Here is a 54,099-nt window from a genome sequence, read left to right as displayed (position 1 = left end):
CCCGGATCACGTCAAGCGCCTCAGCCATCGGCGAGCCGGGCCCGGCGACGGGCCTCCTCCTGCTCCACCAGCTCCAGCATCCAGTCGCGGAAGGCCACTATCTTACCCTGATCGGACTGCTGCTCCTGGCACACCAGGTAGAAGGCATTCTTGCTCACCAGCACCTGCTCGAACGGGCAGATGAGGCGCCCCGCCTCGATCTCCGGCTGGGCCAGCACGCTGTGACCCAGCGCCACCCCCTGACCGTGGATCGCCGCCTGGATCACCATGGTGGAGTGGCTGAAGATGGGCCCCTGGTTGACGTTCGGCGCGTCGATGTCGAGCTGGCGGAACCAGGCCTTCCAGTCGCGTCGGGAGGTGTCGTGCAGCAGGGTGTGCCGGATCAGATCCTCCGGGGTGCGCAGGGGCTTGGGGCCGCTCAGCAAGAGCGGCGAACAGACCGGGATCAGGTACTCGGTGTGCAGCTTGTCAGAGCGCAACCCAGGCCAGTTGCCGCGACCGTAGTAGATGGCCACGTCCACGTCGTCGGTGAGCGAGCCCTCGTCCATGTCCACCGCCTTGATCCGCACGTCGATGTCCGGGTGGCGCTCGCTGAACTTCACCAGCCTGGGCACCAGCCACTGGATGGCGAAACTCGGCTGCAGGGAGACGGTGAGCGCCCCCTTGGCGCTGCGGGCCAGCAGCTTGTCGGTGGCCTCGGAGATGGAGGCGAAGATATCCTTGATGTCGAGGAAGTAGCTCTGCCCCTCCTCGGTCAACAGCAGGGAGCGGTTCTTGCGGCGAAACAGCTTGATGCCGAGGTACTCCTCCAGCGCCTTTATCTGGTGGCTGATGGCGGCCTGGGTCACGAACAGCTCTTCTGCTGCGCGGGTAAAGCTCAAGTGACGAGCCGCGGCTTCAAACGCCTTCAGTGCATTGAGCGGAGGTAAACGACGAGACATGGGATCGGCCGACGATGAATTTTTCTAATGGGGCGCATTATAAATTGTCGGTTGCGGGTCGACCAGTGAATAAACATAATTCGCCCTGCAATTCGTTGTCATATGGCTCACACCTTCTCTTCCATGTTGGTTTACATGTGGTTTTTGTGGGTGGGCTGACAAAGATTGTGGTGTTGTGTTTCTTCCTCTGCGGGAAGAAGGGGCTAAATCAGGTCGATTTAACCCAGTCTGTCATCTGAATGTGTTTGGCGCCTCCCCTGGATGGCGCCTTTTTTCTTATCCCTGCACGCGTCACTACACCCGGAACTGCCCCACCAGTTGCTGCTGCTTGTCCGCCAGTTGCGACAGCTCCCGTCCGTTGTCGGCGGAGTTGGCGGCCTCGGCCCGGATGCTGTGGCTCACGTCGCGGATGTTGCTGACGTTGCGGTTGATCTCGTCCGCCACCCCGCTCTGCTCCTGCGCCGCCCTCGCGATCTGCTCGTTCATCTGGTGGATGGTGCCGACCGACTGGATGATCTGCTCCAGCACGCTGACCGACAGCTCCACCTTGCCGAGGGTCACGTCCGCCTGGCTGTGGCCGGTCAGGATCGCCTTCACCACCGCCTCGGTGCCAGACTGCAGCTCGGTGATCAGCGTCTGGATCTCGACGATGGCGTTCTGGGTGCGGCCCGCCAGATTGCGCACCTCGTCCGCCACCACGGCGAACCCGCGCCCCTGCTCGCCGGCCCGCGCCGCCTCGATGGCGGCGTTGAGCGCCAGCAAGTTGGTCTGTTCGGCTATTCCCTGGATCACCACCAGGATGTCGTTGATGTTGTCGCTGTTGGCGGCTAGGTGCTCCACCACCGGCTTGGCGTCGCTGATCACCGTCATCAGCCTGGACATGGCCTCCTGTGTCTGTGCCACCACGGACTTGCCCTCCTGGGCCGCCATGTCCGCCTGATTGGCCGCACTCACCGCCGAATTCGCGTTACCGGCCACCTGCAGGGCGGTGGCGCTCAGCTCCTCGAACGCCGTCGCCACCAGGTCCACCTCCTGATACTGGGCCTGCATGCCGGCACTGGTCCGGGCAGCTCCCTGGGCCGCCAGGGCCGCGCTGGCCCGGGTACCCGAGACGGTGTCGATCACCTGGCTGATGGTGGATTGCAGCTTGTCCAGGAAGTTGTTGAACCACTTGGCCAGCTCGCCTATCTCGTCGTCCCGCTGCAGCACGATACGCTGGGTCAGATCCCCCTCGCCGCTGGCGATGTCCTTGAGACGAGCCACCACGGTCCGGATGGGCGCGACGATGCGCTGCGCCATCAGCCAGATGCAGAACAGGGCGATCACCGAGATCCCTCCACCGATCAGCAGCTGGGCGGCCACGCTGTGCTGGGCCTGCTCCTCAAGCTGCCCCTGCAGTTGCAGGGCGGAGGCGAGCACCACGGCGCGGGGCAGCTCGATGTAGATGCCCCACTTGCGATCCGTGCCGCGCATGCTGACCGGCACGAAGGTCTGCAACAGGGCGCCGTCCGGGCTCCAACGGGTGGCCACGTCCCCCTTGGCGAGCCAGCCGTCGAGATCCTGCGCCAACGGCGATTGCGCCAGGCGGTTGCCAGGGGCGACCTGGAATCCCTCCACACCGGCGACCCGGCCCTCGTGGCTGAGCAGCAGCACCTTGCCCTGCCCCCCGTAGAGGGTCTTGTCCATCTCCTCCACCAGGCTCTGCAGGGTGGCCAGGGAGATGTCGACCCCGACCATGCCGAGCAGATTGCCCTCCTCCAGCAGGGGAGCCGTCACCGAGGTCATCAGCACCGGCTTGCCCCCCACCTCGTCCACATAGGGTTCGAGCAGGCAGAGGGCCTTGCTGCGAATGCTGCAGCTGTACCAGTCGTTCTCCAGGCCGCCGTGCTCGGACGGTTTGTCATTGGCCAGCATGGCCTCGTCCATCACCTCCAGGGTCACCTTGCCATCGACCCTGGCCCAGTAGCTGGAGAAACGTCCCTTGTCGTTGGCCCCGAGCGCGGTCGAGCCCTGATAGTTGGCGTCTTCGCCGTCGAGCTGGTTCGGCTCGAACACCCCGTAGACCCCGATCAGGTTGGCAGAAGATTCCGCCGCATCCTGCAACTGCTGGTTGACCGCATTGCGCAGCGCCTCGGAGTGGACGAAGTTGTCGGCCGCATTCTTGCGCTGGAACAATATGCCTTCGGCCAGCAGGGTGGCCCTGAAATAGGCTTCGTCGAGGTAGCTGGTGACCCGGGCCGCCTGGGTGGCCCCCATGGCCTGCATCCAGTTTTCTGCCGCGTGCTGCCCCTCCAGCGTGGTGGAGGTGAGCACCTGCTCCTGCATGCGGGCCGCGTTGAAGAGGGAAGAGGCGACCAGGGCGGCGGCACTGGCCAACAGGCAACAACCGGCGATCAGGGTGATCCGTCCCTGAACAGAAAGAACACTCATGTATGATTTCCTGACTTCTACAGAGGTAGACACTGTATCGGATTTGGAAACAAAAACTTAACTAAATCAACTCAGATCCAGGCTCAGTTGGTTGATTTCATCGCTGCCGGGCAGACCGACCACCAGGCCGAGCAGGCGAATGGGCTTTCCTTGAGCCCGTTGCAGGCCCTCGTGCAGCAGATCGTGGAAGCGGGTCGCCTGATAGCTGCCCTTGCGATAGACGGTGGTCTGGTGAAAGTCGGCGAATTTCAGCTTGATCCCCTGCCCCATCAGCGCCTCGGCGGGGCAGGACTTGGCGAAACGCAGCTCCAGCTCGGGAATGAGCCGGCTGAGTACTTCCCAGCAGGCCGCCTCGTCCAGCACGTCGCTGGCCAGGGTCGTCTCCACGCCGACCGTCTTGCGCACCCGCTGGGGCTGCACCGGCTGCTCGTCGTGACCCCAGATCCGCCCGGCCAGCATCTCCCCGAGCTTGCCGAAACGGGCGATCAGCTCCTCGTTGCCGAGCTGGCGCGCATCCTCGCAGGAGTAGAGGCCTTGCGACTCCAGCCGCTCCGCCGTCTTGCGCCCGACCCCGGGCAGCTTGGCCAAAGGCAGCTGGCGCACGAACTCGTCCACCTCCCGGGGGTGGATGACGAACAGGCCGTCCGGCTTGCGCTGCTCGGAGGCGAGCTTGGCCAGGAACTTGTTCGGCGCCACCCCGGCGGAGGCGGTCAACCCCAGCTCGGCCAGGATGGCGGCACGGATCTCCATCGCCATCAGGGTGGCGCTGCCGCCGCAGTGGGGGCTGTCGGTGACGTCGAGGTAGGCCTCATCCAGCGACAGGGGCTCCACCCGCTCGGTGTAGCGCAGGAAGATGGCGCGCAACTGGCGGGAGGTCTCCTTGTAGACGGCCATCCGCCCGGGGATGAGCACCAGCGGCGGGCAGAGCTTCCTGGCCAGGGCGCTCGGCATGGCGGATCGCACCCCGAAGCGGCGCGCCACATAGTTGCAGGTGGAGATGACGCCGCGCCTGTCCGCCGAGCCGCCGATGGCGAGCGGCACCTCCCGCAGGGCCGGGTTGTCCCGCATCTCCACCGCCGCGAAGAAGCAGTCCATGTCGATGTGAATGATCTTGCGCATATTACTGTACAAATAAACAGTTAACTGAGCCCATGCTACCCCAGCCCTGTCATTTCTGCCAGTCACGCAGGGCCGCCAGGGAGATAGACTCCCGAGGCAAGATGGGAACTAGGGGAGAAGAGAGATGAGAGCAATCTGGCTTGGGCTCTGCCTGCTGCCACTGCTGGGCACGGCAAAGGATTACCCGACCGCCGAGTGCAGCTGGCTGTTCGAGCGCATCGAGATACTGGAGAAGGCCATCAAACAGGGGGACAAACTGGGCACCAGGGAGGAGCTGGCAAAGCGAAAGAAAGAGTTCAAGCTCAAGGCGTGCAGCCAATACGACTACTGAGTCCATACCACATAAAAAAGCGAGCCGACCCGGGTCGGCTTGCTTGCATGCCAGGTGCCTGCCGGTGCAGGCAACAGCGTCAGAGGATGCGGTTTTCCTCCAGCATCTTGCGACGGGCCTCTTCCTTGGCCATCTTCTTCTTGCGGTTGTCGCAGGGCTCGGGGCAGTCGCACTCCTTCTCGATGCCTATGGTACCAAGGCCGCCACAGGAGCCGGAGATGCTCTTCTTCTGGAAGATGTAGCCGATGGCCATGGCCACCACCACCGCCAGAAACACCCCGAAGGTGATCAGAAAAATCTGCATGTCATTACCCCTTACTTCTTGACCAGATAGGGTTTGAAGGCCTCCGAGTAGGTCTCCTCGAAGCCGTCGTCCGTCTTGGTGATCACGAAGATCGCCAGGCCCCGCTCCTTGGCATAGGCCAAGCTCTTCTCCGGGCCCATGACGGTCAGCGCCGTGGCCAACCCGTCCGCCGTCATGCAGGAGGGGTGGATCACGGTCACCGACACCATGCGATGCTGGATAGGCTTGCCCGTCAGCGGATCTATGGTGTGGGAGAAGCGCTTGCCGTCCATCTCGTAGTAGTTGCGATAGTCCCCCGAGGTGGCCACGCCATTGTCGCCCGGCACTATCACCTCCTGCACCGAGCCGGCGTTGAGGGTCGGCTTCTCGATGGCCACCCGCCAGGGATGCCCCTTGCCGTTGACCCCGTTGATGCGCAGCTCGCCGCCGATCTCCACCAGGTAGTTGCGCGCCCCCAAGGATTCCAGATATTCGGCCACCTTGTCCACCCCGAAGCCCTTGGCGATGGCGGAGAGGTCCACGTAGAGATCCGGGATGTCCTTCTGCAGGGTGTCCGCGTCTACCGAGGTGATCACGTGCAGATTGCCGAGCCCGGTCTTCTGACGGGTCTGGCTAATCAGCTCGTCGGACGGCACCTTGGTCGGCTTGGCATCCGGGCCAAAGCCCCACAGATTGACCAGGGGGCCCACGGTCACGTCCAGCGCGCCGCGGCTCTCGCGGCCGATGTGTATGGCCTCGGTCACCACCCGTGCGGTGTCGCGAGAGACCACCACCGGGGTATTGTCCCTGTGCTGGTTGAAGCGCGACAACTCGGAATCGGGTCTGTAGGTGGACATCTGATCGTTGACCCGCTCCAGCAGGACGTCGACCTCCGCCTGCAACTTGGCCCCATCCTTGACGGCGTCATCCGCCACCTTGATGGAGTAGTAGGTCCCCATGGTGCTGCCGGTGATGTGGATCTCCGGCTTGGATTGGACCGTTTCCTGACCGCACCCCGTCAAGAAAAAGGCTAGCCCGAAGGCTAGCCAGGTCTTTACAACGCTGTGCATGGATCAACCACCGAAGTCATCCAGCAGGATGTTTTCGTCTTCAACGCCGAGATTTTTCAGCATGTTGATGACGGCCGCGTTCATCACGGGAGGCCCGCACATGTAGAACTCGCAATCTTCCGGCGCCTCGTGGTTCTTGAGGTAGTTCTCATAGAGCACGTTGTGGATGAAGCCGGTATAGCCGTCCCAGTTGTCTTCCGGTTGCGGATCCGACAGGGCGACGTGCCACTGGAAGTTGTCGTTCTCGGCGGCCAGCATGTCGAAGTCCTCGACATAGAACATCTCGCGCTTGGAACGGGCACCGTACCAGAAGCTCATCTTGCGCTTGGTCTTCAGACGGCGCAGCTGGTCGAAGATGTGGGAGCGCATCGGCGCCATGCCCGCACCACCGCCGATGAACACCATCTCGGCGTCGGTGTCCTTGGCGAAGAACTCGCCGAACGGACCGGAGATGGTCACCTTGTCCCCCGCCTTCAGGCTGAAGATGTAGGAGGACATCTGGCCGGGAGGAGCGGTCCAGTTGCTGGGCGGCGGGGTCGCGATCCGCACGTTCAGCATGATGATGCCGAACTCTTCCGGATAGTTCGCCATGGAGTAGGCACGGATGATCGGCTCGTTGACCTTCGACTCCAGCTCGAAGATCTTGAAGCGATCCCAGTCGCCGCGATACTCCTCGGGAATGTCGAAGTTCTTGTACTGCACGTGGTGTGCAGGGGCTTCGATCTGGATATAACCACCGGCGCGGAACGGCACGCTCTCGCCATCGGGGATCTGCAGCTTGAGCTCCTTGATGAAGGTGGCCTTGTTGTCATTGGAGATGACGGTACAGTCCCACTTCTTCACGCCGAAGATCTCTTCCGGCAGCTCGATGTCCATGTCGGAGCGCACTGTGACCTGGCAGGCCAGACGCTCGCCGTGACGGGCTTCGCCCTTGCTGATGTGATCCAGCTCGGTCGGCAGGATATCGCCGCCGCCGGATTTCACCCGCACCTTGCACTGACCACAGGAACCGCCGCCGCCGCAGGCGGAGGAGACGAAGATACCGCTGCCGGCCAGCACGCCGAGCAGCTTGCCACCCGCCGGGCTGGTCACAGCCTTGGCCGGGTCGCCGTTGATGCTGATTGTCACGTCACCGGCGGTCACCAGCTTGGACTTGGCGAACAGAATGACTGCCACCAAGGCCAGCAGGATCACGGTGAACATGACCACACCCAAAATAATTTCCATCTATATTTCCTTTCCGATTACAGGGAAATACCAGAGAAGGACATGAAGCCCAGCGCCATCAGACCCGCGGTGATGAAGGTGATGCCGAGGCCGCGCAGGCCTTCCGGAACATCGGAATACTTCATCTTCTCGCGGATCCCCGCCATCGCGACGATGGCCAGCATCCAGCCTGCACCCGATCCCACGCCATAGACCACGGACTCCACGAAGTTGTAGTCACGCTGCACCATGAAGGAGACGCCGCCGAAGATGGCGCAGTTCACGGTGATGAGCGGCAGGAAGATACCGAGGGCGTTGTAGAGGGCCGGGAAATACTTGTCCAGCGCCATCTCCAGGATCTGCACCAGGGCCGCGATCACCCCGATGAAGGTGATGAAGCTCAGGAAGCTGAGATCCAGACCGGACACCAGGGCGCCGTCTTTGAGCACGTAGTTGTAGATCAGGTTGTTGGCCGGGACGGCCACGGTCTGAACCACGATAACGGCAATCCCCAGGCCCATGGCGGTCTTGACCTTCTTGGACACCGCCAGGAAGGTACACATCCCCAGGAAGAAGGAGAGCGCCAGGTTCTCGATGAAGATCGAGCGAATCAACAGACTGATATAGTGTTCCATACCTTAATCCTTCGCCTCCACCTGCTTGGGATCCTTGGTGCGCACGCCCCAGATGATCAGACCAATGATGAAGAACGCACTCGGCGGCAGCAGCAGCAGGCCGTTGGGCACATACCAGCCACCATTGTTCACCAGCGGCAGCAGCTCGATGCCGAACCAGGTGCCGGAGCCCAGGATTTCACGCACGGTGGCCACGGTCAGCAGCACGGCGCCATAACCCAGACCGTTGCCGATGCCGTCCAGGAAGGAGGGCAGCGGGGCACTCTTCATGGCGTAGGCTTCGGCACGACCCATCACGATACAGTTGGTGATGATGAGGCCAACGAACACCGACAGTTGCTTGGAGATGTCGTAGGCATACGCCTTGAGCACCTGGTCAACCACGATAACCAGGGACGCGATCACCGCCATCTGGGCGATGATCCGCACGCTGTTCGGGATCTGGTTGCGGATCAGGGAGATGAACAGGTTCGAGAAGGCGGTGACCGCGGTCACGGCCAGCGTCATCACGAACGCCGTCTTCATCTGGCTGGTAACGGCCAGCGCGGAACAGACCCCCAACACCTGCAGTGCGATGGGGTTGTTGCCGAGCACAGGCGTCAACAGCAACTTTTTCATTTCGCTCTTGTCAGCCATTGTTGATTTCTCCTGCACGTACCTTGGCCAGGAAGGGACCGAAGGCCTTGGGGCCCATCCAGAAGTCGAAGGTGTGCTGTACACCATTGCCGGTCAGGGTTGCACCAGACAGGCCGTCGATTTCATGCTCGGAGCCAGCCGGAGCATGGCCCTTGATCACCCGCAGCGCCGGCTGGCCATCCTGATCGAACAGCTTCTTGCCGACGAACAGCTCGCGCCAGGCCGGGTTCTCGATCTCGCCGCCCAGACCCGGGGTCTCGCCGTGGTCATAGTAGGTGATGCCCTTGATGGTCTGGCCGTCGGCCGCGACCGCCACGAAGGCATACATGGTGGACCACAGACCCTGGCCGTAGATCGGCAGAATGATGTTGTCGACCTTGCCTTCGGCGTCTTTCGCGAAGAACACGGGGACCAGCTTGGAGATTTGACGCAGGCCGGCCTTGTCGTCGGCCGGGGCCAGACGAATGCTCTTGGCCGGGTCTTTCGCCGCCAGCTTGGTGTCGAAGTTGTCGGCATCGCCGTCGACGAACTCGCCGGTGGCCAGATCGACCAGACGCGCCTCAATCTTGTCGCCATACAGCTTGGCAAGGTCGCGCTTGGCCACGGCGCTGATGTCGACGCCGGCGACGGACAGGATGTTGCTTTGCTTGTCCAGCGCCTTGTTTTCCAGCTGGGCCGGACGCAGACCCACGGCGGCCACGGAGACCACGATGGAGCAGACCAGACACAGACCAGTCACTACGGCGAGAGTGCCGGTAGTAGAGTCTTTATTAAACGCCACGTGCGATCCTCCGCTTGATGTTCGCCTGCGCCACGAAATGGTCAAACAGGGGGGCAAACAGGTTGGCAAACAGAATGGCCAGCATCATGCCTTCCGGGAACGCGGGGTTCACGACCCGGATCAGCACCACCATCACCCCGATCAGGGCGCCGTACCACCACTTGCCCTTGTTGGTGAAGGCAGCGGAGACGGGGTCGGTCGCCATGAAGGCCATGCCGAACGCGAAGCCACCCAGCACCAGGTGCCAGTGCCACGGCATGTTGAACATGGGGTTGGTATCGGAGCCGATGACGTTGAACAGCAGGGAGGTCGCTACCATGCCCACCATGACGCCGGCGATGATGCGCCAGGAGGCGATACGCATGTAGACGATCATGGCCGCGCCGATGAGGATCATCAGGGTGGAGACTTCACCGATGGAACCCGGCAGGTTGCCGAGGAAGGCGTCCATCCAGCTGATGGCCTCGCCGGTGGCACCGTTGATCAGCGCCATCTGGCCACCCTGTGCCCACTGGCTCAGCGCGGTGGCGCCGGAGAAGCCGTCGACGGCGACCCAGACCGCATCACCAGAGATCTGACCCGGGTAGGCGAAGAACAGGAAGGCACGACCCGCCAGCGCCGGGTTCAGGAAGTTCTTGCCGGTACCACCGAACACTTCCTTGGCCAGCACCACACCGAAGGTGATACCCAGGGCAGCTTGCCACAGGGGCAGCTCGGGCGGCACGATCAGCGCGAACAGGATGGAGGTCACGAAGAAGCCTTCGTTGATCTCGTGCTTGCGCACCATGGCGAACAGCACTTCCCAGAAGCCACCGACCAGGAACACGGTCAGGTAGATGGGCAGGAAGTGGGCAGCACCGATCAGCATCTTGCTGCCGATGCCGGCCACGGCCGGATCCAGCGAGGCACCAAACAGGGTAGCCAGGGCGTATTGCCAGGAATCGGCACCGGCTGCCGTGCCCAGGTGGGCGATGGCGGCGATGGCCTGGTTGCCGACGTTGTACATGCCCCAGAACATGGCCGGGAACACGGCCAGCCACACCATGATCATCATGCGCTTCAGATCGATGGCGTCACGGACGTGGGCGGCATTGCGGGTCACGGAACCCGGGGTATAAAACAGGGTGTACGCCGCTTCGAACAGGGCATAGTACTTGGCGTACTTGCCACCCGGCTCGAAGTGATGTTCCATATTTTCAAGAAGTTGCTTGAAACTCATCGCTTAACCTTCCAGTTCTATCTTGGTCAGGCACTCACGCAAGACCGGGCCGTACTCTGTCTTGCCGGGGCAGACGAAGGTACAGAGCGCCAGATCTTCCTCATCCAGCTCCAGGCAGCCGAGCGCCTGCGCGCTGTCGGTGTCGCCGGAGATCAGATCCCGCAGCAGCAGGGTCGGCAGGATGTCGAGCGGCATCACGCGCTCATAGTTGCCGATAGGCACCATGGAGCGATCACTACCGTTGGTGGTGGTAGTGAAGTTGATGAGTTTGCCCTTCATCAGATGAGAGAGGGTGGTACGGGTGATGGAGAACTTGCTGGCACTGGGTTTGACCCAGCCCAGGAACTCTTTCTCGCGACCTTCGCCCAGCACGCTCACCTGGTTGTGGAAGCGACCCAGGTAGTCATGGACCCCTTCGGCCTTGGCACCGCTCAGCAGGGAACCGGAGATGACGCGGTTTTCATCGGCGCGCAGCTCGTTGTTGGTGAGCTGGCTGAGGCAGGCACCGAGGCGGGTGCGCAGCAGGCGCGGCTTGATCACGTTCGGGCCGGCCAGGGAGATCACCTTGTTGGTGAAGATCTGGCCGGAGGTGAACAGTTTGCCGTAGGCGATCACGTCCTGGTAGTTGATGTGCCACTGCACCTTGTTGGCACCGACCGGATCCAGGAAGTGGATGTGGGTGCCCGGCAGACCGGCGGGGTGCGGGCCGACGAACACGGCTTCCTTGACCTGGGCCAGGGAGGAGTGCGGCAGGCTGCCTTCGCCCTTGCAGACGTGGACTGTGCCGTCGGTCAGGCGGGTCAGCACGGCCAGACCGTCGAGGAAGGCCTGGGCCTGTTCCTTGATGATCAGCTCCGCACTGGCGGCCAGCGGATTGGTGTCCATGGCGGTGACGAAGATGGCGCGCGGGGCTGAACCCAGGGCCGGCACCTTGCTGAACGGACGGGTACGCAACGCGGTCCATTGGCCCGATGCGACCAGGATCTCCTGCACCTTGCTGCGCTCGAGCTTGGGCAGCTCGGCGGAGGCAAAGTGCTCGAAGGTCACCTGCTCGTCAGAGCCATCGATGTCGATGACAACGGATTGCAGAACACGCTTGGCACCACGGTTGATCTCAGAAACCACACCGGTGGCAGGGGCCGTGAATTTAACGCCGGGATTCTTCTTATCTTCGAAGAGCTCCTGACCTTTAATGACGCGATCACCTACTTTGACAAACATAGTAGGACGCATCCCCACGAACTCTTCGCCGAGTGTAGCAACACGGGTGATGGCCGGGCCATCGTAGATTACTTGCTCCGGAGCACCCAGCACGGGGATGTCCAGTCCTCTTTTAATTGTAATCATACTCACTTGCACTACCGTTAAGGGAAGACAGGTTGGTTAGCGCCGAGAAATACATCACGACGAGTTGTTGAATGAGCCCGTCCATATCGCGACAAACTGTCGAGAAAACAAACAAATCAGCAACATACAGGATCATTCAAAAGCGCCTGAGTTTACCACCTTAGGCAAGTTTGCCGCCACGCCAAATGGGGAAAATCCCCGCCCTATCACAAAATTAACCTTCAATGAATATTTTCCCTCCGCCCCTGCAACCCGTGGTTTTAAAGGATTTTTCGCAAAGCTAACCCTATAGGGGTATTTTTTTGGGGTGTGCGGAGAAGGATTAGAAAAAATAATCCTCCTCTTGCCCGCCTGGGGCGATCCGCTCGTGATGATTCTGTTAATTGGTCGAGGATTGAGTAATCAAAAGGTCAATGATTCACGCAAAGGGGGATTTGCTGACACAGCCCGGCGTCTTGGGGGCCTGCTCCCGGGCCAGCCACTCGGCTTGTGTATAGGTATGCAACGCCAGCGCATGGATGACGCCCGCCAGCTCCTCGGCCAGCACGGCATTGACCTGGCGATGGCGCCCCAGCAGGCGCTGCCCCTCGAACGCCTGGCTCACCACCACCACCTTGAAATGGCTTTCAGACCCAGGTGATACCCTGTGCATATAGCTCTCGTTGATCACCTCCAGGTGGCTGGGGGAGAGGGCGGCGGCCAGCTTGGCCTCTATCTGCTGTTGCATGCTCACGGTGAAGACTCCTCGTCGAATGTCCGGCCATTAATGTCCCGCCATTGTAGCCAGGGTTGCCTGCCGGATGCATCAGGCGTGAGGGATTTGGCCATCCCCCGGTCGCACCGGGCTGGTGAATTTCTCCGTCGCCGCTAGAATAGCGCCACGTTCACCGCTGCCGGGCAATACGGGGCAGACGGTCGCCATTCATCAACCACAATGTTGGACTCCTGCCTATGCAAACCCTGCTCGACACGGCCCACTGCCGCCTGACCCTGTACCGTTACCCGCGGCAGAACCAGGATCCCCTGCAGGCCTGGGATGCGGCGGACGAGTATCTGATCAATGAGCTTGCCGAATCGCAGCAAGCACCTGATGGTCCCGTCATCATCATGAACGACGGCTTCGGCGCCCTGGCGGCCTTCCTGCACGCCCACGCCCCCGTCTGCGTGACCGATTCCCATGTCAGCGAGCGGGCGACCCTGGCCAACCTGGCGGAAAATGGCCTGGATCCCGATGCCATCCGCCTGCAGGATGCCCTGGCACCACTGCCCGATGCCCCGGCTCTGGTGGTGATCAAGGTTTCCAAGTACCAGGCGCTGCTGGAGCAGCAACTCCTGGCGCTGCGCCAGGTGGTCACGCCGGCGACCCGCATCCTGGCCGCCGGCAAGGCCAAGGACATTCACACCTCCACCCTCAAGCTGTTCGAGAAGTATCTGGGCGAGACCCGCACCTCGCTCGCCTGGAAGAAGGCACGGCTCATCCACTGCACGCCGGCCGCCGAGCGCCCGCCCCTGCCCAACCCCTTCCCGACCGTCTGGCCGCTGGAGGGCAGCGGCATGCTGATCCACAACCATGCCAACGTGTTTTCCCGCACCAGTCTGGATATCGGTGCCCGCTTCATGCTGGACAACCTGCCCACCCACAGTGCCCGCAGGGTGATCGATCTGGGCTGTGGCAACGGCGTGCTCGGGCTTTCGCTATTGGCCAAGGACAGCGAGGTAGAGGTGACCTTCATCGACGAGTCCTATATGGCGGTCGCCTCGGCGCGGCTGAACGTCGAGCACAACCTGCCGGATGCCCTGCCCCGCGCCCACTTCCTGGTCAACAACTGTCTCGACGGCGTGCCGGCCGGCTCGGCGGATCGCATCCTCTGCAACCCGCCGTTCCATCAGTTGCAGGCGATCACCGATCACATCGCCTGGCAGATGTTCACCGATGCGCACCGGGTGTTGCCTCAGGGGGGGGAACTCTGGATAGTAGGCAACCGTCACCTGGACTATCACAACAAACTCAAGCGCCTGTTTGGCAACGCACAAGTCGTTGCGTCGAACAGCAAATTCGTTATTTTGAAAGCCATCAAACGCTGAAGCTAAAGCCAAAGGAAACCCATGATGAAAAAGTCACTCTTGCTGCTGGCCGCCCTGGTGCTGGGTGGTTGTGCCACCCACTGGCCGGAGAGCGCCCTGCTCAACCCGCAAATCATCCCCTCCAACCAGCAGTACTACTCAGGCAACCGCATCACCATGGAAGGGGTGGACAAGCGCGAGGCCGCCTACGTCTTCTCCATCAAGAAGAAAGAGAAGGCCCCCGTGCTGGTCAACAGCAGCCAGCCCCTCAACAGCCTGCTGGCGGAAAAACTGGCGGAAGGGCTGCGCAGCCAGGGGCTGGAAGTGGGCAACAGCGGCACCACCAACCTGACCCTGGCCATCTCCACCGCCGCCGTCACCGTGGAAGAGAAGACCTTCACCTATGTCACCAAGTCCCGCGTCAGCCTGCAGGTGATCGCCGACTTCCAGGGCAGCAAGCTGACCAAGCAGTTCAACATGTCCTCCAGCAAGGAAGGCCCGGGTGAGCCGAGCATGGCGGATCTGGAGTCCACCCTGAACCAGCAACTGGGCAGCGTGCTGCAGCAGATCATGGCCGACGAGGCGCTGCGCGGCTATCTCAAGGGTCAGCCGAGCTGAGCGAGGACATATAGATGAAGAAACTCTGGTTACTGATCACCCTGATCGCCCCCCTGGCCTTTGCCGGCCAAAAGGTCCAGATGGAGACCAATCATGGCACCATAGTGGTCGAGCTGGCTCCCAAGCAGGCGCCGCAGACGGTGAAGAACTTCCTGCGCTACGTGGCGGACGGCAGCTATGACGGCAGCCTCTTCCACCGGGTGATCCAGAACTTCGTGGTACAGGGCGGGGGCTACAATCAGCAGTTCCAGCCGTTGCCGACCTTCGATCCCGTGGTCAACGAGTCCAGGGGCGGCCTGCCCAACAAGCGCGGCAGCATCGCCATGGCCCGCACCCAGGCAGTCGACAGCGCCACTCGCCAGTTCTACTTCAACCTGGTGGACAACGACAACCTCAACGCCAATGCCGGTGCCGGTTACACCGTGTTCGGCCAGGTGGTGCAGGGCATGGAGGTGCTGGACAAGCTGGCCCAGGTCCAGACGGGCTACAGCTCCATCCTGCGCGCCAACGACGTGCCCACCAGCCCCATCATCCTGAAAAAAGTGGTGCTGCTGGCGGACAAATAACGCGCGCCGGATCACACTCCGCCGCCCCCATGAACGGGTCACCGGTCTCCTTTTCTATACTCAGCCCTTGCCCGAGGTTTGCGGGAGATGCAGCGACTGAGCCAGGAGGAACCGGTGACCTGTCACGATTACATAGCCCAACACGCCGACCCGCTGGCCCAGGCGGTCCGTCATTTCCTGGCACGGGAAATCCCCTATCACCAGCTGGAAGACTTGAGCTGGCAGCTCCTCTCCCTCTGGCAGGCCCTCCCCGTCATCCCCCTGGACAAGGCCCCCGCCAGCGAACAGGAGGGCGTATTCTGGCACCTGCTGCACAGCCTGCACCTGTGGGATGAACAGCAACTCATCAGCGAGACCTGGCTGCGCCTGCAGCTGATGGCCTGCGCCAATTTTCTCGCCGCCGAGGGTCCCTGCCCGGGCCACTGCATCGGCTCGCGCCCCTGAATCCTGCCCGTCCCGTTCGGCTTGCCTTGGCTAGGCCGCGCGAACCTGACAAAATGACCCCCTTTTCCCAGAGGAGTCAGGCAGTTGAACAATCTCAGCCCGCCCAGCCATACCCCGGGCCGTGCCACCAGCTGGCGAGATGCCCTCGCCGTCTATCTGGAAGCGCGGGTGCTCATCCTGTTTGCCATGGGATTCTCCTCCGGCCTGCCGCTGCTGCTGGTCTTTGGCACCCTGTCGTTCTGGTTGCGCGAGGCGGATGTCAGCCTGACCGACATCGGCTACATGAGCTGGGTGGCGCTGGCATACGGATTCAAGTGGATATGGTCACCCCTGGTGGATCGACTGCCCCTGCCCCTACTTTCACGGCTGCTGGGGCGGCGGCGCAGCTGGATGCTGCTCTCCCAGGTGCTGATCGCGCTCTCCCTGGTCGGCATGGCCTATTGCGATCCCAAGACCCAGCTCGCCCAGCTCGCCCTGTTCGCCCTGCTGGTGGCCTTCGCCTCCGCCACCCAGGACATCGTCATCGACGCCTATCGTATAGAGTCTGCACCGGAGCGGCTGCAGGCGGCCATGGCGGCCTCCTACATGACGGGTTACCGGCTCGCCATGATCATGGCCGGTGCCGGGGCCCTGGCGCTGGCCGCCTGGCTCGGCAGCAACAGCGGCTATGACTATCGCGGCTGGCAGCTTACCTATCTGCTGATGGGGGGCCTGATGTCCCTCGGCGTCATCACCACCCTAGTCAGTCACGAGCCGGATATCGATCTCAAGGGTCAGGACGAGCAGCAGATGGCACGCAAGGCGTTGCTGCTGGAGCGGGGATGGTCGTCCACGCTGGCCGGGCTGGGAGCCTGGACCTACGAGGCCATCTGGTGTCCCTTCGCCGACTTCTTCCGCCGCTACGGCTCCTCGGCCCTGCTGATCCTCGGGCTTATCGCCTGCTATCGCATCTCGGACGTGGTGATGGGGGTGATGTCCAACAGCTTCTACGTGGACCTGCAATTCAGCAAGACGGAAGTGGCCACCATCACCAAGGTGTACGGCGTCATCATGACGCTGGTGGGGGCGGCGCTCGGTGGGGTGCTGGTGATGCGCTTCGGCACCCTGCGCATCCTGTTCCTCGGCGCCGTGCTGACCGCCAGCACCAACCTGCTGTTCGCCCTGCTCAACGAGGTGGGCCACAACCTGGAGCTGCTGACCCTCATCATCTCGCTGGACAACCTCAGCGCCGGCATCGCGACGGCTGCGTTTGTGACCTATCTGTCGAGCCTGACCAACGTGGCCTTCTCGGCCACCCAGTACGCGCTGTTCAGCTCCATCATGCTGCTGCTGCCCAAGCTGCTTGCGGGTTTCTCCGGTCGGGTGGTCGAGCTGATCGGCTACAGCCACTTCTTCATCGGCACCAGCCTGCTCGGCATTCCGGTGATGATACTGATCATTATGGTTGCCAAACGAGGCAGTGCTTTGTCACCAGAAACGAACAAATAGCAAGCGTTTGCGGATTTTTGGGGGTGATTAGATTCACAAATCCTGACAAAGTTCCCTGGCTCTTGTTTATCCGTTGAATTTATTTGGCTAGAATCCCTTCCGCTCCTTGTGGGCAGGCTACGGAAAACCTCAACTAACGCACAAGAGACCAATAAAATGGCCAAATTTACCAAGACTCTGATCGCTGCCGGTCTGCTGGCTGCCTCCGCCACTCCGGCCCTGGCTGCCGATTACAGCGGCGACATCCACAAGAACGACTACAAGTGGTTCCAGTTCAACGTGATGCACACCATCGACCAGCTGCCCTACGCTGAGTCCGAAGGTGGCTACAACGATACCTACTTCGAAATGGAGTTTGGTGGCCGTTCCGGTATCTTCGATCTGTACGGTTACGTCGACGTGTTCGACATCTTCCAGAACCGTCACGACGACAAGCACAACCAGGACAACCTGTTCATCAAGTTCGCACCGCGTATCTCCATCGATGCCATGACCGGCAAAGATCTCTCCTTCGGCCCGGTGCAGGAAGTCTACATCGCCAACCTGATCAACGTGGGTGGTCCGGATGGTCTGTTTGAAGCCATGACCGGTCTGGGTGCAGACGTACAAGTGCCCTGGTTCGGTAAAGTCGGCATGAACCTGTATGCCCGTCACGTCAACGAAGGCGGTGGCGAGCAGGGCTGGAACGGCTATCAGTTCTCCATGAACTGGTTCAAGCCTTTCTACACCTTCTCCAACGGCAGCTTCGTAGCCTATCAGGGTTACCTGGATCACCTGTTTGATGCCAAGGACACTTCCACCGACGGTACCGCCATGTTCAACGGCCTGTACTGGCACTCCGACCGCTACGCCGTCGGTTACGGCCTGAAGTACTTCAACGACATCTACGGCATCCAGAACGGTTCCTACGGTTTGAAGACCACTGGTTTTGGCCACTACTTCTCCGTGACCTACAAGTTCTAATCGAACGGGTTACGCAGAAACAAAAAACCGGAGCAGCCGCTCCGGTTTTTTTATGGCGCCTTCGCCGACCTCTTTGCCGTGACAATGGGGAGGACCGAGCCCTCCCCGTCCACCATTAGTCGCGGAAGTTCTGGAACTGCATCGGCTGACCCAGCTCGGCACCACGCACCAGGGCCATGGTCTCCTGCAGATCGTCGCGCTTCTTGCCGGTGACCCGCACCTCGTCGCCCTGGATCGCGGCCTGCACCTTGATCTTGGAGTCCTTGATCAGCTTCACCAGCTTCTTGGCGACTTCCTTGTCGATCCCCTGCTTGAATTTCACGGTCAGGTGGAAACGCTTGCCGGAGTGAACGCTGTCACCCACGTCCATGGAACTGTTCTCGATGTTGCGCTTGAGCAGGGCGCCGCGCAGGATCTCGACCATCTGCTTGAGCTGGAAGTCGGCGTCGGCCTCCAGCTTCACCTCTTCCTTGTTCAATTCGAAGCTGGCTTCCACGCCACGAAAATCGAAACGGGTCGCCAGTTCACGATTGGCGTTATCGACGGCGTTCAACACCTCGTTCATTTTGACTTCAGAGACAATATCGAATGACGGCATAGCCGGGCTCCTCATGCTGTGCTTCAGGTTGTGCTTATCGGTGGGCAAATCTACCAGAAAACGGGCAAATTTGCTGATTTCGATGGGACTGCTCTGCTAGAATCCCCTGCGCACAGGAATGGTGAGACCCGTTAGAACCCGTTCAGGATCTGTCGCGAGAGATCGGGAAACTCGGTGAAGAGCGCCGCAGGAACCGGAGTGTATATGAATGCATGAGCTTCCGGTTTCACATAAGCGGGCCGCGCATGAGCCTTGAACACAACCTCTCAGCAAGATCATGAACCGGTTCTTGGTGTCCACCAGCGACATCTTCCCTTATCCCGGTAGGCGGTTGACCGGATTGCAGCCCTTACCCTGATCGAGCCTCTCCATGCCAAGCGGATTACGCGACAACAACCTGAAAACCCGCCGTCACCCCGTCTCTCCCGAGTGGACCTTGCTGGGCTGCGGCGCCCTGGGTGGCGTCTTCGCCTCCCTGTTGACCCTAAGCGGCCAACCGACGCGCATCCTGCTGCGCGAGCGGCACCGTGCCACCCTGCACCCCGGCATCGACTTCACCTCCCTCGACGGCCATACCCAGCTCCTTGCCATCGAGCGCGCCTTCATCGACAAGCCAGGCCCCATCAGACGCCTGCTGGTGATGACCAAGGCGGGGCAGGTCATTTCGGCCCTCACCCCCCTGGTCGGGCAACTGGCGGCAGGGGTTCCCATCGTACTGCTGCACAACGGCATGGGGATCGCCGAACGGGTGGCGGCCCTTTTCCCCCACAATCCTGTCATCGCCGGCGTCACCAGCCACGGCGCCCTGCAGAGCGGCCACTTCGTGTTCCGCCACACCGGCAAGGGGGAGACCTGGCTCGGCCCCGTCAATGAGGCGGCCCGCTCCTGTGCCCATCTGGCGGACGAGCTCGCTCGCGCCCTCGGCCAGGCCGGCTGGGATGAGCAGATCCTGACCCGCCAGTGGCAGAAACTCGCCGTCAACTGCGCCATCAATCCCCTCACCGCCCTGTATCGACTCAAGAATGGCGAGCTGGCAGGCCCGCGCTTTGCCGACGTCTTGCAGCAGATCTGCGTGGAAGTGGCGGACGTGATGCAGGCCGAAGGCCAGCCGACCGGCAGCGATGAGCTGCTGCGCCGGGTCATGACGGTGGTGGAGCTCACCGCCGACAATTACTCTTCCATGTATCAGGACATGGAGCAGGGCCGAGAGACCGAGATCGAGGCCATCACCGGCTTCCTGCTCGGCAAGGCCGCGGCGCACGGCATCGCGGTACCGGTCAACCAGGGCCTCTATCAGGCCGTCAAAGAGAAACGCTGAGCCCGGGAGTGCGGGCGGCGGAGGAGTGCAGGATGAGCGTACTGGTATTGGTGGCCCCCGGGTCGGAAGAGATAGAGACGGTCGCCATCGTCGACACCCTGGTGCGCGGGGGAATGGAGGTGGTGCTGGCCTCCTGCTGTCCGGCGGGGCAGCGCCAGATCCGCGCCTCTCGCGGCGTGCAGCTGGTGGCGGATTGCCACCTCGACGAGCTGACCAGCCGTGACTTCGAAGCCATGGTCGTGCCCGGCGGGCTGCCCGGCAGCGAAGTGATCCGCGACACCCCCCTCGCCATCGACCTGCTGAGAGAACAGGCCCAGCTCGGCCGCTGGCGTGCGGCCATCTGCGCCGCCCCCGCCGTGGTGCTGCACCATCACGGCTTGCTGGGGGATGCCAGCGTCACCTGCCATCCCGGCTTTCAGGCCCGCCTGCCTGCGGCGCAGCTGAGCGCGGCACGGGTGGTACGGGACGACGACCATCACCTGATCACCAGTCAGGGCCCGGGCACCGCCATCGAGTTCGCCCTCGAACTGGTGCGGGTGCTGCGCGGCGATGAAACCGCCCGTGCGGTAGCCGGGCCCATGGTGCTAGCTCCTTCGGTGCAGTCATAACGGTTTACCCGGCATCTCCTGTGACGACAGAGCCCCTTGCCTAACGGCAAGGGGCTCTGCTATTGACGACTTGCAAAGTAGCGGTCCCCTAACGGCACGCCAACCAGACTTTGATGCACAGACCTACCACCAGAGATCGGCAATAGTGTCCTCATACCGAGCAGACTGGGGCATAGCTGTCGAAAAGCCCCGTACAGATCACCTCGACCTTGTCTCTTCGTAGCTGCACTCCCAGCCCCCCTGATAAAGATCGATGCCAGCAACGCCTCGATAAGGCAACGGACCCAGGACCAGCCAGGTTCGTCATATCGCCAGTGCAGCCCCGATCAGGGCATCAGGGTCACAGGATGCGCTTGCCCTGGGCGTCCACCACCTGCTCACCATCTTCCTTGGTGAAGGCCCCTCGCTGGGGGTTGGGCAGTATGCCCAGCACCACTTCGGACGGGCGGCACAGCTTGGTGCCCAGCGGCGTCACCACGATGGGCCGGTTGATCAGGATGGGATGGGCCAGCATGGCGTCGATCAGTTCCTCGTCGCTGAACCTCTCCTCGGCCAGCCCCAATGCCTCGTAAGGGGTCACGTTCCGACGCAGCAGCTCGCGCACCGGCATGGCCATGGCGGCAATGAGTGCGATCAGGGTTTCACGGCTCGGCGGTGTCTCCAGATAGTGGATAACGGTCGGTTCAACCCCTGAGTTGCGGATAAGCGCCAGCGTATTGCGGGAGGTGCCGCAGGCAGGGTTGTGGTAGATGGTTATTGCAGTCATATGGTTCCCTTTATTGCGTATGCAGTCCGAGCCTTACGCCGTCTTGCCTTCGTACCACGGCTTGGTGGCATTCACGACCTTCACGACCAGCAGCATGATAGGCACCTCGATCAATACCCCAACCACGGTTGCCAATGCGGCGCCCGAGTGGAAACCGAACAAGCTGATGGCAGCCGCGACGGCGAGTTCAAAGAAGTTGGATGCACCTATGAGGGCTGACGGACAGGCCACCGAATGCTTTTCTCCCACTTTTTTGTTGAGCCAGTAGGCCAGGCTGGCATTGAAGATGACCTGGATCAGGATGGGCACGGCCAGCAGGGCAATGACCAGGGGCTGCTCAATGATGGCATTGCCCTGGAAGGCAAAAAGCAGTACCAGGGTCAGCAGCAGCGCTGCCACAGACCAAGGCTGGATCTTGTGCATCACCTCATCAAAGCTGGCTTGTCCGTGGCGCAACAAGGCTTTGCGGATAAGCTGAGCCATGATGACCGGGATAACGATGTAGAGCACCACAGAGATAAGCAGGGTGTCCCATGGCACGGTAATGCTGGACACGCCCAGCAAGAGACCCACAACGGGCGCAAACGCAAACACCATGATGAGGTCGTTCAAGGCCACCTGAGACAAGGTGAAGTAGGGGTCTCCGTTCGTCAGTCTGCTCCAGACAAAGACCATGGCTGTACATGGCGCTGCGGCTAGCAAAATGAGTCCGGCGATATAGCTATCCAACTGATCGCCAGGAAGCATGTCGGCGAACAACACACGAATGAACAACCACCCAAGGAAGGCCATGGAAAAGGGCTTGACCAACCAGTTGATAAACAGGGTCACACCAATCCCTTTTACATGCCCCTTCACTTGATGCAGCGCAGAGAAGTCGATCTTGAGCAGCATGGGGATGATCATGACCCAGATCAGCAGACCGACAGGCAGATTGACCTGCGCAATTTCCATGGCGCCAATCGCCTTGAACAGGCTGGGAAATACCTGCCCCAAGGTGATCCCGACCAGGATGCAGATTGCCACCCATGCGGTCAGATAGCGTTCAAAAAAACCGATGGCAGGCGCTTCGGCTGCCTTGCATTGTGCTGACATGACGACTCCAAAGGGTCACAGACCCATCAAAAAGACGAGGGTCAGCGACCCTCGTTACCAACATTCAACTGATGGCGCGGCAGACCCAGGGAGATCAACGCTGCCAGCAGAATAAAGAGAGTGGAGATCCAGAGGCAGGCCTCGAGACCATAAAGCTGGAACACCAGCCCGGAGAGCAGGGTGCCGAGCAGGCGCCCCAGGGCATTGGCCATGTAGTAGAAGCCCACATCCAGCGATACCCCATCTGCACCGGCATAGCTGACGATGAGGTAGCTGTGCAGGGAGGAGTTGATGGCAAACAGAGCGCCAAACACCATCAAGCCGCCCACCAGGCTGATGGCCGGATGCACCTCATAGTGAATCGCCAGGGCAATCAGGGCCGGGACCAGAGCCAGCGACAGTGCCCAGCCCATGGCGGCCTTGCCATCGGGCACCCGCCCCTCTCGCTTGCCGGTAAAGCGGGGGGCCTGGGTCTGTACCACCCCGTAGGCGATGATCCAGAGCGCGAGGAAGCCCCCCACATACCCGTGATCCCAGCCAAAGCTGGAGGCGAGGTAGACAGGCAGCGCCACCACAAACCAGACATCCCGGGCCCCAAACAGGAAGAGGCGGGCCGCCGACAGGGTGTTGATGGCGCGGCTCTTGGAGAAGATCTCGCTGAACTTGGGCTTGTTCCTGGCTTTGCCGAGATCCCGTGTCAGGGTCAGCAGGCTGACGCACCACACCAGCGCCAACGCCAGGGCCATGACCAGCACGGCCCCCCGAAACCCGAGCAGGGTCAGCAGGGCGCCGCCGAGGAAGAAGCCCATCCCCTTCAGGGCATTCTTCGAACCGGTCAGGAGCGCCACCCACTGGTAGAGCTGACCCTGCGCCTCTCCCGGCACCAGCAACTTGATGGCGCTCTTGGCACTCATCTTGTTGAGGTCTTTTGCTATCCCCGAGAGCGCCTGCGCGCCCATCACCCAGGGCACCGTCAGCCAGAGCGGTGGCACCAGCAGCATGCCCAGCGCCAGCACCTGAAGGGCGAGGCCTATGTTCATGGTGCGGTTGAGCCCGAGGCGAGCGCCAATCCAGCCCCCCACCAGATTGGTCACCACCCCGAAGATCTCGTAGAAGAGGAACAGGGAGGCGATGGCCAAGGGGCTGTAGCCCAGCCCGTGGAAGTAGAGCACCACCAGCATGCGCAGGGCGCCATCGGTCAGGGTGAAGGCCCAGTAGTTGCCGGTCACCAGCAGATACTGGCGGATCTCGGGGGAGAGGCGGGTCGCTGCCATGGCCGGGTTATCCTTGCGCCTTGTCCATCCGGCCGACCATGCGCATCAGCTCGGCGGTGCGGTTGGCATAGCCCCACTCGTTGTCATACCAGGCGTAGATCTTCACCTGGGTGTCATTGACCACCATGGTGGAGAGCGCATCTATGGTGCAGGAGCGCGGATCCGTCCTGTAATCCACCGACACCAGGGGGCGCTCCTCATAGCCCATGATCCCCTCGAGCTCGTTCATGGCGGCCGCCTTGAGCAGGCCATTGACCTCGGCCTCCGTGGTGGGGCGGCTCACCTCGAACACGCAGTCGGTGAGGGAGGCGTTGGCGAGCGGCACCCGCACCGCGTGGCCGTTCAGCTTGCCCTTGAGCTCGGGGAAGATGTGGCTGATGGCGGTGGCAGACCCCGTGGTGGTGGGGATGAGACTCAGGCCGCAGGCGCGTGCACGGCGCAGATCGCTATGGGGGGCATCCAGGATGGTCTGGGTGTTGGTGATATCGTGGATGGTGGTCATGGAGCCGTGCCTGATGCCGAGCTGCTCGTGGATCACCTTCACCACGGGCGCCAGGCAGTTGGTGGTACAGGAGGCCGCCGTCACTATAGGGTGCTGCGCCTTGTCGTAGAGGTGGTGGTTGACCCCCATGACGACGTTGAGGACCCCCTCTTCCTTGACCGGCGCAGTCACCACGACCCGCTTCACCCCCTGCGCCAGATAGGCGTCCAGCAGCGCCTTGGTTTTCATCTTGCCGGAAGCCTCGATCACCACATCACAACCGGACCAGTCGGTCTGAGCTATCTCCTTGTTGCGGGTGCAGAGGATGCGATGGTTGCCGATCACCATCTGGTCCCCCTCGCTGCTGGCCTCATGATGCCAGCGGCCATGGACCGAATCGAAGGTGATGAGGTGTGCCAGCGAGGCGGCATCGCCAGCCGGGTCATTGATGCGCACAAACTCCACATCCGCCCAGTCGAAGGCGGCGCGAAGCGAGAGACGGCCCATGCGGCCAAAACCGTTGATACCAACCTTGATAGTCATGCTGTTTTCCTTAACCGGCGAATGCGTAGTGGGTGTTGAGGTAGTCGACGTGAGGGGTCAGGGTCAACGCCTTGGGACGCAGCCCTTGTACCAGGGTCTTGACCTTGGCGGGGGCGTAACCCGTCTCCAGCAGCAGGATGGCCGCCATCAACCCGGTACGACCCGAGCCGCCACGGCAATGGATGGCCAGAGTCTGACCCGCCGCCAGCCGCGCCAGCAGATCCGCCTTGTGGCTGGCAAAGGCCGCGGCGAACGGCGCCTCGGGTGCACAGTCGTCCTCCACCGGCAGGTGGAACCAGGCCAGCCCCAAGGCGGCGCATTCGGCGGGCAAGGCATCAGCCTTGAATTCGCCAAGCTCGGCATCAGGCATCATGGTGACTACCGCATCAGCCCCGGCGGCTTGCAGGGTCTTGAGGGAGGCATGCAGGGAAGCCTCCTTGGTGCCAGGGCAGGGAGTGAAGATAAGGCGGGCGCCATTATCCAGCTTCAGAATGTCAAAGGGGTGCATGATAAACAGCGACTCCATGTCTCGTTGAGAACGTCAGATTGATGAAAAATCGGGGATGGCTGGCGCGCGTGGGCACGAGAAGGCGGCCATGCACGCCGCACCTTGCCACTCGCTCACCCCTTCTTCGAGGTGGGGTGACACAACCCTTGCAGCGCCTTCAGTCCCACCGGCTCGACGGCCTGCAAGGGCACCACGGCATAGCGCTTTCCATGCTCCTCCTTGACCGCGGCGATATGGGGCTGCTGGCGACGGGCGCGCAGGGCCAGCAGGGGGGACGTGACGACGGCCGGGGACAGCACATGATTGACCACCCAGGCCCAGGGCTCGATGCCGGCGCGGCGCAGGTCGGCTTGCAGGTTGGCGGCCTCCTGCACCGGAGTCGGCTCGGGCAGGGTGACTATCACCACCTTGGTCTGTTTCGGGTCTTGCAGCTGCATCATGGGGGTGGTGAAGTGCATCCCCTTGCCCCCCATCTGGCGGGCGATCTCCCTGTGATAGGCACCGGTCGCATCGAGCAGCAGCAGGGTGTGACCGGTCGGCGCCGTGTCCATCACCACGAAGCGCCTGCCCGCCTCGCGAATGATCCGCGAGAAGGCCTGAAACACGGCGATCTCTTCGGTACAGGGGGAGCGCAGATCTTCTTCCAGCAGGGCGCGCCCCTGGGCATCCAGGCTCGCCCCCTTGGTGGACAGCACCTGGGCACGGTAACGCTCGGTCTCGGCGTGAGGATCGATGCGGCTCACCGCCAGGTTTGGCAGTGCTCCTGCCAGGGTCTCCCCCAGATGGGCGGCAGGATCGGACGTGGTGAGATGCACCGGCAACCCGCGACTGGCGAGCTCCACCGCCACCGCGGCCGCCAGAGTGGTTTTACCCACACCGCCCTTGCCCATCAGCATGATGAGCCCGTGGCCATCGCGGGCCAGCTCATCGACCAGTTGCTGCAACCCGGGGTGCTGCCCAGGGGGCGTGTTCTCGGCCTCACATGCCCCGTTGACGGACGCGGCACCGAGCAACTGACGCAGGCTCTCCACCCCCACCAGATTGGTCGCCAGGAGCGGCACTCTGTCTTGCGGCAGACTGGTCAGCAACGGTGGCATCTGCGCCATCGCCTCTTGCTCTCGCTGCCACAGGGCGCGGGCCAGGGGATCCTCGGCCAGCTCGCTTTGCGGGAAGATGCCATTGATGACCAGCTGCTGATTGGCAAGGCCGATGGCCGCCAGCTCGTCGTGGGTACGCGCCACTTCCCGCAGGGTCGAGGCCTGCGCACGGGCCACCAGGATGAGCCGGGTTCGCTTTGCATCCGACAGGGCCGCGACGGCCTCTGCGTATTGGCTTCGCTGTTTTTCCAGCCCGGCCAGCGGTCCCAGGCAGGACGCATCCCCCTTGCCTTGGGCCAGGAACTCGCTCCACGCCCCCGGCAGTTGCAACAGACGGAGGGTGTGGCCGGTCGGTGCCGTATCGAACACGATGTGGTCGTATTCCCCAACCAGGCGGATGTCGGTCAAGAGGCCGGTGAACTCGTCAAAGGCGGCGATCTCGGTGGTGCAGGCACCGGAGAGCTGCTCCTCGATGCTGCGCACCACGCTCGGGGGCAGCTTGCCACGCACCGGCCCGACGATCCGCTCCCGATAGGCCTGCGCGGCGGCTTGCGGGTCAATCTCCAGAGCCGACAGCCCATCGACCTGGGGGATCCGGGTTACCTGGTTCCCGATCCGGGTATCGAACACCTGGCCTACGTTTGAGGCCGGATCCGTGCTCACCAGCAGCACCCGCTTGCCACTGTCACACAGGGCAACCGCACTGGCGCAGGCCAGCGAGGTCTTGCCCACTCCCCCCTTGCCGGTGAAGAAGAGAAACGGGGGCGCATCATGGAAAAACGAGTAGTTCAGACACGGGCAGGCCAGTAACCGGGACATATGAGGCTCCTCTCTGGGCAACGGCTAGGATTGGCGAGATGGCGATTTAGCAGCAACCACTGCTGCCTGAGCAGCATCCACTCTTGACGATCCCCTTGATGGCGGCCTGCGGGGCGGGCAGACCGGCATAACGGGCCAGTTCAGCGCGGCTGGGGTAACGACCGGTGAGCACCACCTGGCCATCCACCAGCACCAGGGGCAGCCCCTCCTCTCCCGCGTGGGTCAGGAAAGCGCTGACCGCAGGCGTCTCGGCAAACTGCATGGGCTGCTGGGCCAGATTGAAACGCTCGATGGCCACCCCCTGCGATCTGACCCAGGCGACATCGGCGGCAAAACTCACCAGGCGCTGTTCTACCTCGGTCCCACACACACCGCTGGCACAGCACAGTGCCGGATCGAACACTTGAATGACGGACATGGCATTACTCCTTGTTGCAGCAGGGCTGCACAGGCAATACATGGGGCGAGCAGCCGGACTCGGCTCTCATCACCCCGCAGGCTTCCGGGTGACCGGCGCAGCACTCCTCGGTGAGGTAGCCGATCAGGCTCAGCATCAGGGGAATGTTGGCGCGATAGCGCAGGAAGCGCCCCTCCTGCTCCACCGAGAGCAGGCCCGCGTGCAGCATGGCCTTCAGGTGAAACGAGAGGGTATTGGGGGCGATGTCGAGCTCGCTGGCAAGCTGACCGGCAACCAGCCCCTCCAGCCCCGCCTTGACCAGCAGGCGCCACACATCGAGGCGAATGCCGGAGGCGAGGGATTCAAACACCTTGGTAGCGATCTCTTTGTTCATGACAAGGCCTTTCATTCACTTCAATAAATCAACTATACAAGAAATATTGAAATGATCAACGCGGCGGCACTCCGATAGACCCCCCCGCCTCAATGCGCGGCCACAACGACCCCCGCCCCGCCTGGCCGGCCGCGGCCCTGGGCAATACCGGTTTCCCGGCAGGCGACCAGTCTCCAAGAACCTTGGTGGCAAAGGGCCGGCAGAGGAGCCCATAGGACAGCAGGCGGAAGAAAAGGAGACAGGCCATAAACGAAAAAACCCATCTCATTCAATGAGATGGGTTTAAATATGTGGCGGAGGGGGTGGGATTTGAACCCACGGATGGTCGCCCATCGCCGGTTTTCAAGACCGGTGCATTCAGCCGCTCTGCCACCCCTCCGCAGCAGTGCGACGCATATTACCCATGCCCCCCGCCCTTGTAAATCCCCACCCAGTTTGTTTGCCCATTTATTGGGCTATCTGGCGCACAAGGGCTGCAAACTCGCCCCCAACCCCGCTTTTTAAAGCAGATGGCTTGACTTGAAAACAGACTCACCCACTATAGTGACCACTACGATATTCCCAGCAAGATGGACTTATGAAAATCACACATGCCCTGTTCGCCGCCCTCACCGGCGCGACCCTGCTCATGGCGCCGGTACAGGCGAGCGAGCTGACCAAAAGCGATGTCGAGCAGATAGTGCGCGACTATCTGGTCAAAAATCCTGAGATCCTGGTCGAGATGTCCAACGCCCTGCGTGCCAAGCAGGAGAGCCAGCAGGCCGAGAACGACAAGACGCTGATCCAGGCCCATGCCAAGCAGCTCTATTCCAACCAGGATCCCGAGAGCGGCAATCCCAAGGGCAGCCTGACCGTGGTCGAGTTCTTCGACTACAACTGCGGTTATTGCAAACGCGCCCATCCCCTCGTCCAGCAACTGCTCGATGAAGACAAGGACATCCGCTATATCTACAAGCAGTTCCCCATCCTGAGCGAGACCTCCTACTACGCCGCCCGCGCGGCGCTGGCGGTGCAGCTCGGTCAGCCCGACAAGTACCAGGCCTTCCACGACAAGCTGTACGCCCATCAGGGATCGCTGGCCGACGAGGCCCAGGTGCAGGCCATCGCCAAGTCCGCCGGGGTGGACTGGAGCAAGGTCGAGGCGAAGATCAAGGATGGCAGCATCGATCAGAACCTGGGAACCAACCGCGCCCTGGCCGAGGCCATGAGCATCTCCGGTACCCCGGGGTTCATCATCGGCGACCAGATCCTGCGCGGCGCCCCCCGCGATCTGGCGAGCCTCAAGGCCATCGTCAAGGATGTGCGCGCCGGCAAGAGCATTCAGTAACCCGCGCGTTGTTCATGAAAAAACGCCCCGGCATGCCGGGGCGTTTTGCTATTCAGGCTTTAACACTCAGGCCTGATAGCCGTCGGCGTTCTGGCTTTGCCAGCGCCAGGTATCGATCATCATCTGCTCCAGACCCCGCTCGGCCTGCCAGCCCAGCTCGTCACGGGCCAGGGTGGGCTCGGCCCAGCACTCGGCGATGTCGCCAGGGCGGCGGGGCTTGATCTGATACGGGATGGCGCGGCCGCTGGCCGCCTCGAACGCCTTGACCATCTCCAGCACGGAATAGCCCTGGCCGGTGCCGAGGTTATAGGTGAAGACCCCGGTGTCGCCCGCGATGCGGGCCAGCGCCTTGAGGTGACCGATGGCGAGATCCACGACGTGGATGTAGTCGCGCACCCCGGTGCCATCCGGCGTCGGGTAGTCGTTGCCGAATACCCCCAGCTCCTTGAGCTTGCCCACCCCAACCTGGCTGATATAGGGCAGCAGGTTGTTGGGAATGCCGTTGGGATCTTCCCCGATGAGGCCGCTCTCGTGGGCACCGACCGGGTTGAAGTAGCGCAGCAGGACGATGGCCCAGCGAGGGTCGGATTTGGACAGATCCCTCAGTATCTCTTCCACCATCAGCTTGGAGCGGCCATAAGGGTTGGTGGCGCCGGTGGGGAAGTCTTCCCGCAGGGGCACAGACGCGGGATCCCCATAGACGGTGGCCGAGGAGCTGAACACCAGGCGGAACACGCCGGCCCTGGCCATCTCCTCGCACAGCACCAGGGTGCCTGTGATGTTGTTCTGATAGTAGGTGAGCGGGATCTGGCTGGACTCCCCCACCGCCTTGAGGCCGGCGAAGTGGATCACGGATTCGATCCTGTGCTCGGCAAACAGCCGCTGCAGGCAGGCCCTGTCCAGAATGTCCCCCTCCACGAAGGTGACCGGCTTGCCGGTGATCCGCTCCACTCGCCTGAGGGACTCAGGCGATGAGTTGGAGAGGTTGTCCAGAACTACCACCTGCTGCCCGGTACCGAGCAGCTCGACCAGGGTGTGGGAACCGATGTAACCGGCACCGCCTGTGACCAATATTGTCATGTCTAATCCCATGTTCTGATGAAACTGGGCTGAGTGTACCCGCCGGGCCGATGCGAGAAAAGCACGAGGCTCTGATGACACCATCAATAATCCAGGCTGATATCCCCCCTGGCGGTACAGGAGCAGGCCAGGGCGACGCCGCCCTCCAGATCCTGCGCGCTCAATGTCATCACGCTCTGGCGCTCGATCTCCCCTTCCGTGGTGCAGCGGCAGGCGCCGCACACCCCGGCGCGGCAGGCCGCCATCATGGTCTCCCCCGCCCCCTCCAGCGCCGCCAGCAGGGTCTGGCCCGGCAGTATCTTCACCTTCTTGCCGCTCTTTTTCAGGGTCAGCCAGAAGTGGTCGCTGCCGGTGTCCACTGGCACTGCGCTCGATGTCACAGCAGGCAGACCGAAGGACTCCTGGTGCAACTGCCCGGCGGGCAGGCCGAGCCCGGCCAGCATCTCGCTCACCGCGGCCATGTAGGGCGCGGGTCCGCACAGATAGACGTGGCGGCTCAAGAGATCCGGCGCCAATTCCCTCAGCATCTCCGGCGTGAGCCTGCCTACCCAGGGGTGCTCTGAAGGGGCTTCTTCCAGTATCAGGGCATGGCGCACACCGGCATGGGCCTCTGCCAGCGCGGCCAGCTCGTCTGCGAAGATCACATCCTCGGGGGATCTGGCGCTGTGGATGAAGCGGATATCCGCCTCGGGCCGCCTGGCGAGCTCGTCCCGCAGCATGGCCCACATGGGGGTGATGCCGGAGCCGGCGCTGAGCAGCAGTGGCCGCTCGCAGGGGAGCGCCGTCAGGTGGAAGTCGCCGAAGGGGCCGTCGACCCGGATCTCGTCCCCTACCTGCAGACTCTGGTGCAAATGGTGGGAGACCAGCCCCACGTCCTTGATGGTGACCTGCCAGAAAGGATCCTGCGGGCTGGAGGAGAGGGTATAGGCGCGCCACTGGGGCTTGCCGTCAATCTCGGTGTGTAGGGTGACGCACTGGCCGGCCAGCACCGCGGGCAGTTCGCCCGCCAGCGGCACGAACTGCCAGCTCGCCACGTCGTGGGTATCCGCCCGGCGGCCGATGCACCTGAGGGTGAGAGAGGTGGAGGTCATCGCAAGGCTCCTCTTGTTGAAAAATGTTGGAAAGGGGTCGTTAAAAAAAGGCGAGCCATCAGGCTCGCCAAAGGCTTACAACATGCTGAGCGTGTCAGGCTGTGTCTCGGATCAGGCCGCCAGGATCTCGGCGAGATCGGCTTCTGCGGTAGTGGTACCTTTCAGACCGAACTGCTCCTCCAGCACCTTGAGCAGGGCCGGGGTGAGGAAGGCAGGGGCGGTCGGGCCGGTGCGGATATCCTTCACACCCAGTGCCAGCAGGGTGAGCAGGATGACGATGGCTTTTTGCTCGAACCAGGAGAGCACCAGGGTCAGCGGCAGATCGTTGACACCGCACTCGAACGCCTCGGAGAGCGCCAGGGCCAGTTGGATGGCGGAGTAAGCGTCGTTGCACTGACCCACGTCCAGCAGACGCGGAATGCCGCCGATCTCGCCAAAATCGAGCTTGTTGAACTTGTACTTGCCGCAACCCAGGGTGAGCAGCAGGCTGTCCTGCGGGATCGCCTTGGCAAACTCGGTGTAGTAGGCGCGCTCGGCACGGTCACCGTCACAGCCCCCCACCAGGAAGAAGTGGCTGATTTCGCCGGCCTTCACCTTGTCAATCACCGCGGGAGCGGCCTGCATCAGGGCGTTGCGGGCAAAGCCGATGGTGATGAAGTGCTCGAGCTCAACGTGCTTGAAGCCTTCCAGCGCCTGCGCCTTGGCGATGACCGCAGAGAAATCTTCCCCTTCCAGATGGGTCACGCCCGGCCAGCCGACGATGGAGCGGGTGAAGATGCGATCCGAGTAGTTACCCACGTTCGGGTCGATGATGCAGTTGGAGGTCATCACCACGGCGCCCGGGAAGTTCGCGAACTCCTTCTGCTGGTTCTGCCAGGCGGAGCCGTAGTTGCCCACCAGGTGTGGGTACTGCTTGAAGAAGGGGTAGGCCAGCGCCGGCAGCATCTCGCCATGGGTGTAGACATTGATGCCGGTGCCCTTGGTCTGCTCCAGGATGAGCTTGAGATCCACCATGTCGTGACCGGAAACCAGGATGCACTTGCCCGGTACCGGAGTGACGCGCACCTGGGTCGGCTCCGGATGGCCAAAGGCGGTGGTTTCACCGAGATCCAGCATCTCCATGATCTTGAAGTTCAGCAGGCCGATGTCCATGGCGCACTTGAACAGCGGATCCAGATCGCTCGGATCCGTGCCGAGCCAGCTCATGATGCGATGGAATTCGGCGGCCACCCCGGCATCCTGCTGATCCAGCACCCGGGCGTGTTCCATGTAGGCGGCGGCCCCCTTGAGGCCGTAGAGGCAGAGCAGGCGCAGCCCCATGATGTCTTCGTTGACCTCGTTCTTGCCGCGGTTGACCGCGGTCTGCGGCGCCTGCGCCAGCTGGGCCAGCAGATCGGCACCCGGCTCGAAGCTGGCCGCGGCGGGCAGTGTGTCGGCCTGCACCGCCAGTGGTGCCAGCTTGGCGGCCAGCTGCCGGCGATAGGCCAGCGCCTGGTTGACATAGGCCACGATGCGGGCGGAGTCGAAGTTGACGTTGGTGAGGGTGGCGAAGAAGGCCTTGGGCACGAAGGCGTCGATCTCGCTGTCGATCATGCCGTGCTCGCGAGCGGCCAGGGCCCAGGCGCTGAGACCCTGCAGGGTATAGATCAGCACATCCTGCAGATCCGAGGTTTCCGCCGTCTTGCCGCACATGCCTTGTGCGTAAGCGCAGCCATTGCCTGCCGGGGTACGAATTGTCTGTTCACATTGCACACAAAACATCATGCCTCTCCTAATTGGACATTTCAGTTGTTTGTTTTGTGGCGATTCTATTCCTCCGACTCAAAACTTAATAGGCATTCAATTTACCAATTAACTTTTCATTGATGCAGATCAAATACAAAAAAGCCGCCCGAATCGGGCGGCAAGCGGGTGGATAAAAGGAGAGACAACTCGGGTTTACAACAGCAGGGGCAATGATACGGGCCGGGGCATGGGCATCCGGCCCCAGGGTCATCAGGCCAGGTAGGCGCGCAGCATCCAGACCAGCTTCTCCTGCTGCTGCACATAGTCGGAGAGGATGGATGCTGTCCCCTCGTCGCCAGCCTCGGCGGCCTGCCCCAGGATGCGGCGCTGGGCCACCAGCAGCTCGCGGAAGCTCTCCAGCAGGGATTCGACGCAGGCACGGCCGTCGTGCAACCCCTTCTGCTCGGGGATGGCGGACACCTGGATGTAGTCGCTGAAGCTGTGCAGGGGCACCCCATCCAGGGTCAGGATGCGCTCGGCCAGGGCATCGACCTTCAGCAGCAGATCGTTGTAGATCTCCTCGAACTTCAGGTGCAGTTCGAAGAACTGGTTGCCACGGATGTTCCAGTGGAAGCCACGAACGTTCATGTAGAGGATCTGGTAGCTGGCCAGCAGCCTGTTCAGCTCGGCGGCCAAAGCTTGGGATTGAACGGTATCAAGACCGATGGGGCTCTTCATGATTCACCTCCAGGTGGTAAGCATTATCGGGAACAGGGTCAGCATATCCCCGCACAGACTCAAAGGACAATCGGCTCTGCCTTGCCGATCCATAGTGAACGGCTATCGCCGATGGGCAAAAGCCTCCCTTTCATCGCTCGAGCCGCTCGATGTAGAGGATCACCTCGCCGAGGTGAATGCCGAACTTGCTGATCTCGGCGCGGTTGATCAGGCGATCTTCATTCAGCAGGTACATCCAGTCGTCGAAGCTCACCCGCACCACCTCCCCGTCCGGCAGCGCCAGATCCAGCTGATAACGCCAGTTGAGTGCAAAGCCTGCCGTCTTGCCCACGGCCTCCCCCACCACGTCGGCGGCGGTGCCGCGCCAGTGACCATCCGCCCCCTTGCTCAAAAACCAGGTGCGGGTCTGCCTGCGGCCATCGTCGAAGTAGAACTGCTCGAGCAGCTCCCCCTTTCCATCCTGCCAGTGCCCCTGCATCTCGACCCGAAAGCGACTGGTCACTTCGCCGCTACGGTCCGTCACCAGGCCGTGAGCCACCAGCTTGCCATTGAAGAAACGGGCCAGATCCCAACCCGGCTGGGAGCCGCGATAATCGTCCAGACTGGCGCCGCAGCCAGAGAGCCACAGCAGGGGCAGCAACCAGGCAAGACGCCACCAGGAAGAGAGCTTCATGGAATACTCCATCAGGATTGGCCGCGCAGGCGGCGGGTAAGGGCGGGATCCCGGCTGTCGTCGGTCAGCCAGATGGCAAGAAATGCAGGGGCGAAGGCGGGATCATCGAGAGAGCCGAGCAGGCGATCACGCAACCAGAAGTGGCCCATGCCCTGCTCGTCCACATAGAAAACCAGTTTGTCACCGGGGGCCACATCCGGCCAGAGGGCGGCCAGTTTTGCCAGCCAGCGTTGGCGCTCACTCTCGCTGCCAAGGCCGAGCCGTTGCCACTCGGCGGCGGTCGCCTCCAGCAGATCCTGGCGTTCGATGGCCCTGGCATAGGTGAGGCTGAGGGCCTGGGGATAGCGCCCCGGCTGATAGCGGCCACTCTCGCTGTAGAGGGTGGCGTCATAGAGCTTGAGCCAGAGCCAGCGCATCTCCCCCTGCCCCACGGTGCGCAGTCCCTGCCAGGGTGTGGCTAAGGTCTGGGCGGTCACAGACAGCGGCAGGCTCAAGGCCGCCAGCAGCAGGCTAGTTCCACCCCATGTGCCAACGGGCGGGATCCTCCAGTTCATGCCAGTCCATCTCCTGTTCCTGCAGGGTATTGATATCCTGCATCACCACGCTCGCCAGGTGGCCCTGGGCGTCCCGCTGGCAGGCCACCACCAGATAGAAACGCTCGGCCAGCTCGCACTGGCCATCCCTGGTCCACTTGGAAAACAACAAGGCGTCGGTCGAAAAGGTGTTCATCTCGCATCACCCTCCAGCTTGACCGTTACCCACAGGAGTACGGGTAACCACCACATCCAGATCACCGCCAGCAGTGCCGTGCTGATCCAGATGCCCCAGGGTAAGTTTACTGCCCCCATGGCGGCCCCCGCCACATAGGAGCTGGCGCCCCCCAGCATGCCGAACAGCCCCTGCTGCCAGCGCGGCAGGGGCCGCAGCCAGCGCAGGCCGTGGGAGAGGGTCAGGGCAAAACCGCACCAGAGCAGCACCAGCCAGAGCGGAAAAACGGACGAAAAGTGAAACAGGCCGAGCCACCAGAGCAGGCCGTCGAGCAGGCAGCCAGCCAGGGCGACGGGAATGAGCCGCCAGTCCTGCCGGCGGCGGGGGGAGAAGAGAAAATGGAGCAGCAACAGCGCCAGCAGCGGGCCCGGTTGCTGCCATTTCACCGCCAGCACCCAGTAGAGGTTGAATCCCAGCAGGTGGGCCCACTGCCACATGGTCAGTGACCGCTTACCGGCAGGTCTCCCGCCCAGCCATGGGGGCCCGGCTTGGCCGCCTCCAGCTGCACCAGGCTGATGGCCCGCTCCCAGAAGCCCCCTTCGCAATAGGCGAAGTAGAAGTGCCACAGCCGGATGAAATCCTGGCTGTAGCCGAGCCTCGGCAGCTCGGGGGCCAACGCCAGGAAGCGCTCGCACCAGTGGGCCAGGGTACGGGCATAGTGATGGCCGTGATCGTGCAGCCGCACCAGCTGCATGTCGGTCTCCCGCGCCAGCAGCCCCGCCATCTGGGAGACGCAGGGCAGGCAGCCACCCGGGAAGATGTAGCGCTGGATGAAGTCCACCCCGCGCAGATACTGGGCGTGGCGCTGATCGGCGATGGTGATGGCCTGGATCAGCAGACGACCGCCGGGCTTGAGCAGGCGTGACAGCTGGCGGAAATAATCGGGCAGAAAGGCGTGCCCCACCGCCTCGATCATCTCGATGGAGACCAGCTTGTCGTAGGTGCCCTCCAGCTTGCGGTAATCCTCCAGCAGCAAGGTGATGCGATCCTCCAGCCCCTCCCGCTCGATCCACGCCTTGGCGTAGTCGTGCTGGGCCCGGGAGATGGTGGTGGTGGTGACCCGGCAGCCATGGTGACGGGCGGCATAGACGGCGAGGCCACCCCAGCCGGTGCCTATCTCCAGCAGATGATCGTCAGGCCCGAGCGCCAGCCGTTCGCAGATGGTGCGCAGCTTGGCCTGCTGCCCCTCCTCGAGACTGGCATCGGCACTCGGGTAGATGGCGCTCGAATACTGCATGTGGCTGTCGAGAAAGCCCTGATAGAGGGCGTTGCCGAGATCGTAGTGGGCGGCGATGTTGGATCTCGACCCGGTCAGGGTATTGCGATTGAGCCAGTGACGCACCTTGTTGAACGGGAAGCTGAGCCAGCCGAGGCGCCGCTCCAGGCTGTCGAGCAGCGCCAGGTTCCTGGCCAGCAACCGCACCAGGGCCACCGGATCCGGGCTGGTCCAGAGCCCTTCCACCCAGGTTTCCCCGGCGGCGATGCTGCCCCCCTGCAGCAGGCGGCGATAGAAGGCCGGATCCAGCACCACCAGCTCGGCGTGCAGGTCGCTGCCCGCGGCGCCGAAGCTGTGACGCTCGCCGCCATCGCGCAGCAGCAGCTGGCCATGTTCGAGGCGCCCCAGCAGCCTGAGCAGCAATTGCCTGGCCCCCTTGTCGATGAAAGAGGCAGAGAGGGTTGATTGAGCAAGTTCCATTAGCGGCTCTCCGGGTGGGTGAAGATGGGCGTTCGTTTGATAAAAAGGCGCAAGGCCTGCCAGTAGATCCCGAGCAGCACCCTCATGGTCATCCAGGGCCAGCGGGCCAGCAGCGCCGCCAGCCCCCTGCGCGACAGCGGTGCCCGGCGCAGGGCCAGGGTGGCGTCGAACAGCTTGGCCTCACCGGATACGGGATGGCTCTCGATGTGGATCAATGCCTCCTCCTTCGGCGGCCGGATGCGCCAGTGGTAGCGCATGGCCAGCCCCATGAAGGGGGAGACGTGAAAATCCTTGTCGTGGGGGGCGAGCGCCGCCAGATCCAGCAGGTAGTAGTGGCGCTGGTTCCAGGGGGTGTTCGACACCTCGGCCAGCAGGTAGCGGGCTTCCCCCTGCCGCTCGCAGAAGTAGAAGTTGACCGGGCTGAAGTAGAAGCCGAGGCAGCGCACGTTGCCGAGCAGCAGTACCCGCCCCCCGGGTTCGGCATCGCCACCCAGTTCGGCCACCTTGTCCCACACCGCCTGCTTGAGGGGCCCCTCGCTGCCTCTCAGGTAGTCGTCGCGGCGAAAGGCGAGCAGCCCCGCCCGCTCCACGGCGAACCAGCGCCCCTGCTCAAGCCCGGGCAGTTCGTCCAGATCCAGCCCCAGCATGAAGAGGCTGTAGGAGAAGGCGTGGGGACGCGGCGCGAAGCGGCGGTGGCGCACCGAGCCCTGCCAGATGGCGCTGATGGCGGCATTCACAGGCGGGCCCCGAAGCGGCTGGCCACGTCCAGGGCGCTGCGCACCCCGTCCTCGTGAAAGCCGTTGTACCAGTAGGCACCGCAGAAGTGGGTATGCTGCCGGCCGCAGATCTCGGCGCGTCGGCCCTGGGCGGCGATGGAGCCCTGATTGAATACGGGGTGGTGATAGACGAAGCGGCGCAGCACCTTGCGCTCATCCACCCGCCCCTCTGGATTGAGGCTGACGCAGAAGGGCTGCGGCGAGCTCAGCCCCTGCAGTATGTTCATGTTGTAAGTCACCAGGGGGCGCGCCCCGTCATCCTCGCCGAGCCGATAGTTCCAGCTGGCCCAGGCCTTGCGGCGCACGGGCAGGCAGCCCGCATCCGTGTGCAGCCAGACGTCGTTGGCCTGGTAGGGCATGGCGCCGAGGATGGCCCGCTCTCCTTCGCTCGCATCCGTCAGCAGGGCCAGCGCCTGATCGCTGTGGCAGGCGAGGATCACCTCGTCGAACCGCTCCTCGCCATAACTGCTCTGGAGCAGGACCCCGTCCGCCCCCCGGCGGATCCCCAGCACCGGGCAGGCGAGGCGGATCCGCGGCAGCCAGCCCGCCGTGAGCGGCCCTATGTATTCCCGCGAGCCGCCGGGAATGACGTACCACTGGGGCCGGTTGGCCACCTCCAGCAAGCCGTGGTTGGCGAAGAAGCGCAGGAAGAAGCCGAGGGGGAAGGCCCGCATGTCCGCCAGCGTCGATGACCAGATGGCCGCCCCCATGGGCAGGATGTAGTGGCGGGCGAAGTAGTCGCTGAAACCGCCCGCCTGCAGGAAGGCCCCCAGAGTCAGTCCGGGCTCCGCCTCCTGCTGCCGGTGCTGTGCAAGCCATGCCCGAGCCTCCCGGTTGAAGCGCAGGATCTCGGCGACGAAGCGGTAGAAGCGCGGGCTCAACAGGTTGCTGCGCTGGGCGAACAGGGTGTCGAGGTTGTGGCCGTTGTACTCCAGCCCCTCGGGGCTTCTGACCGAGAAGCTCATCTCGGCCGGTTGCCGCCCGACCCCGATCCGCTCAAGCAACTTCAGGAAGTGGGGGTAGGTGCGGTCATTGAAGACGATGAAACCGGTGTCGATGGCATGGCTGCGCCCGCCCAGCTCCACGTCGACGGTGGCGGTGTGGCCCCCCAGGGTCGGCGCCGCCTCGAACAGGGTAATGTCATGGAGTTTGTGGAGCAGGAAGCCGGCGGTGAGTCCCGAGATACCTGAGCCGACGATGGCGATCTTTTTCTTCATGAAGGGCGTCCTTTCGAAACGAGTGTGCGGCCGAGGCGCAGCCAGAGTCCCGTCGGCAGAGCCCCCAGCAGGCGCAGCAGCCAGGTGAAGCGGCGGGGGAAGTGGATCTGGTGGCGACCGGCGGCGAGTCCCGTCATGATGGCGCGGGCAGCCTGCTCCACCGTCACCAGGCAGGGCATGGGAAAATCATTCTTGTCGGTGAGCGGCGTCTGCACGAAGCCGGGGCGGATCAGGGTCACCCCTATCCTCTTGCCTGCCAGTTCGAGGCGCAGGGTATCGGCCAGGTAGTCGAGGGCCGCCTTGGAGGCGCCATAGGCCTCGGCCCTGGGCAGCGGCAGCCAGCTCACCGAGGAGCTGACTATGGCAAGGCGCGCCCCTGGCCCCAGCAGCGGCAAGAAGGCGGCCAGCGCATGACCCGTGGCGATGAGGTTGGTCTCGATGACCCGGGCAAAGAGGGTGCCGTCAAAGCCCTCTGTCAGGTCCATGTATTCGCAGTTGCCGGCGTTGAGGATCAGCAGATCCAGCGTGGGCAAACCGGCGGCGACCTCGGCCATGGCGGCGCTGTCCCGGGCATCGAACTCCAGGGGGATGATCCCCGCGTCCGCCAAAGCCTGCAGGCGCATCTCGTCCCGGCCGCAGCCCCACACCTGCCAGCCAGCGCGCCGGTAATCCAGCGCCAGCTGGCGGCCGATGCCGGAGGTGGCGCCGGTGATCAGCACCCGGCCGCTCATGCGCCTAGCCTCCCCTTGAGGGTGCGCACCACGGCGCCCAGCAGCGGCAGCTGCTCGTAGAGCATGGCCCCGAGATCGAAGTAGTCCCGGTGCAGGCACACCTTGCCTTCCTCGTCGAATGCGAGGCGGGTGGCCCCCTCCACCGTCACAGGTGCACCGCCGCGCAGCCTTGGGTGGGAGAAGGTCATGGTCCAGCCGAGCCAGGCCTGGCGTCCCTGCAGCAGCTGGCTGGTGATGTCGAAGCGGCAGTAAGCAAGGCGCCGATAGAGGACGGCAAAATAGTCGGTGAGCGCCGCCAGCCCCTCGATGCGGTGGGCCGGGTCGATGAAGATCACCTCTTTCCCATAGACCTCGGGCAGACGGTGCAGCTCTGCGCTGCTCAGCTGCTGATAGAGGGCGACAAAGCGGGCCAGCGACTCATCCATGTTATTTCTCCAGTTCGCGAAACATCTCGATGGCTTTCACCCGGGCAACGGCATGGTCCACCATGGGCGCCGGGTAATCCCGCCGCCCCTTGAGCCGCAACCAGTCGTGGGGCTCGTGCACATAGGCGGCAGGCAGATCGGCCAGCTCAGTGACCCAGATACGAATGAACTCCCCTTGCGGATCAAATCGTTGCCCCTGGGTGGTGGGGTTGAAGACCCTGAAATAGGGTGCCGCATCGGCTCCGGTGCCCGCTGCCCACTGCCAGCCGCCGTTGTTGGCCGCCAGATCCCCGTCGATGAGCCGGCTCATGAAGTAGTCCTCCCCGAGCCGCCAGTGGATGTGCAGATCCTTGGTGAGGAAGCTCGCCACTATCATCCGCAGCCGGTTGTGCATCCAGCCGGTGGCGTTGAGGCAGCGCATGGCCGCATCGACCACGGGGTAGCCGGTGCGCCCCTCGCACCAGGTGGCGAAGGCCTCCGGATCCCAGCTCCAGGGCAGGGCCGCCGTCTCTGGCTTGAAGGGGCGGTTCATGGAGAGGGTCGGGATCAGCACCAGCAGGTGGCGGTAGAACTCGCGCCAGATGAGCTCGTTGAGCCAGACGAAACCGGGCTGCGCCTTCGACTGGGGCCGGTAGCCGAGGCGCTGCTGCAGCGCCCCCACGCACTGGCGTGGGCTGATGATGCCCGCCGCCAGATAGGGGGAGAGCACGGACGTGCCGGCCTGCGCCGGAAAGTCCCGGGTCTCGCCGTAGTCCAGCACCGCCTGATCCAGAAAGGCGTGCAACCGGCGGCTCGCCTCGGCCTCCCCCACCGGCCAGCGGGCGTCCGCCGTCAGCTCCCCCAGCGCGGCATCGACAAATGGCCGCTCGGCCAGCGGTAACCAAGGGATAGGCGCACCGCGCGGCGCCGGGGCCCGGTGAATGACGAAGCCATCCTCCTCGAGGGCCTTGAGCCAGGCGCGGCTGAAGGGGGTGAACACCTTGAACATCTCCCCCGACCCGGTCAGCACCCGCCCAGGCGGCAGCACGCAGCAGCCGTTGAACCAGTGGCTGCCAATATCCTGCTCCGCCAGCGCGGCGGTGACCGCCTGGTCGCGGCGCAGCTCGTCTATCTCGATGGCCTGGTTGGCATAGAGCTCGCTCACCCCGAGCTCGCGGCTTAAGTCAGCCAGCACCGCCGGCACCTCGGCAAAGGTCTCGACCCGAAGCAGATGGAGCGGGATGCCGAGGGCCGCCAGCTCGCGGCCCAGCGCATCGAGCTGCGCCAGGATGAAGCGCTGGCGGACCGGGGCCAGCTTGTGCTGCCGCCACTGGGTCGGCGAGAGGATGAAGAGCGCCGCGACCGGCTCTTCCCCGGCGCAGGCGTGCCGCAGGGCCGGGTTGTCGGCCAGGCGCAGATCGTTTCGAAACCAGACCAGCCTCATGATGGTTTTCTCCCGCCCTTGCCCCTTGTCTTGGTGGTGCGATGAGTCGCACTGACCTCTGCCAGGGTGGCGTGCCAGTCCCGGGCTTGCCGCCACTCCTCGTCGTAGAGGCGTCCCAGCTCGCCAAAGAAGCGGGTGCCTGCAGGCCACTCGGCGGCCAGATCCTGCTTGCCGAGCCCGGCTCCCAGCAGTATCAGCCAGGGGGGAGTGGCGCGTCCCTCCAGCAGGGAGGCATGGCGCGGCTCCACCGCCCCCAGCAGTTGCACCTCATAACCCTGACCGATGAGCTCATAAGCGGCCCAGACCAGATCGAGGGGTCCCACCTGCCCCCAGCTTGCCAGGGTGACGGGGATGCCCTTCTCCTGCTCGATGAGGTGGCGGGCGAAGCGGGTATGCAGCCAGCCGAGCCACACCTGGTGCAGCAGCTCACCATCCGGTCGCTCGTGCCAGAGCCCCAGCAGCCGCTCCACCAGGGGCTGCAGCACCCGGCTGCGCACCAGCTCGAACGGATAGCTCGCCAACAGCTCGCCGAGCAGGGCCTCCGCCCTGCGCTGGTTCAAGGCGAGCAGCGCCTGACTGAACTGCTCCAGGGTCTGCTGCCAGTGATCGCTCACCGGCGCGATCTGGGGTTCGCTCAGGAGCCCCTTGACCTGGCCTATGCTCACTCCCCGTTCCAGCCAGCTCAGGATCTCGCCGATCTGGCGGATGTCCTGCTCGCTGTAGAGGCGGTGCCCCTTCTCGGTACGGGCCGGCTGCACCAGCCCGTAGCGGCGCTGCCAGGCGCGCAGGGTGACGGCGTTGACCCCGGTGAGGCGGGAGACCTCGCGGATGGGGTAGATCCCCTCCTCCGGCGAAGGGGCATGGGGTAAATCAGACATAACGACTTCCATCAAGGGTTGGGGGAGAGACCCCGGCTATCCGCCGGGGCCTGCACAGGGTGTTCAGAGCCCGTAACGCAGTTTCAGCGTATCGGGATGGGGATTGAGATAGACCTGATCCGAGAGATAGGGGTTGGGGTGCTCGCGCAGGTAGTGGCGGATCAGGGTGAGCGGCACCAGCAGCGGGAAGACGCCGGTACGGTACTTGTCGATGGCCTCGCACAGCTCCTGTTTCTGGGCCGGGGTCAGCATCCGCTTGAAGTAACCCTGCAGGTGCATCAGCACATTGGTGTGGCTGCGGCGGTTGGCGCGGATCGTCAGCGCCGCCATCAGCCCCTGGATGTAGCTGTCGGCCACCTCCTGCAGGTTGGCCTTGCCGAGGTTGCCGAGCAGCCGACCCAGGGCGCGGTAGTGGCTGGTGGCATGGGAGAGCACCAGGTACTTGTAGCGCGAATGGAAGCGGATGAGGGCGGAGGCGGTGATCCCCCGAGCGCAGAGCTGCTGCCAGTCGTGATAGGCGAAGACCCTCAGCACGAAGTTCTCCCGCAATATGGGGTCGCACAGTCGGCCATCCTCCTCCACCGGCAGCAGGGGGTTGGCTTCCATCAGCGCCCTGGCGAACAGGCCGACCCCCTCCTTGGCGCTGCCCTCGTTGTTGGCGCCATAGATGCGCACCCGCTCCATGCCGCAGCTGGGGGACTTGGCACAGAGGATATAACCGGAGATGAAGTCGAGCTGGCGCGCCTTCTGCTCACTAAAAGCGATGAGCTTGTCGGTGACGTCGAAGCTGCCGTTGCTCGCCTCGGCGCGGATCTCGCCGTGGCGCTTCACCAGCCGGATGGCGGCACGGGGGGCGCCGAGGCCGATGGCCATCTCCGGGCAGACGGGGTGATAGTCGAAATGGGCGCCGAGATCCCGCTCGCAGAAGCTGGAGCGCTTGTGTCCACCGTCGAAGCGAACCTCCTGTCCGAGCAGACAGGCGCTGATACCGACCTTTATCTTGTACATGGAAACACCCCTTGTATAAGTATTGAATCCGTTATAGCAGTTATACAAGAAAATGGAAGTTGTATAACTATGCGGACTGATACGACAGGAGAGCGACGACAGGATCAACCACAGACAAAAAAACCCATGACCGGGGTCATGGGTAAAAAGGAAGACACTACAGGCAGGAAGATCAGAAGCTGTATTTCACGCCCAGGCTGGAGATGGAGCCTTTTTGCAGATCCCAGTTGCGATAGGTGTAGTCGGCGGTGAGGGCCAGGTTCTGGGTCAGCTTGTAGGCCGCCCCCGCCTTGAAGTCGTGCATGTCGTCGGTCATGTTGGCGTAGCGGTAACCGGTGGAGAGCTCGACGGCGCCGATGTCGTAGCGCAGGCCCACTTCCCCGTACAGGCTGCCGCTCTGCTTGCGGGTGATGTCGTCCCAGCCGCTGTCATTCACGTTGGAGGCGAGCTCGCGCTCCAGGCTGTAGCCCATCAGACCGGTTTCGCCGTACAGGTTCAGGCCGGTGCTGAGGGGAGTGAAGACCCCCACCCCCAGGCTGGAGATGGCCATGCTGTCGTTGCCGCTGCTGCGGGAGGTGTATTCGGTACCGACCCGACCGTAGACGTTGCTGCCAAAGCTCTTGGAGAGATCCAGGCTCAGACCGCCGAAATCGCGGTTGTCGCTGTCCTTGCCACCGATGTAGTCCGACTTGGTGTGTGCCCAGGTGGCAGAGCCCTTGGCGTAGCTGAAGGCATCCTGTGCCAGGACGGAGGTGGAAGAGAGACCGGCCAGAACCAGAACAGACAGTGCGATCTTTTGCATTTTGTTGACTCCATGGGTTGAGTGAGGGGACCTCACTGGAATGGAGTCATTGTGACGGGCAAACGGGGAGGCGCCGAGCGGCAAGCTGTTGCCAAACCATGGCAGATGTAAGCGGATATTGCTGGCGGTTACCGGTGCAACACTCTGCGGGGGAGCGAGGGCTCCCCCGCCGTCATCCTAGCGGAACTCCACCTCGTCGATCTGCACCCGCACCAGCGGCTTGCCGGTCAGACTGGCCGGTCGAGCCAGCTCGATGGCCCGGGACGCTCTCTCCTCCCCCTTGCGCAAATAGGACTCGGGCAAGCGGTTCTCCCCGACCCAGAAACGCACGGGCTGGCTCGAGAGCTGCACGCCCTCGGCGCTGAACAGGGTCAGGCTGCCGTTCACCCGCACCACGTTGCGGCTGCCGGTGTTGCTCACCAGGAACTGCAGGCTCAGGGGATCCTCGCCCGTTACCTGGTCCAGCTTCACCGTGATGCCGTCCCGGGTCGCCTGGGAGAGCAGATCGGGATGGGCCAGGGCCTGCTCGGTCAGCACCGGGGCCGCCACGCTTGCCGTCACCGTCTTGCCGGGGCTCGCCTCGGCGGGCTTGACCAGCAGGTATTCCCAGGTGAAGTCATCGTTGAGCTGTACCTGGCGGCCGTCGGGCAGGGTGATCTGGTGCAGGGGGGCGGCCTCGGCCAGCAGAGGGAAGAGGCAGAGGGCAACCAGCAGTCGGGAGAGGGGCTTCATGGGCAAAGACTCGGTAAGGGACGGAGAAGCAGCAGTATAAAGAGTCGGGCCCCCCTTGCCTATGACCCGACTCACGTTGCGACCCCGGCGCGGGATCAGATGACCAGGGACTGGGGATCCTCCCCCGCAGCCATATCCAGGGTCACCAGATCGAACTGGGCGCTCTTGAGCGCCTTCTGGATGCTCGGCTGCATGTCGAACACCAGGGCCCGCATGCGCTGGGGAACCTGGATCCTCGCCAGGGTGGTGACCCTGTCCGCCAGGGTATGGAAGAAGACCTGGGCACCATCCAGCCCCATGTCGAACAGCATCTGCTCGGCCATGTCGACCATGCGCAGATTGCGCCGATCCAGAGACTCGATGTCGGAGAAGCGCCGGCTCAGGCAGGCCTCCCCTCCCTTGCCCCAGAGATCCAGCTGCCGCTTGTGGAAACCGTAGCGAAAGTCCCGCTGGGTCATGCCCTGCTCGGCAAACAGCCAGAGGGTGTTGGCTGGCAGGCTGTGAAACCGGCGCAGATACTCCCGCATCTCCTCGACGGAGGCCGACATCAGCAGCGGCGGACCGTCGTCATGCTCGAGCTGCCGGCACAGATAGCGCACCGGATCCGTCACCTCGTCGAGGTGGCCGAGGTGCACGCTGAAGATCATCTCGTCCGTCTTGAGCACCTGGTGGGGGATGCCGTAGTGCCGGCAATAGCGCCTGGCCCTGGCCACCGACTGACGGCTGAGGGTGGGGTTGTCCAGGGTGATGGCGCGAAAGCGGACCCCGCTGGCCCGGCAAAGATCCATGCTGTAGCAGGATTCCAGTCGACCGGAGAAGGAGACAAGCAGTTCGCCGTAACCGGCCAGGGTATTGATGAGCCTCTGTTCCCTGGCTTGGAAGGTCTGATCGTATCCCCGATTCAGCGCGACTACATTGGCATCCATAACAACAACTCCGGATGATGAATTGGATACCATTTTGCGCGTACCAAGCTGAATATACCCTTAAATGACATGGTTAAATCTGAACGTTATTTGCTCTATGGCAACGCTTGACTCGCTTTCTTCGCCACCCATCCTGGGTTCTCCACCCCCTCAGGCGGGCAACAGGCCCTGCTCCACCAGGTGCTGGCGGCACCGGGGCGCATCGGTGAAGACCAGCCCCCGCAGGCCGAGCGCCTCGGCCGCCGCCACGTTGGCCTGGCTGTCGTCGATAAAGAGGCACTCCTCGGCCTGCAAGTCAAACGACACCAGCAGGTAGCGGTAGATGTCGGGCTCCGGCTTCATCATCCGCACCCGGGCCGACACCACCTTGCCGCTGAAGAAGCGCCAGAAATCCTGCCGCTCCAGCCAGTCGATGCTGGCGTGGCCCATGTTGGAGAGGGCGTAGAGGGCGTGGCCGGCGCCATGAAGCTCCTCGATGAGGGCCACCATGGCGGGATCCGGCAGCAGGGAGGCGGGAACCGCCTGCAGGATGGCGAGGTTGTCCGCCGCGCTCAGGCCGGTGCGCGCCTGCGCCTGGCGGGCCATGGTGTGAAGGGAGAGGGTGCCCCTGTCCACCTCCAGCCAGTCCGGGTGATTGAACAGCCGCTCCGCCAGCTCCGCCGCCCCCTGGGGTCCTCGCACCGCACTCACTATGCCGACCGGATCCCAGCTCACCACCACCCGACCCAGATCGAAGATAATCGCCATCGCCTCGCCTCCTCTTTTCGTTGTCACAGATCGGGCCAAAACGGCGCTCACTCCCCCTGGCAGCCCGAGCCACTACCCTGCCCCGTTCAACGCCCCCGGGCAAGTTTTACTTGCATCGCACCGCCAAATCCCTTAATGGTTATGGCGTTACATTCAGGACACGCCCATGCACACAGCATTCTTCTTTGTTTTCTCGTTTACCCGGCCCACATGAGGGAAGGCCCGTCGTCACGTGAACCATTCGCGTAAACAGAAACCAAAGACGAATCGAGCCTCCCCAGCGGAGGCTTTTTTTTGCACCAACCACCACAGAAGATTTGGATAGGGAACCACCATGGCTACGCTCGACGAGATCAGACACGACATCACCCAGTTGGATCAGGAGCTGCTCGCCCTGCTGGCCAAGCGCAAGACCCTCAGCATCGAGGTTGCCCGCGCCAAGCAGGCCAACCCCCGTCCCATCCGTGACCACCAGCGCGAGCAGGATCTGCTGGTCGCCCTGATCCAGAAGGGGCGCGCGCTCGGGCTGGACGCCCAGTACATCACCCGCATCTATCACACCATCATCGAGGACTCCGTGCTCTCCCAGCAGGCCTACCTGCAGAGCCTGCTGAACCCCCAGCAGCAGGAGCCCATGACCAGCGTCGCCTACCTGGGCCCGCGCGGCTCTTACTCCAGCCTGGCGGCCCGCAAATACCTGGCCCGCTACAAGGATCAGGTGATCGAGGTGAACTGCCAGAACTTCCGCGAGGTGCTGGACACCGTGGAGTCGGGCCGCGCCGCCTTCGGGGTGCTGCCCATCGAGAACACCAGCTCGGGCTCCATCAACGAGGTGTATGACGTGATGCAGCACACCACCCTCTCCATCGTCGGCGAGCTCACCTACCCCATAGAGCACTGCATCCTCACCGCCGTGCCCACCGAGCTCTCTCGCATCAAGACCTTCTACGCCCACCCCCAGGTGTTCCAGCAGTGCTCCCACTATCTGAGCAAGCTGGAAGGGGCGCGCCACGAGATCTGCGACTCCTCCTCCAGCGCCATGATGAAGGTGAAGGAGCTGGCGAGCCCGGAGGCGGCGGCCATCGGCAGCGCCGCCGGCGGCGAGCTCTATGGCCTGGACGTGCTGGCCGAGCAGCTCGCGAACCAGAAGGAGAACTACAGCCGCTTCATAGTAGTGGCGCGCAAGCCCATCGACGTGGCGCCCCAGATCCCGGCCAAGACCACCCTCATCATGTCCACCTCCCAGAAGCCGGGCTCTCTGGTGGAGGCGCTGCTGGTGCTGCGCAGCCACGAGATCAACATGACCAAGCTCGAATCCCGTCCGGTGCAGGGCAACCCCTGGGAAGAGATGTTCTACCTGGACGTCTCCGCCAACCTGCAGACCCCGGCCATGCAGGCCGCCCTGCTGGAGCTGACCAAGATCACCCGCTACATCAAGGTGCTGGGCTGCTACCCGAGCGAAGACGTCAAGCCGACCGCAGTGCCGCCGGTACTGATGGGCAACCAGTGAGCCCTGGGGCTGCCGCCCCGAGACCAGCAAGATAAGCAGAAGGCGAACCCTGGGGTTCGCCTTCTGTGTCTGTGCCTGGCGCCGCTTGTGCCCGCCTGACTGTCAGGCGCCTCAGAACTGACCCGCCATCAGCTGGTTCAGGTGGTAGAGGTTGCGGGTATCGAGCTCCAGCTCGGTGGCATAGGTGTTGCCACGGGGATAGGTCGCCACTACACGGGCACCGCGCACCATGCCGGCCACCGACACGTCCAGGGAGTTGGAGGTCTGGGTCAGGTCCTTGTAGCTGCTCTGGCCGCGCACCTGCTGGCCGTTGAGCTGCTCGGCCAGCTCCCGGTAGGCATCCATCTTGGAGGCCCGGATCGCCTGCAGCATCTTCTCGGACTGGGAGGGACCGGGCTGGATGTCGATCACCGCATAGCCCACCGCCTTGAGTACCGGGAAATCATCCGGCTTCTCGCCCACGTCGTAGTTCACCACCCGGTTGCCGCTGCACGCCGTCAGCAATATTGCCATCAGGCAACCCAACAAGATTTTCATCGCAGTTTCCCCGTCTCGCAGTTCACCACACCAGATTTTCCGCTGCACGCCGTCAGCAACATTGCCATCAGGCAACCCAACAAGATTTTCATCGCAGTTTCCCCGTCTCGCAGTTCACCACACCAGATTTTCCGCTGCACGCCGTCAGCAACATGGCCATCAGGCAACCCAACAAGATGTTCATCGCCGTTTACTCCTCAGGGGGTCAGGTTGACCAGATGGCCGGACGGGCTCTGGCCGCCCCGCATCAGGTAACCGCGGTTGATGGAGGCCCGGCCAAAGGAGTTGCTGGCGCCGGACAGATACTGTTTCGGGATCAGGCTCTGGGCCGTGGTCTCCACCATCTTGGTCCGCAGATCGATGATGCGGGCGTTGACCAGGATCCCCTGCTGGTTGCGGCTGAAGGTGCCGGTCAGGATGCGGGAGATGGGCAGACGGGACGAGAGATCCTTGTAGTTGCGGCTCATCACGAAGTCCCCCTGCGGGGTCACCTGGATGCTGCCCGTGGTCTTGAAGTCCACCACCACCTCGCCGCGCCGGTTCAACTCGTAGATGAAGCTCTCTTCGATCTGCTGCCCCATCCAGTTGGTGTCCTTCAGGGTGTCGAGATCGACGAAGGACGCGACCGCGATGGGCTCGCTCAGGGTGGTGAGGGACTTGCGCTCCATCAGCTGATCCGTCATGCGCGCCACCAGCCAGTTCAGCTCCATCCCCTTCGCCGCCTGGCGAGGATCCCCCTGATCCCGGTTGATGGGGTCGGTCGACCCGCAACCGGCCAATGCCAGCGCCACCGCCAGCACCGTGATAACTCTCTTCATGGATACTTTTCCTGCATCTGCACCTGACCTGTTATCGGTCGCAAACGCCAACACTTGAGCCGGGAATGCACCCAGGATCCCCCGACGATCCGCACAGGGGCCGGCCGCGCCGGACGGCACCAGCCGGCGCAACGAGGATCCCCGGCCCCGGGGACAAGGCATGGATCTTGCTTTTATTTGGCTGCCCGGTGTGGATCGGGTCAGTGTCCAGGCCCCTGGCCCGCCTTGCCGGCGGCCACGGGGTCACCCATTCAAGGTGTCCGTCATGAAAGTTTCGCTGCTGTTAACCCTGCTGCTGGCCAGCCTGTCGGCCCGGGCCGAGCTCATCGAGGCCCAAGGCAGTGCCGCCATCCTGGGGGGTGACGAGGTCTATGCCCGCGAGCAGGCAACCCGGGATGCGCTGCGCCAGGCCCTGCTGGCCAGCGGGGCGTCCGTCTCCAGCATCCAGCGCCTGGAAAATGGCAGCCTGCGCTCGGAGCAGATCCAGATCCGTTCCGGCGGCGACATCCGCCAGTACCGCCTCAAGCGCGAAGAGGTGCGCAACGGCCGCATGTACATCACGCTGGTGGCCGACATCCAGGCCGAGCGCCAGATCTGCCAGACCCAACACTACGCCAAGGATTTGACGCTGGTACGCCTGCGCATGCGCTACCCGGATCAGGCGAGCACCGGCGCCCTGGACGACATGCCCGCCGATCTCTCCCGCCGCCTGTTCGAGACCCTGGCGGCAGCCCCCCAGGGGGTGGTCGCCCGCCAGTGGCTGGACGAGAACCTGCGCATCGATCCGCTCCACCTGCAGCAGGGGGATCGCAGCGCCCTCGAGGAGATCAAGGCCCTGAGCCTGCGCACCGACAGCCAGTACTTGGTGCTCGGCAGCATCGACGATCTCTCCCTCGAGCCTCAGGGCAACGCCCTGACCAGCTGGTATGAGGATCCCGTGCGCAATTTCCGTATGCAGCTCTACCTGTTTGACGGCATCAACGGCACCCTGCTCGGTCGCAAGGAGTACCAGGGGCGTGCCAACTGGACCTTCTCCAAGCGGGAACAGGTCGGCAGCAGCGGCGGCCGGTTCTGGCAGTCGAGTTATGGCCAGGAGGTGGGCTACCAGTTGAAGGAGGCGGCCCAGGACATCGTCGCCGAGCTTGCCTGCGCACCCGTCACCGCCCGGATCGTGGCCCAGCACGAGCGCGGTCCCCACATCAATCTGGGCCGTCGCAACGGCGTCAAGCTCGGGGATCAGTTCCGCGTTCAGCACAGCGCCGACTTCGTCGACCCCTACGGCAAGTCCAGGGTGATGCGCAATCCCGCCGACGGCCTGTTCGAGGTGGTGCAGGTGTTCGAGGACGGCGCCGTCATCAGCAGTCAGAACAAATATTCGCCATTCAATGTCCAAATCGGTGATTTGGCCGTATTGGAATAGGAATCAAGGGTTTAAAAGCACAATGCTTCTTGTATAATGCCCGCCACAAGGTTCCCGTAGCTCAGCAGGATAGAGCGGTCCCCTCCTAAGGGATGTTTATTGCTTAAAAATCTATCCAAACAGGCTGTTATAAGATTTTTTAAATATTAGGAATTATAAATATTTCCTTTAAAAACATAGCCTTATAGCTCAAAAAGCATTCATAAACAACCGAGCTGCTTGTTTTTTGATCTGCTCAATCGATGCCTGTTTTGCGCTATTTAAGAGCTATTCACGCCATTCAACTCTACTTTTGCGCTATTTTGCCGCTATAATGTCTCAATAGAACATTTTTCGGTGGTACCTAATGGCTCCCAAAAATCCGGCTACATCCATACGCAAAGAAGAGTTCGATCTTAAGACGCTGCTCCAGGGTCACCCTGCGGCCATAATTAAAGGGAAATTCTCATTTACCTTTAAAGACCAGTACATAGATAGTCTTCCATTTATTAATGATAAAAATAAATGTGTTGAATTAACGCACTATAGTTCTGACGATGAAAAATATAATGAAAAGAACAAACCAAGATTAAAACTAAGAATCGGAAACAGTGTTAAGACATTCTATATTGTTTACGATAAAAATCGGAGGCAGAAAATTGGCAATTGGATGCCTCGCACTAAAAGTGGACATTACCAAAAAGGTTTTTTTAGCGTTACACAGGCTAAGGAAGAGTTTAAGAGATTAGTTAGTGATGCTGAAAAGATTAATCCAGAAAAGTGGAAATATCAGTCTTTTACATTGAGAACTTATCTTTTAGAGCATTATAAAAACGACCGTGAAAATAAATCAAACAAGAGGAATTCATTAAGCCCTGTTACCGACAAAACAATAAGGGAAATCTCATCTGCCTTTGAACCATGGTTAGACCTAAAGCTATCTGAATTTAATGAAGATCATCCAGTAATATTCAAAAAGTATTGGCAGAACAAAGAAACGCCAATAACATCAGAAACAATGAGGAAATACTATTCCTTATTAAATAGCTTGTTTAATATGTGTGTTACGTGCACCTATTTACCAAAGAATAAAATTGATAGGCATATTTTTCTGTTCCCCAGAAACCCTAAGAGGCCTGTCACAACATATACTGACCCCACAAATGAAGTCGTGGAATTTATTTTTAATGAAGACACTCCAGGTGGTGGGGATTCCAAGATCATAGTTGCAACCATGTTCCTATGCGGGGCAAGAAACTCTGAAATATATAGAAACACAAGCAACAACTTTAATATTAATGATAGAACCATACGTATTCCTGAGCACATTAGTAAAAACAAGGCTGCACGCATTGTTGCTATTGAGTCAGACTCATACTGGAATTATGTAGCGAAATACAAAACTCTAAAAAGCTTGAGTGATAGAGAGGGTGAGTTAATGTTTCCTTGTTGTCGCGAAGCAAAGGCCCCCCATGTAACTTCGAGCCTTTATCAGAAAACTTGGCAGGCAGTTAAAAAAGAGTTTAATTTTCCTAAGATAGGCCGATTATATGATGCCAGACATACTTTTGCCAAAAAAGCACTAGAAAGCGGAGTGCCTATTCAAGATTTATCCAAGATCACTGGACACAGCCTCCAAACGCTGATGGATTACTATATTGACAACAACATCAGCAAGGCTACAAGAGAAAAGTTAAGGGATGCAACAAATTCTAATGCAGCTATAAAGGTGCAACAGGAAACAAATTTCCCTCCATCTGTTAATAGCCTATATGAAAGCTATATTAGGAGATGTATAAAGAAGAATATAAAAGATGAACTCTCTACGTTCGTACAAGAAATGAAAGATTTGGGTGACCAAAACCAACTAAATGCAGAGCAAATTTTTTGGCTTAAAGAAATGCTGTAGCGTGAATATAAAGCTATTATTTTCTTGAAATGGATTTGCTGAATGAGGCCATATTTCAGGTATAGGCCATGAACATGATTCAGTTCGCTCATTCGCTAATGGAGGGGGCGAGTGCCCTCCATATCAGCAACATCAACAATTATAACCAGTGAGGTAACTGTCAGAAAATCTGAACATGGAGTACGATGATGAGAACAAATCATTGTCAATATGGGAACAATAAAATATGTCACTTTCAGTTTATCAACCCAGTACGCTGACTAGTTCAGCCCCCACCCTTATGACGACTCTCAACATCCCTCAAGATCCACTGAGTGCACATCTCTGGTTCATAGCTGGCGTAGCTCCTGGCATCATTCATCGACTAGCTGAATTGATGAACACAGACTCAGGTTTGATATGCCGCTTAGCAGGCATTAGCCTGAGCACTGTTGCTCGCAAGCTGAGGATTGAGGCTCCCCTATCAATCTCGCAGGGTGCCAGGGTATACGGCGTTGTACAGGCACTCGATGCGGCACTATCCCTCAACAAGAACGATACTGCCAAGGCGTTGTCATGGCTAAACAGACCAGCCTGGGGCCTCGGTGGCGTAGCTCCAGCCGAGCTATTGAAGACACCGATGGGGGTTCAGGCCGTTGTCGATCTGGTGGGACGGATTAGGCATGGGATTTGCGTATAAGCAATAAATCGGGGGGCGGTGAGAATAAAACCATCCAGATTGGCCAAATTTCCACCAAACAGAATTATTTTCAAACTTTTTCACATCCCCCCACTTGAAAAATTCGGAAAACTGTCCATTTACTAATTATGAGAGCTATAAATTAATTTTTTCCATTTCAACATTCCGCTGCTGCGCAGCGAAGAGAAACCAGTTTTATTACCCCCTATAAGCTATTTTATTAAATAAATTAAATTTAAAGAGCACTGATAAATTAAAGTTCCTTAACTTGGCTTAAGACATCAATGCTCCATCACTCAGTAATAAATTATATTCATATAAACAGAAAACAGAAAACAGAAAGCAGAAAACAGAAAGCAGAAAGCAGAAAGCAGAAAGCAGAAAGCAGAAAGCAGAAAGCAGAAAGCAGAAAGCAGAAAGCAGAAAGCAGAAAGCAGAAAGCAGA

Annotated in this window: 58 protein-coding genes, 1 tRNA gene and 1 other annotated feature (1 of these 60 only partly in view); of the genes, 14 read left to right on the top strand and 45 right to left on the bottom strand. The window is 61.7% G+C overall.

Features of this window, described 5'->3' with window-relative positions; all coding sequences use genetic code 11:
* From AB5Y72_RS07715 to dinB, 4 genes are all read right to left on the bottom strand, one after another.
* A protein-coding gene (locus AB5Y72_RS07715) for an alpha/beta fold hydrolase (RefSeq protein WP_202211516.1) crosses the window boundary here: on the bottom strand, positions 1-28 show its 5' end (the start). It extends 620 nt beyond the left edge of the window; only the first 28 of its 648 coding nucleotides appear in the window; it begins with the start codon at positions 26-28; the stop codon falls past the left edge of the window.
* Positions 21-941: a transcriptional regulator GcvA gene (locus tag AB5Y72_RS07710; protein WP_202211517.1), complete on the bottom strand. Its 921-nt coding sequence runs from the start codon at positions 939-941 to the stop codon at positions 21-23. The genes AB5Y72_RS07715 and AB5Y72_RS07710 overlap by 8 nt, the downstream gene beginning before the upstream one ends.
* Positions 942-1,235: 294 nt before the next feature.
* Positions 1,236-3,371: a methyl-accepting chemotaxis protein gene (locus tag AB5Y72_RS07705; RefSeq protein WP_202211518.1), complete on the bottom strand. Its 2,136-nt coding sequence runs from the start codon at positions 3,369-3,371 to the stop codon at positions 1,236-1,238.
* Between the two features lie 66 nt (positions 3,372-3,437).
* Complete coding sequence (dinB, locus tag AB5Y72_RS07700) at positions 3,438-4,490, bottom strand: DNA polymerase IV (RefSeq protein WP_325781897.1); 1,053 nt, start codon at positions 4,488-4,490, stop codon at positions 3,438-3,440.
* Positions 4,491-4,614: 124 nt separating this feature from the next.
* Between dinB and AB5Y72_RS07695 the strand changes: the two genes are divergently transcribed.
* A complete protein-coding gene (locus AB5Y72_RS07695) occupies positions 4,615-4,821 on the top strand; it encodes a hypothetical protein (RefSeq protein WP_042074775.1) in 207 nt (68 codons plus the stop codon).
* Between the two features lie 79 nt (positions 4,822-4,900).
* Here the strand turns inward: AB5Y72_RS07695 and nqrM are convergent, their stop codons facing one another.
* From nqrM to AB5Y72_RS07650, 9 genes are all read right to left on the bottom strand, one after another.
* A complete protein-coding gene (nqrM, locus tag AB5Y72_RS07690; RefSeq protein WP_042074776.1) occupies positions 4,901-5,125 on the bottom strand; it encodes a (Na+)-NQR maturation NqrM in 225 nt (74 codons plus the stop codon).
* 11 nt (positions 5,126-5,136) lie between these two features.
* Positions 5,137-6,174, bottom strand: a complete 1,038-nt coding sequence (locus AB5Y72_RS07685; protein ID WP_202211520.1) for an FAD:protein FMN transferase — start codon at positions 6,172-6,174, stop codon at positions 5,137-5,139.
* A 3-nt stretch (positions 6,175-6,177) separates the two neighbouring features.
* Entirely contained in the window at positions 6,178-7,401 is a 1,224-nt protein-coding gene (nqrF, locus tag AB5Y72_RS07680) for an NADH:ubiquinone reductase (Na(+)-transporting) subunit F (protein ID WP_042074778.1), read from the bottom strand.
* A gap of 17 nt (positions 7,402-7,418) precedes the next feature.
* A complete protein-coding gene (nqrE, locus tag AB5Y72_RS07675) occupies positions 7,419-8,015 on the bottom strand; it encodes an NADH:ubiquinone reductase (Na(+)-transporting) subunit E (RefSeq protein WP_005303538.1) in 597 nt (198 codons plus the stop codon).
* Positions 8,016-8,018: 3 nt separating this feature from the next.
* The gene (locus tag AB5Y72_RS07670) at positions 8,019-8,651 is read right to left on the bottom strand and encodes an NADH:ubiquinone reductase (Na(+)-transporting) subunit D (RefSeq protein WP_005303545.1); all 633 of its coding nucleotides are present in this window, start codon (positions 8,649-8,651) and stop codon (positions 8,019-8,021) included.
* Positions 8,644-9,432: a Na(+)-translocating NADH-quinone reductase subunit C gene (locus tag AB5Y72_RS07665; RefSeq protein ID WP_042074780.1), complete on the bottom strand. Its 789-nt coding sequence runs from the start codon at positions 9,430-9,432 to the stop codon at positions 8,644-8,646. Before AB5Y72_RS07665 ends, AB5Y72_RS07670 begins: the two co-directional genes overlap by 8 nt.
* Positions 9,422-10,651, bottom strand: a complete 1,230-nt coding sequence (locus tag AB5Y72_RS07660) for an NADH:ubiquinone reductase (Na(+)-transporting) subunit B (RefSeq protein WP_042074781.1) — start codon at positions 10,649-10,651, stop codon at positions 9,422-9,424. Before AB5Y72_RS07660 ends, AB5Y72_RS07665 begins: the two co-directional genes overlap by 11 nt.
* A 3-nt stretch (positions 10,652-10,654) precedes the next feature.
* A complete protein-coding gene (locus AB5Y72_RS07655; RefSeq protein ID WP_202211521.1) occupies positions 10,655-11,998 on the bottom strand; it encodes a Na(+)-translocating NADH-quinone reductase subunit A in 1,344 nt (447 codons plus the stop codon).
* Positions 11,999-12,416: 418 nt separating this feature from the next.
* Positions 12,417-12,725, bottom strand: coding sequence for a BolA family transcriptional regulator (locus tag AB5Y72_RS07650; RefSeq protein ID WP_202211932.1), 309 nt, complete (start codon positions 12,723-12,725; stop codon positions 12,417-12,419).
* 224 nt (positions 12,726-12,949) lie between these two features.
* Between AB5Y72_RS07650 and AB5Y72_RS07645 the strand changes: the two genes are divergently transcribed.
* From AB5Y72_RS07645 to AB5Y72_RS07620, 6 genes are all read left to right on the top strand, one after another.
* Positions 12,950-14,083, top strand: a complete 1,134-nt coding sequence (locus tag AB5Y72_RS07645; protein ID WP_318161878.1) for a methyltransferase — start codon at positions 12,950-12,952, stop codon at positions 14,081-14,083.
* Positions 14,084-14,107: 24 nt separating this feature from the next.
* Positions 14,108-14,680, top strand: a complete 573-nt coding sequence (locus AB5Y72_RS07640) for a YajG family lipoprotein (protein WP_042074785.1) — start codon at positions 14,108-14,110, stop codon at positions 14,678-14,680.
* Positions 14,681-14,694: 14 nt separating this feature from the next.
* Complete coding sequence (locus AB5Y72_RS07635) at positions 14,695-15,246, top strand: peptidylprolyl isomerase (RefSeq protein ID WP_209793929.1); 552 nt, start codon at positions 14,695-14,697, stop codon at positions 15,244-15,246.
* A gap of 114 nt (positions 15,247-15,360) precedes the next feature.
* Positions 15,361-15,690 (top strand): hypothetical protein, encoded by a 330-nt coding sequence (locus AB5Y72_RS07630; protein ID WP_325781896.1) that lies wholly within the window; start codon positions 15,361-15,363, stop codon positions 15,688-15,690.
* Between the two features lie 186 nt (positions 15,691-15,876).
* On the top strand, positions 15,877-17,178 hold the full coding sequence (locus AB5Y72_RS07625) for an MFS transporter (protein ID WP_325781990.1): 1,302 nt from the start codon (positions 15,877-15,879) through the stop codon (positions 17,176-17,178).
* Positions 17,179-17,334: 156 nt separating this feature from the next.
* Complete coding sequence (locus AB5Y72_RS07620) at positions 17,335-18,141, top strand: outer membrane protein OmpK (protein WP_042074788.1); 807 nt, start codon at positions 17,335-17,337, stop codon at positions 18,139-18,141.
* Positions 18,142-18,256: 115 nt separating this feature from the next.
* Here AB5Y72_RS07620 and AB5Y72_RS07615 read toward each other — a convergent pair whose 3' ends face one another.
* Complete coding sequence (locus tag AB5Y72_RS07615) at positions 18,257-18,739, bottom strand: YajQ family cyclic di-GMP-binding protein (RefSeq protein ID WP_005303589.1); 483 nt, start codon at positions 18,737-18,739, stop codon at positions 18,257-18,259.
* Positions 18,740-19,109: 370 nt separating this feature from the next.
* On the opposite strand from AB5Y72_RS07615, the gene AB5Y72_RS07610 reads away from it, so the two are divergent.
* Together AB5Y72_RS07610 and AB5Y72_RS07605 are read left to right on the top strand one after the other, a co-directional pair.
* The gene (locus AB5Y72_RS07610; RefSeq protein ID WP_325781895.1) at positions 19,110-20,057 is read left to right on the top strand and encodes a 2-dehydropantoate 2-reductase; all 948 of its coding nucleotides are present in this window, start codon (positions 19,110-19,112) and stop codon (positions 20,055-20,057) included.
* A gap of 32 nt (positions 20,058-20,089) precedes the next feature.
* Entirely contained in the window at positions 20,090-20,665 is a 576-nt protein-coding gene (locus tag AB5Y72_RS07605) for a DJ-1 family glyoxalase III (RefSeq protein ID WP_202211526.1), read from the top strand.
* Positions 20,666-21,005: 340 nt separating this feature from the next.
* On the opposite strand, the gene arsC is transcribed toward AB5Y72_RS07605, so the two are convergent.
* From arsC to AB5Y72_RS07560, 9 genes are all read right to left on the bottom strand, one after another.
* Positions 21,006-21,431 (bottom strand): glutaredoxin-dependent arsenate reductase, encoded by a 426-nt coding sequence (gene arsC / locus AB5Y72_RS07600; RefSeq protein ID WP_202211527.1) that lies wholly within the window; start codon positions 21,429-21,431, stop codon positions 21,006-21,008.
* A gap of 33 nt (positions 21,432-21,464) precedes the next feature.
* Positions 21,465-22,526 (bottom strand): ACR3 family arsenite efflux transporter, encoded by a 1,062-nt coding sequence (gene arsB / locus AB5Y72_RS07595; RefSeq protein ID WP_216990835.1) that lies wholly within the window; start codon positions 22,524-22,526, stop codon positions 21,465-21,467.
* A 41-nt stretch (positions 22,527-22,567) separates the two neighbouring features.
* Positions 22,568-23,800 carry an organoarsenical effux MFS transporter ArsJ gene (arsJ, locus tag AB5Y72_RS07590; RefSeq protein ID WP_202211529.1) on the bottom strand — a complete coding sequence of 411 codons (1,233 nt, stop codon included), beginning with the start codon at positions 23,798-23,800 and terminating at the stop codon, positions 22,568-22,570.
* A 7-nt stretch (positions 23,801-23,807) separates the two neighbouring features.
* The gene (locus AB5Y72_RS07585) at positions 23,808-24,824 is read right to left on the bottom strand and encodes an ArsJ-associated glyceraldehyde-3-phosphate dehydrogenase (RefSeq protein WP_325781894.1); all 1,017 of its coding nucleotides are present in this window, start codon (positions 24,822-24,824) and stop codon (positions 23,808-23,810) included.
* A 10-nt stretch (positions 24,825-24,834) separates the two neighbouring features.
* On the bottom strand, positions 24,835-25,332 hold the full coding sequence (locus AB5Y72_RS07580) for a protein phosphatase (RefSeq protein ID WP_223915236.1): 498 nt from the start codon (positions 25,330-25,332) through the stop codon (positions 24,835-24,837).
* 113 nt (positions 25,333-25,445) lie between these two features.
* On the bottom strand, positions 25,446-27,248 hold the full coding sequence (gene arsA, locus AB5Y72_RS07575) for an arsenical pump-driving ATPase (RefSeq protein ID WP_202211532.1): 1,803 nt from the start codon (positions 27,246-27,248) through the stop codon (positions 25,446-25,448).
* A 46-nt stretch (positions 27,249-27,294) separates the two neighbouring features.
* Positions 27,295-27,666 carry an arsenite efflux transporter metallochaperone ArsD gene (arsD, locus tag AB5Y72_RS07570; RefSeq protein WP_202211533.1) on the bottom strand — a complete coding sequence of 124 codons (372 nt, stop codon included), beginning with the start codon at positions 27,664-27,666 and terminating at the stop codon, positions 27,295-27,297.
* Positions 27,667-27,670: 4 nt separating this feature from the next.
* A complete protein-coding gene (locus tag AB5Y72_RS07565) occupies positions 27,671-28,039 on the bottom strand; it encodes a helix-turn-helix transcriptional regulator (protein ID WP_202211534.1) in 369 nt (122 codons plus the stop codon).
* 291 nt (positions 28,040-28,330) lie between these two features.
* Positions 28,331-28,418 (bottom strand) — tRNA-Ser (locus tag AB5Y72_RS07560).
* Between the two features lie 198 nt (positions 28,419-28,616).
* On the opposite strand from AB5Y72_RS07560, the gene AB5Y72_RS07555 reads away from it, so the two are divergent.
* Positions 28,617-29,366: a DsbA family protein gene (locus tag AB5Y72_RS07555; protein WP_042074806.1), complete on the top strand. Its 750-nt coding sequence runs from the start codon at positions 28,617-28,619 to the stop codon at positions 29,364-29,366.
* Between the two features lie 66 nt (positions 29,367-29,432).
* Here AB5Y72_RS07555 and galE read toward each other — a convergent pair whose 3' ends face one another.
* From galE to AB5Y72_RS07455, 20 genes are all read right to left on the bottom strand, one after another.
* Positions 29,433-30,446, bottom strand: a complete 1,014-nt coding sequence (gene galE / locus AB5Y72_RS07550; protein ID WP_368198810.1) for a UDP-glucose 4-epimerase GalE — start codon at positions 30,444-30,446, stop codon at positions 29,433-29,435.
* Between the two features lie 83 nt (positions 30,447-30,529).
* Positions 30,530-31,537: an FAD-binding oxidoreductase gene (locus AB5Y72_RS07545; RefSeq protein WP_368198808.1), complete on the bottom strand. Its 1,008-nt coding sequence runs from the start codon at positions 31,535-31,537 to the stop codon at positions 30,530-30,532.
* Between the two features lie 111 nt (positions 31,538-31,648).
* Positions 31,649-33,298: a hydroxylamine reductase gene (gene hcp, locus AB5Y72_RS07540; protein ID WP_202211567.1), complete on the bottom strand. Its 1,650-nt coding sequence runs from the start codon at positions 33,296-33,298 to the stop codon at positions 31,649-31,651.
* A 234-nt stretch (positions 33,299-33,532) separates the two neighbouring features.
* Complete coding sequence (locus AB5Y72_RS07535; RefSeq protein ID WP_042074812.1) at positions 33,533-34,000, bottom strand: Dps family protein; 468 nt, start codon at positions 33,998-34,000, stop codon at positions 33,533-33,535.
* Between the two features lie 130 nt (positions 34,001-34,130).
* Complete coding sequence (locus tag AB5Y72_RS07530) at positions 34,131-34,673, bottom strand: DUF3833 domain-containing protein (protein ID WP_202211569.1); 543 nt, start codon at positions 34,671-34,673, stop codon at positions 34,131-34,133.
* A gap of 11 nt (positions 34,674-34,684) precedes the next feature.
* Complete coding sequence (locus AB5Y72_RS07525) at positions 34,685-35,227, bottom strand: chalcone isomerase family protein (RefSeq protein WP_202211570.1); 543 nt, start codon at positions 35,225-35,227, stop codon at positions 34,685-34,687.
* The gene (locus AB5Y72_RS07520; protein WP_042074816.1) at positions 35,184-35,402 is read right to left on the bottom strand and encodes a TIGR02450 family Trp-rich protein; all 219 of its coding nucleotides are present in this window, start codon (positions 35,400-35,402) and stop codon (positions 35,184-35,186) included. Before AB5Y72_RS07520 ends, AB5Y72_RS07525 begins: the two co-directional genes overlap by 44 nt.
* Complete coding sequence (locus tag AB5Y72_RS07515) at positions 35,399-35,878, bottom strand: DUF2878 domain-containing protein (protein ID WP_202211571.1); 480 nt, start codon at positions 35,876-35,878, stop codon at positions 35,399-35,401. Before AB5Y72_RS07515 ends, AB5Y72_RS07520 begins: the two co-directional genes overlap by 4 nt.
* Positions 35,879-35,880: 2 nt before the next feature.
* Positions 35,881-37,137: a cyclopropane-fatty-acyl-phospholipid synthase family protein gene (locus tag AB5Y72_RS07510; RefSeq protein WP_202211572.1), complete on the bottom strand. Its 1,257-nt coding sequence runs from the start codon at positions 37,135-37,137 to the stop codon at positions 35,881-35,883.
* Entirely contained in the window at positions 37,137-37,874 is a 738-nt protein-coding gene (locus AB5Y72_RS07505; protein ID WP_042074819.1) for a DUF1365 domain-containing protein, read from the bottom strand. The genes AB5Y72_RS07510 and AB5Y72_RS07505 overlap by 1 nt, the downstream gene beginning before the upstream one ends.
* Complete coding sequence (locus AB5Y72_RS07500; protein WP_270661272.1) at positions 37,871-39,130, bottom strand: NAD(P)/FAD-dependent oxidoreductase; 1,260 nt, start codon at positions 39,128-39,130, stop codon at positions 37,871-37,873. Before AB5Y72_RS07500 ends, AB5Y72_RS07505 begins: the two co-directional genes overlap by 4 nt.
* A complete protein-coding gene (locus tag AB5Y72_RS07495) occupies positions 39,127-39,861 on the bottom strand; it encodes an SDR family NAD(P)-dependent oxidoreductase (RefSeq protein ID WP_368198806.1) in 735 nt (244 codons plus the stop codon). Before AB5Y72_RS07495 ends, AB5Y72_RS07500 begins: the two co-directional genes overlap by 4 nt.
* Positions 39,858-40,286 carry a nuclear transport factor 2 family protein gene (locus tag AB5Y72_RS07490; protein ID WP_042074822.1) on the bottom strand — a complete coding sequence of 143 codons (429 nt, stop codon included), beginning with the start codon at positions 40,284-40,286 and terminating at the stop codon, positions 39,858-39,860. The genes AB5Y72_RS07495 and AB5Y72_RS07490 overlap by 4 nt, the downstream gene beginning before the upstream one ends.
* Position 40,287: 1 nt before the next feature.
* On the bottom strand, positions 40,288-41,709 hold the full coding sequence (gene phrB / locus AB5Y72_RS07485) for a deoxyribodipyrimidine photo-lyase (RefSeq protein ID WP_368198805.1): 1,422 nt from the start codon (positions 41,707-41,709) through the stop codon (positions 40,288-40,290).
* A complete protein-coding gene (locus tag AB5Y72_RS07480) occupies positions 41,706-42,587 on the bottom strand; it encodes a MerR family transcriptional regulator (RefSeq protein ID WP_368198803.1) in 882 nt (293 codons plus the stop codon). The genes phrB and AB5Y72_RS07480 overlap by 4 nt, the downstream gene beginning before the upstream one ends.
* A gap of 63 nt (positions 42,588-42,650) precedes the next feature.
* Positions 42,651-43,595, bottom strand: coding sequence for a DUF523 and DUF1722 domain-containing protein (locus AB5Y72_RS07475; protein WP_200164032.1), 945 nt, complete (start codon positions 43,593-43,595; stop codon positions 42,651-42,653).
* 172 nt (positions 43,596-43,767) lie between these two features.
* Entirely contained in the window at positions 43,768-44,397 is a 630-nt protein-coding gene (locus AB5Y72_RS07470; protein ID WP_042074829.1) for an autotransporter, read from the bottom strand.
* Positions 44,398-44,574: 177 nt separating this feature from the next.
* Positions 44,575-45,129: a DUF3157 family protein gene (locus AB5Y72_RS07465; protein ID WP_368198802.1), complete on the bottom strand. Its 555-nt coding sequence runs from the start codon at positions 45,127-45,129 to the stop codon at positions 44,575-44,577.
* A 95-nt stretch (positions 45,130-45,224) separates the two neighbouring features.
* Positions 45,225-46,088 (bottom strand): hypothetical protein, encoded by an 864-nt coding sequence (locus AB5Y72_RS07460; RefSeq protein WP_167335696.1) that lies wholly within the window; start codon positions 46,086-46,088, stop codon positions 45,225-45,227.
* 117 nt (positions 46,089-46,205) lie between these two features.
* On the bottom strand, positions 46,206-46,802 hold the full coding sequence (locus AB5Y72_RS07455; protein WP_202211578.1) for an HAD family phosphatase: 597 nt from the start codon (positions 46,800-46,802) through the stop codon (positions 46,206-46,208).
* Between the two features lie 162 nt (positions 46,803-46,964).
* Positions 46,965-47,098 (top strand) — a sequence feature (Phe leader region).
* A gap of 38 nt (positions 47,099-47,136) precedes the next feature.
* On the opposite strand from AB5Y72_RS07455, the gene pheA reads away from it, so the two are divergent.
* Complete coding sequence (pheA, locus tag AB5Y72_RS07450) at positions 47,137-48,312, top strand: prephenate dehydratase (protein ID WP_042074838.1); 1,176 nt, start codon at positions 47,137-47,139, stop codon at positions 48,310-48,312.
* 111 nt (positions 48,313-48,423) lie between these two features.
* Here the strand turns inward: pheA and AB5Y72_RS07445 are convergent, their stop codons facing one another.
* Positions 48,424-48,849 carry an LPP20 family lipoprotein gene (locus AB5Y72_RS07445; protein ID WP_042074840.1) on the bottom strand — a complete coding sequence of 142 codons (426 nt, stop codon included), beginning with the start codon at positions 48,847-48,849 and terminating at the stop codon, positions 48,424-48,426.
* A gap of 197 nt (positions 48,850-49,046) precedes the next feature.
* The gene (locus tag AB5Y72_RS07440) at positions 49,047-49,667 is read right to left on the bottom strand and encodes a FlgO family outer membrane protein (protein WP_042074841.1); all 621 of its coding nucleotides are present in this window, start codon (positions 49,665-49,667) and stop codon (positions 49,047-49,049) included.
* A 265-nt stretch (positions 49,668-49,932) separates the two neighbouring features.
* Between AB5Y72_RS07440 and AB5Y72_RS07435 the strand changes: the two genes are divergently transcribed.
* From AB5Y72_RS07435 to AB5Y72_RS07425, 3 genes are all read left to right on the top strand, one after another.
* Positions 49,933-51,087 carry a flagellar assembly protein FlgT gene (locus AB5Y72_RS07435; protein WP_042074842.1) on the top strand — a complete coding sequence of 385 codons (1,155 nt, stop codon included), beginning with the start codon at positions 49,933-49,935 and terminating at the stop codon, positions 51,085-51,087.
* Positions 51,088-51,433: 346 nt separating this feature from the next.
* Positions 51,434-52,975 (top strand): tyrosine-type recombinase/integrase, encoded by a 1,542-nt coding sequence (locus AB5Y72_RS07430; protein ID WP_109113081.1) that lies wholly within the window; start codon positions 51,434-51,436, stop codon positions 52,973-52,975.
* A 226-nt stretch (positions 52,976-53,201) separates the two neighbouring features.
* Entirely contained in the window at positions 53,202-53,654 is a 453-nt protein-coding gene (locus tag AB5Y72_RS07425; RefSeq protein ID WP_368198801.1) for an antitoxin Xre/MbcA/ParS toxin-binding domain-containing protein, read from the top strand.
* Positions 53,655-54,099: the final 445 nt, after the last annotated feature.

Origin of the sequence: Aeromonas sp. R7-4, from assembly GCF_040908055.1 — a bacterium.
Lineage (GTDB): Bacteria > Pseudomonadota > Gammaproteobacteria > Enterobacterales > Aeromonadaceae > Aeromonas > Aeromonas sanarellii.
This window is presented reverse-complemented; position numbering and strand designations above follow the sequence as displayed.

What these genes read in the sequence shown, in the direction of transcription:
- AB5Y72_RS07610 (WP_325781895.1), top strand. Translation starts at nt 19,110, where the DNA reads ATGCCAAGCGGATTACGCGACAACAACCTGAAAACCCGCCGTCACCCC.
- AB5Y72_RS07465 (WP_368198802.1), bottom strand. Translation starts at nt 45,129, where the DNA reads ATGAAGCCCCTCTCCCGACTGCTGGTTGCCCTCTGCCTCTTCCCTCTG.
- pheA (WP_042074838.1), top strand. Translation starts at nt 47,137, where the DNA reads ATGGCTACGCTCGACGAGATCAGACACGACATCACCCAGTTGGATCAG.
- arsB (WP_216990835.1), bottom strand. Translation starts at nt 22,526, where the DNA reads ATGTCAGCACAATGCAAGGCAGCCGAAGCGCCTGCCATCGGTTTTTTT.
- AB5Y72_RS07445 (WP_042074840.1), bottom strand. Translation starts at nt 48,849, where the DNA reads ATGAAAATCTTGTTGGGTTGCCTGATGGCAATATTGCTGACGGCGTGC.
- nqrF (WP_042074778.1), bottom strand. Translation starts at nt 7,401, where the DNA reads ATGGAAATTATTTTGGGTGTGGTCATGTTCACCGTGATCCTGCTGGCC.
- AB5Y72_RS07695 (WP_042074775.1), top strand. Translation starts at nt 4,615, where the DNA reads ATGAGAGCAATCTGGCTTGGGCTCTGCCTGCTGCCACTGCTGGGCACG.
- galE (WP_368198810.1), bottom strand. Translation starts at nt 30,446, where the DNA reads ATGACAATATTGGTCACAGGCGGTGCCGGTTACATCGGTTCCCACACC.
- AB5Y72_RS07430 (WP_109113081.1), top strand. Translation starts at nt 51,434, where the DNA reads ATGGCTCCCAAAAATCCGGCTACATCCATACGCAAAGAAGAGTTCGAT.
- AB5Y72_RS07645 (WP_318161878.1), top strand. Translation starts at nt 12,950, where the DNA reads ATGCAAACCCTGCTCGACACGGCCCACTGCCGCCTGACCCTGTACCGT.
- AB5Y72_RS07495 (WP_368198806.1), bottom strand. Translation starts at nt 39,861, where the DNA reads ATGAGCGGCCGGGTGCTGATCACCGGCGCCACCTCCGGCATCGGCCGC.
- AB5Y72_RS07565 (WP_202211534.1), bottom strand. Translation starts at nt 28,039, where the DNA reads ATGAACAAAGAGATCGCTACCAAGGTGTTTGAATCCCTCGCCTCCGGC.
- AB5Y72_RS07475 (WP_200164032.1), bottom strand. Translation starts at nt 43,595, where the DNA reads ATGTACAAGATAAAGGTCGGTATCAGCGCCTGTCTGCTCGGACAGGAG.
- AB5Y72_RS07525 (WP_202211570.1), bottom strand. Translation starts at nt 35,227, where the DNA reads ATGAACTGGAGGATCCCGCCCGTTGGCACATGGGGTGGAACTAGCCTG.
- AB5Y72_RS07520 (WP_042074816.1), bottom strand. Translation starts at nt 35,402, where the DNA reads ATGAACACCTTTTCGACCGACGCCTTGTTGTTTTCCAAGTGGACCAGG.
- AB5Y72_RS07670 (WP_005303545.1), bottom strand. Translation starts at nt 8,651, where the DNA reads ATGGCTGACAAGAGCGAAATGAAAAAGTTGCTGTTGACGCCTGTGCTC.
- hcp (WP_202211567.1), bottom strand. Translation starts at nt 33,298, where the DNA reads ATGTTTTGTGTGCAATGTGAACAGACAATTCGTACCCCGGCAGGCAAT.
- AB5Y72_RS07500 (WP_270661272.1), bottom strand. Translation starts at nt 39,130, where the DNA reads ATGAAGAAAAAGATCGCCATCGTCGGCTCAGGTATCTCGGGACTCACC.
- AB5Y72_RS07545 (WP_368198808.1), bottom strand. Translation starts at nt 31,537, where the DNA reads ATGACCTCCACCTCTCTCACCCTCAGGTGCATCGGCCGCCGGGCGGAT.
- arsJ (WP_202211529.1), bottom strand. Translation starts at nt 23,800, where the DNA reads ATGGCAGCGACCCGCCTCTCCCCCGAGATCCGCCAGTATCTGCTGGTG.
- AB5Y72_RS07585 (WP_325781894.1), bottom strand. Translation starts at nt 24,824, where the DNA reads ATGACTATCAAGGTTGGTATCAACGGTTTTGGCCGCATGGGCCGTCTC.
- nqrM (WP_042074776.1), bottom strand. Translation starts at nt 5,125, where the DNA reads ATGCAGATTTTTCTGATCACCTTCGGGGTGTTTCTGGCGGTGGTGGTG.
- AB5Y72_RS07425 (WP_368198801.1), top strand. Translation starts at nt 53,202, where the DNA reads ATGTCACTTTCAGTTTATCAACCCAGTACGCTGACTAGTTCAGCCCCC.
- nqrE (WP_005303538.1), bottom strand. Translation starts at nt 8,015, where the DNA reads ATGGAACACTATATCAGTCTGTTGATTCGCTCGATCTTCATCGAGAAC.
- AB5Y72_RS07685 (WP_202211520.1), bottom strand. Translation starts at nt 6,174, where the DNA reads ATGCACAGCGTTGTAAAGACCTGGCTAGCCTTCGGGCTAGCCTTTTTC.
- AB5Y72_RS07605 (WP_202211526.1), top strand. Translation starts at nt 20,090, where the DNA reads ATGAGCGTACTGGTATTGGTGGCCCCCGGGTCGGAAGAGATAGAGACG.
- AB5Y72_RS07490 (WP_042074822.1), bottom strand. Translation starts at nt 40,286, where the DNA reads ATGGATGAGTCGCTGGCCCGCTTTGTCGCCCTCTATCAGCAGCTGAGC.
- AB5Y72_RS07655 (WP_202211521.1), bottom strand. Translation starts at nt 11,998, where the DNA reads ATGATTACAATTAAAAGAGGACTGGACATCCCCGTGCTGGGTGCTCCG.
- arsA (WP_202211532.1), bottom strand. Translation starts at nt 27,248, where the DNA reads ATGTCCCGGTTACTGGCCTGCCCGTGTCTGAACTACTCGTTTTTCCAT.
- AB5Y72_RS07515 (WP_202211571.1), bottom strand. Translation starts at nt 35,878, where the DNA reads ATGTGGCAGTGGGCCCACCTGCTGGGATTCAACCTCTACTGGGTGCTG.
- AB5Y72_RS07710 (WP_202211517.1), bottom strand. Translation starts at nt 941, where the DNA reads ATGTCTCGTCGTTTACCTCCGCTCAATGCACTGAAGGCGTTTGAAGCC.
- AB5Y72_RS07510 (WP_202211572.1), bottom strand. Translation starts at nt 37,137, where the DNA reads ATGGAACTTGCTCAATCAACCCTCTCTGCCTCTTTCATCGACAAGGGG.
- AB5Y72_RS07620 (WP_042074788.1), top strand. Translation starts at nt 17,335, where the DNA reads ATGGCCAAATTTACCAAGACTCTGATCGCTGCCGGTCTGCTGGCTGCC.
- AB5Y72_RS07480 (WP_368198803.1), bottom strand. Translation starts at nt 42,587, where the DNA reads ATGTCTGATTTACCCCATGCCCCTTCGCCGGAGGAGGGGATCTACCCC.
- AB5Y72_RS07615 (WP_005303589.1), bottom strand. Translation starts at nt 18,739, where the DNA reads ATGCCGTCATTCGATATTGTCTCTGAAGTCAAAATGAACGAGGTGTTG.
- AB5Y72_RS07530 (WP_202211569.1), bottom strand. Translation starts at nt 34,673, where the DNA reads ATGAAGCTCTCTTCCTGGTGGCGTCTTGCCTGGTTGCTGCCCCTGCTG.
- AB5Y72_RS07635 (WP_209793929.1), top strand. Translation starts at nt 14,695, where the DNA reads ATGAAGAAACTCTGGTTACTGATCACCCTGATCGCCCCCCTGGCCTTT.
- AB5Y72_RS07650 (WP_202211932.1), bottom strand. Translation starts at nt 12,725, where the DNA reads ATGCAACAGCAGATAGAGGCCAAGCTGGCCGCCGCCCTCTCCCCCAGC.
- AB5Y72_RS07535 (WP_042074812.1), bottom strand. Translation starts at nt 34,000, where the DNA reads ATGAAGAGCCCCATCGGTCTTGATACCGTTCAATCCCAAGCTTTGGCC.
- AB5Y72_RS07625 (WP_325781990.1), top strand. Translation starts at nt 15,877, where the DNA reads ATGGGATTCTCCTCCGGCCTGCCGCTGCTGCTGGTCTTTGGCACCCTG.
- AB5Y72_RS07555 (WP_042074806.1), top strand. Translation starts at nt 28,617, where the DNA reads ATGAAAATCACACATGCCCTGTTCGCCGCCCTCACCGGCGCGACCCTG.
- AB5Y72_RS07705 (WP_202211518.1), bottom strand. Translation starts at nt 3,371, where the DNA reads ATGAGTGTTCTTTCTGTTCAGGGACGGATCACCCTGATCGCCGGTTGT.
- AB5Y72_RS07440 (WP_042074841.1), bottom strand. Translation starts at nt 49,667, where the DNA reads ATGAAGAGAGTTATCACGGTGCTGGCGGTGGCGCTGGCATTGGCCGGT.
- AB5Y72_RS07435 (WP_042074842.1), top strand. Translation starts at nt 49,933, where the DNA reads ATGAAAGTTTCGCTGCTGTTAACCCTGCTGCTGGCCAGCCTGTCGGCC.
- arsD (WP_202211533.1), bottom strand. Translation starts at nt 27,666, where the DNA reads ATGTCCGTCATTCAAGTGTTCGATCCGGCACTGTGCTGTGCCAGCGGT.
- AB5Y72_RS07470 (WP_042074829.1), bottom strand. Translation starts at nt 44,397, where the DNA reads ATGCAAAAGATCGCACTGTCTGTTCTGGTTCTGGCCGGTCTCTCTTCC.
- AB5Y72_RS07460 (WP_167335696.1), bottom strand. Translation starts at nt 46,088, where the DNA reads ATGGTATCCAATTCATCATCCGGAGTTGTTGTTATGGATGCCAATGTA.
- AB5Y72_RS07455 (WP_202211578.1), bottom strand. Translation starts at nt 46,802, where the DNA reads ATGGCGATTATCTTCGATCTGGGTCGGGTGGTGGTGAGCTGGGATCCG.
- arsC (WP_202211527.1), bottom strand. Translation starts at nt 21,431, where the DNA reads ATGACTGCAATAACCATCTACCACAACCCTGCCTGCGGCACCTCCCGC.
- AB5Y72_RS07660 (WP_042074781.1), bottom strand. Translation starts at nt 10,651, where the DNA reads ATGAGTTTCAAGCAACTTCTTGAAAATATGGAACATCACTTCGAGCCG.
- dinB (WP_325781897.1), bottom strand. Translation starts at nt 4,490, where the DNA reads ATGCGCAAGATCATTCACATCGACATGGACTGCTTCTTCGCGGCGGTG.
- AB5Y72_RS07640 (WP_042074785.1), top strand. Translation starts at nt 14,108, where the DNA reads ATGAAAAAGTCACTCTTGCTGCTGGCCGCCCTGGTGCTGGGTGGTTGT.
- phrB (WP_368198805.1), bottom strand. Translation starts at nt 41,709, where the DNA reads ATGAGGCTGGTCTGGTTTCGAAACGATCTGCGCCTGGCCGACAACCCG.
- AB5Y72_RS07580 (WP_223915236.1), bottom strand. Translation starts at nt 25,332, where the DNA reads ATGCACCCCTTTGACATTCTGAAGCTGGATAATGGCGCCCGCCTTATC.